We start from the raw sequence: 51,899 nt of genomic DNA on the forward strand, positions 1-51,899 counted from the left end.
AAGACGACTTAAGACAGGCTTTTGGCAAGTACGGAACGGTTGGCGAAGTGAACCTGATTCGCGATCAATTCAGTGGACGTTTGCGTGGGTTCGGCTTTGTCGAAATGGCCGATGCTACCCAAGCCAATGCCGCAATCGCAGCACTGAACGGCGCCGATCTTGGCGGACGCGCAATCACAGTGAACGAGGCTCGTCCGCGGACCGAGCGCGGCGATGCCGGAGGACGCGGAGGGCGGCCGGGCAGCGGTGGTGGTCGAGGAGGCAATCGCGGTGGAGATCGCGATCGCGGCGGCCGCGGTCCGCGCTGGTAAGTTCACGGGCAGTGTTCGTTAGCATTGCTAGAGACGCAGCATCCTGCGTCTCTGGCAGCTTACTCAATGCATCATCGCGGCTCCAGCCTTCTTGCGTGGCGGCCTCATCAGCAGAACGAAGGGAAGCATCGCCAAAAACATTACGGCGAGCAGCCAGAAGACGTCATTGAACGACATGAGCGCCGCTTGCTGGCGGATGATGTTCTCGACCATGCCATTCGCCATCCGCTGAGCGGTTGCGGGATCAGCACCTGCCTGCGTTACCATCATGCTCTTCATTCCATTCACCAGACCCTGTGCTTGCAGGTTCGTCGGCGTTACATTCGCTGTGAGGGTGTTCACGTGTATCTGCGTATGGCGAATCTGTATTGTCTGAACCATTGAGATTCCAATGCTGGCGCCGATGTTCCGCATGAGATTGAAGATGCTGGTCGCGTTCCCCATGCGCTCAATGGGGATTGGATCGTTGGTGATCGTAGTGAGCGGAATGAAGATGAGTCCCATTCCGACTCCCTGCCAGATCAGCGCCGCGAAGAAATTCCAATAACCAACATCCAGCGTGAGATGTGAGAGCCTCCACATCGCAAATGCCCCGAGCAGCATTCCGCAAACGAGAAGATAATGCGCCTTTACTTTGGACAGAAGCGCGCCGACCGCGGGCATGGCGACGAATGATCCCAGCCCGCGCGGCAACATGGCAATGCCGGCTTGCAGCGCGGGATATCCGAGCAGCGTTTGCAACAGCAGGGGAATCAAAACCGTGCTACCGTAGAGCACAAATCCCAGAACGGTCATCAGGAACACGCCCGTGGCATAGGTGCGAATCTTGAACACCGACAAATCCACTATGGGATGGTCGGTCGTGAGTTCGCGGATGATGAACGCGCCAAGCCCAATAACCGCGAATACACACAAGGTGCGGATCAAGTTGGAGCTGAACCAGTCGTCCTCCTGGCCCTTGTCAAGCATGATCTGCAGGCATGCGATGCCAATCGCCAAATATCCCATACCCCAGAAGTCGATCTTCGCCGTTGAGCGCTTGATGTAGTGGGGATCAAAAACAAAGATGCTGGTCAGAAAAACCGCAAGGATACCGATCGGAACATTGATATAGAAAACCCAGCGCCAACTGTAACTGTCGGTAAGCCATCCTCCCAAAACGGGACCGAGCATCGGCGCGACCACGATGCCAAGTCCCCAGAAGCCCATTGCCTTGCCTCGATCTTGTGGGGGAAAGACCTCCATGAGAATGGCCTGCGAGAGCGGCTGCAGTCCGCCACCACAAGCGCCTTGAATGCAGCGAAAGAGGATGAGCAGGGGAAGCGTTGGCGCGAGTCCGCATAAGAAGGAGGAAGCAGTGAATCCAATGACCGAGAACAACAGCAGCCGCTTCCGTCCGAAGAAGTTAGCCAGCCACCCCGTCATCGGAAGGATGATGGCGTTGGCAACCAGGTAAGAAGTCAGCGCCCACGTGGCCTCATCAGTAGTTGCGGAAAGGCTGCCGGCGATGTGCGGAAGTGAGACATTGACGACTGTGGTGTCCAGCACCTCCATAAAGGTGCTGGTCATTACGGCGATCGCGACTAACCATGGATTTACCTCATTCCAAGCTCGTGTCGCTCCGCCCTCTAAAGACTGACTTGCTGTGGCCATCTCGGACGAACTAATGAGATGCCTGCGGCAAACAAATTGATTCCGGCAACCCTGCAGACCGTGCAAGTTATTCTGGGTTGGCGCCTTAGCGTCGATTCGTTGATCGTTGCTTTTCACAGTCACTTAATGGATAATCCATCCCGCTCTCCTCCGGCTCGGCTCCGCAATGACTCCAGTTCAAACACCTATCCCTACGCCGGGAAGTGCCAACGAACGCCTGTTCCCTGTTCTGTTGGAAATCATGGCGGCAATTTCCGACCATAACCTGGACAAGCTTCTGCAAACCATCACGAAGGGAGCTTCTTCCGTATTGGGAGCGGAGCGCTCGACTTTGTTTGTGGTCGATCGCAACAAGAAGCAGATCTGGTCAAAGGTGGCTCAGGGCGCAGGAATCACTGAGATCAGGATTCCGCTGGGCGCAGGCATCGCCGGACACGTAGCACTTACTGGCGAGATCATCAACATTCCAAACGCATACGCCGATCCTCGCTTTAATCGCGAAATTGACAAACGTACCGGCTACACGACACGAAGCATTCTTTGCATGCCTATGAAGGACGCCACCGACCGGATCATCGGAGTCTTTCAGCTCCTCAATAAGCACACCGGTGCCTTTACCGCAGACGATGAGCAACTGCTCCAGGCATTCGCGGCGCAGGCCGCCATTGCAGCCAAGAACGCGATGCTGAACGACGAGATCAGGAAGCGGATGGAAGTTTCCGAGACACTTCTCAAAGTGATGAAATCGGTCGCCTCGGAGCTGCATATCGACGAGTTACTGAAGAAGATCGTAAACAGCACTTCTGAGGTGATGAACGCGGAGCGCGCCAGCCTCTTCCTGCTTGATCCCAAGACGGGAGATCTGTGGTCGAAGGTCGCACAAGGCATGGAGTCGATGGAGATCCGGGTACCTATCGGTATCGGCATCGCAGGGCATGTTGCCATGACCGGTGAAACCATCAACATCGAAGACGCTTATGCCGATACGCGGTTCAATCCGGAGATCGACAAGCGTTCCGGATTCCGTACTCGCAGCATGCTTTGCATGCCTCTGCGCAACGACGCCGGTGAAGTGATGGGGGTCATGCAGGTGCTCAACAAGCTCAACGGCATCTTTACCGAAGAAGACGAGCGTCTGCTCAACGCATTGGGTTCGCAGATTTCGATCTCACTCGAAAACTCTCGTCTGTATGAACAAGTTCTTTTCATGCAGAACTACAACTCAAGCATCCTGGGATCGATTGCCACTGGAGTTGTAACGCTCGGTCCAGACGGGCGAGTGATTTTCGTCAACAGAGCTGCCGAAAACATCTTCGGTTCCTCTGAAACCGGTAAGATGCATGACGAGTTCTTCAATGCCACCCAAAATCCTGAGCTGACCCATGGCATCGATCGCGTGCTGCAAGCCGCGGAATCCGAATATAAGGCATATCACGCACATTTTCTCCGCCAGGACAATGACGCCGTGAACGTGAATTTTCAGGTCCTGCCGCTGCACGATCCTTCTGGCAAGAGCTTCGGACTAGTCGTTGTTGCCGACGACATCACACAGGAACAGCGGCTGATGAGCACTCTGCGCCGCCATGTTACACGCGAGGTAGCGGAGCGAGTGCTTGCTGATCGCCAGAGACTCAAACTCGGTGGCGATCGTCAAACCGTGGCGGTGCTCTTCTGCGACATCCGGGATTTCAGCAGCATCTCGGAGGAATCCACGGCGGAAGAAATCGTTGGCTTGCTTAACGACTACTTCACGCGAATGATGGAGGCTGTCTTCCGCTACGAAGGCATGCTCGACAAGTTCATGGGTGACTCGATGATGGCCGTCTTCGGCGCACCCGTCGCCCGCGAAAATGGTGCTGAGCGTGCCGTGATGGCCGCGCTCGAAATGCGCAGAATCCTGGCGCGCTATAACCGCCAGCGTGTCGCACGAGGACTGCAGCCGATCCAAACTGGGATTGGCATTACGAAAGGCGAGGCCATTACAGGTAATATTGGTTCCGAGCAGCGCATGGACTACACCGTGATCGGCGACACTGTGAACCTCGCTTCTCGCCTTGAAGGTCTCACCAAAAACTATGAACACAAGATCCTGATTAACGACCAAGTCTACGAAGACATCAAGGACAAGATCCCATGCGTAGACTTCGGCTTTGCGCAAATCAGAGGCAAAGGCGGAGCTGTCCATATTTATGGCGTGAAAGAGCCGCTGGAGAACCGCATCTTTCAGCGGATTCCCAAACGCTTTGAAGTTTGTTGCGGACTCGGAGATCAGCTTGTGACCGGCGCGGCCATTGAGGCTAGCGAAGGTGGGATGAGCTTCTGCACAAGAGCGGACCATGAAGTTGGCAGCGCAATCGACTTGCACTGCAACTTTGGAGCAGAATGGGTACAATTTCGCGCCATAGTGCGTCGCGTCAATCCCGACAACATGGGCGTTGAGTTTATCGACCTTCTCCCTGGCATTCGCGCCAAGCTTACAGACTTCCTTCACACCAGATCGGCAGCCGCCAGCGCGTAAATCATTCCTTCGACTTCAAATTCAGCGCAGCCGAATTCATGCAATAGCGAAGCCCAGTCGGACGCGGTCCATCGGGAAAAACATGACCAAGATGCGCGTCGCAGCGGCTGCAGATAACTTCGGTCCGGCGCATTCCATAGGCATTCTCTTCATGCGTGGTCACGCTTTTCTCCGAGAGCGGTGCGTAAAAGCTGGGCCAGCCAGTTCCCGAATCGTACTTGGTATCTGAGCTGAACAATTCTTGCCCGCAACACACGCATGTGTAGATCCCGGGATCCTTGCTCTTGTAGTACTTTCCTGTGAATGCCCGCTCTGTCCCGCGTTGCCTGGTCACGTGGTATTGCTCATCCGCAAGCTGAGATTGCCACTCAGCATCTGACTTTTTTATCTTTTCGGCCATCGTTAGCTCCTCGACATAAGATGTTCCAGAAGTCGAATTGATGCTATTCGCTATATCGCAAAGCCAACTCATCGGGTCGCCGAGGCACGCGCGTGCTCGAACGCATGAGCCAGCCGAAGGATTGTTCCCTCTTCAAAATGCCGCCCGAGGATCTGCATGCCAATCGGCAATCCGTCCTTGGAGTTTCCGCACGGAACCGAGATTCCGGGAATTCCAGCGAGGGAGGCAGTTACGGTGAAAATGTCCGCCAGATACATCGCCAAAGGATCGTCGGACTTTTCTCCGATCTTGAAAGCCGGAGTGGGAGTCGTAGGTGTTACGATTCCGTCGACTTCCTTGAATGCTGCGAAAAAGTCCTGTGCTATGAGCGTCCGAACCTTTTGTGCTTTGAGATAATAGGCGTCGTAGTAGCCGGCACTCAAAGTATAAGTTCCCAACATGATGCGGCGCTTTACTTCCGGCCCGAAGCCTTCGTCGCGACTGCGACGATACATCTCGGACAGCGTCTTTGCCTGCGGAGAGCGATATCCATATCGCACTCCATCGTAACGAGCCAAATTCGAAGAAGCCTCTGCCGTGGCTATGACGTAGTAAGTAGGAATCGCGTATTGGGTGTGCGGCAGTGAAATCGGCTTGATCTCGCAGCCTGCTTCGGTCAAGAGCTTGAGTCCAGATTCCACGGCGGAGCGAACTTCAGAGTCCATCTCATTCGGAAAGTATTCTTTTGGAACACCGACGCGAAGACCACGGACTGGCTTGCGAATCTCCTGTTCATAATCGGGAACCGGGAGATCGACACAAGTGCTATCCATCGGGTCGCGACCAGCCATGTGACGGAGAATAATTCCGGCATCCTTCGCCGACTTGGTTAGCGGACCGATGTGGTCTAGTGATGACGCAAAAGCAATCAGCCCATAGCGCGAGACTCTTCCGTAAGTGGGCATGAGGCCAACCACTCCGCAGAAAGCTCCAGGCTGACGAATGGAACCGCCGGTATCGGATCCCAGGGCGGCCACCGCGGTACCGGCAGCAACGCTGGCAGCAGAGCCTCCACTGGAACCTCCGGGCACCCGGCTGAGGTCTCGTGGATTGCGTACTGGTCCCCAGGCTGAATTTTCGTTCGACGATCCCATAGCGAACTCATCACAATTGAGTTTTCCCAAAATGATCGCACCAGCCTGTTCCAGCCGCGATACTGCCGTGCAATCATAAGGCGGAACGTAGTTGCCAAGAATTTTGGAACCAGCAGTAGTTCGAACGCCCTGCATGACCATCACATCCTTGATGGCAATCGGCACTCCCCCAAGCGGCGGCAGTGGATCGCCGCGATCTACGATGGCATCCATTCGTTTGGCTTGCTTTAAAGCGCGATCGCGGGTGAGATTCAAATATGCGTTGATCTGTCCAGGTTGGCGATCCTGCGCGTCGATCTTCTCGTAAAGGTTCTCAACGAGTGCTGTGGCTGTGGTCTGACGCTCCTGCACTGCCGCCCGTGCAGAGCCGACAGTGAGGACATCGAGGTTGAGATCGGCCACCATGCGATTAACGCTCGATCACCTTGGGGACGCGGAAAAATGTGCCGTCCGTCTGGGGAACATTCGCCATCGCCGCTTCGTGAGGCAGGCATTCCCGAGGTTCATCCGTTCGTAGAGGATCTGCAGAGTCTGACGGAGTTCCAATTTGAGACACTTGTGCCATGGGCGCAACGTTGCTTGTATCTACTTCCGCGAGTTGCTCGACGTATGCCAGGATGGCATTCAGGTCCTTCTCCATCCGCAGACGCTCGGCATCGGTCAGATGAAGATTGGCGAGGCTGGCAACATAGGCAACGTCTTGCTGCGTGATCTTCATAGAGAACCAGGCTCTCTTCCGCCCGAAGCAATTTCGTACGTTACGCGCTTCACTGGCATTCCGACAAGACTAGTTAACCGATGCAGATATTGCGCGGTAAAGGCTTCGAGCTGTAGTTGCCAACCCTTATCAGGAACCGTCACTCGCAATGTTTCGTTCTCGAATGCTACTGCGCGGGCTCGTTGGGCGACCGCGGAACCACAGACCAGCGGCCACGCGAGAACAACTGCCTCTTCAGGAGAAGCGTCCTTGAACAAATGTCGAGCTAGAGACTGAAGATCCTGACGCGCGGATTGCATCAACCGATGCTCCTATCGACTCGCGGAACTGGCTGCTGAACGCTCCGCCTGAACCTCGCTGTGGAAGTAATCGAGCGAGAGTTGCAGCCCTTTCCGCAGCTCGACTCTCGGCTCCCATCTCAATAGAGCTCGAGCTTTGCTTATATCAGGGCGGCGTTGTTTGGGGTCGTCTTGAGGGAGTGGCAGAAATTCAATTCCGCTCTTGGAACCTGTGACCGCAAGCACTTCTTCCGCGCATTCAAGGATCGTGAACTCGTCTGGATTGCCGATGTTCGTAGGTTCCTGCTCTTTGGACCACGCGAGCTTCAATATCCCTTCGATTTCGTCGCTGACATAACAGAAGCTTCGCGTCTGGCTGCCATCGCCGTAGACGGTCAGATCGTCGCCTCGCAGAGCCTGCTTCATGAAGTTTGAGATTACCCGGCCATCATTCATCTGCAGCCTCGGGCCGTACGTATTAAAAATTCGAACGATGCGGACGTCGACTTTGTGGTATCGCCGATAAGCAGTGGTCACGGCTTCAGCGAATCGCTTCGATTCGTCATACACCGACCGGGGACCTACCGGATTGACATGACCCCAGTAGCTTTCCTTTTGTGGATGTTCCAAGGGATCGCCGTAGCATTCGGAAGTTGACGCGAGAAAGAAAGCTATCGCGTACTTCTTCGCGAGTTCCAGAAGATTGAAGACTCCAATGGATCCAACCTGCAGAGTCTCAACACCATGCTTCATGTAATCCACAGGACTAGCAGGAGAAGCGAAGTCAAATATGTAGTCGATACCTCCCGGATCAAATCGGGAACAGATGTCCTGCTCAAGAAAAGAGAACTTGGACTCGCCTTTCAGATGTTCCAGGTTGCGCAGTTTTCCTGTAATCAGGTTATCGACGCCGACAACCGAGTGGCCTTCAGCGAGAAGAGCGTCGCACAAATGAGAGCCGAGAAATCCCGCGGCTCCGGTGACCATCACATGAAGCTTCTTAGAAGGGGACATGCTTTAGGGTGTCCTGCTACTCCTTCAGATTTAGAGCAGAAGAGCGGCTGCTCTGCAAGTCAACCGTTGCCCGCCCCACGCTCACATATAGCAAGCCCGCTTTCTGCATAGCCTCTCTAGAGTAAAGATTGCGTCCGTCAATGACTATCGGATAGCGCAGGAGGCTTTTGATTCGCACTAAATCAAGGGTGGCGAACTCTTCCCAATCAGTGAGAATCAAGAGAGCATCGGCTCCGACTGCTGTTTGGTAAGGATCTTCGGCATACGTTACGTCCCCAGTGATCAGCTGGCTAGCGCGCTCTGTGGCGGCAGGGTCGTAGGCAACCACCGAGCACTGCTCGTTTAATAGTGATCGAATAATATCGATTGCCGGTGATTCACGTACATCGTCCGTGCCCCCCTTGTAGGCCAGACCGAGCACTGCCAGCCGTTTTCCCCGCAAAGTCCAGAGAGCTGTTCGAACTTTCTTCAGGAAGCGCTTGCGCTGCTCGTCGTTGACACGAATGATTTCCTGCAGCATCGGGAAGTCATAGCCACACTCTCGCGCCACAGACCGGAAGGCTGCAACGTCCTTTGGAAAGCATGAACCGCCGTAACCTATTCCTGCACGCAGAAATCTCTTGCCAATTCGGGAATCTGTTCCGATTCCGAGTGCAACTTGCTCTATGTCCGCATCCACTGCTTCACAGACGTTTGCGACGGCGTTGATAAAAGAAATCTTCAACGCAAGGAAGGCATTGGAGGCGTGTTTGATCAACTCAGCGCTCTTTGCACTGGTCAGGATCAGCTGTGCTGGAATCTTGGCTGATGCTGGCTCAGGGACTACTCCCGCCGACCGAGCATAGTAAGTTCCCTTCGTCAGCGGTGCGTAAATCTCCTGCAAGATCTCCGCAGCCCGCTCTGAATCCGCGCCAATCACGATTCGATCCGGATACAGAAAGTCGGAAACGGCCGTACCCTCGCGCAAGAACTCGGGATTGGAAACCACGTCGAAATCCGCTGGCTTGGCTCCGGTCAACTGCATAACGCGACGGATCCACTCGCTTGTATACACGGGAACCGTGCTCTTCTCGACGATTACCTTGTATCCGTTCAACGATTGCGCGATTTCCCGTGCAACTGCTTCGACATAAGAGAGGTCCGCATCGCCGGTCTCGCGCGGTGGCGTGCCGACAGCAACGAAGACGACTGAGCTGGCACGAACCGCATCCGGCAGGGAAGCGGAAAACTTCAGGCGTTGCCCGCGATGCCGGCCAAGAAGCTCCGGAAGGTACTGCTCGTGGATAGGCGTTTCGCCACGAACCAAGGCCGCAAGTTTTTCAGGATCGTTGTCCACGCAAATGACGTCGTGTCCAAGTTCCGCAAAGCAGGCGGAAGCAACCAAGCCAACGTATCCGGACCCCACAATGGCAATCTTCATTTAGTACGCTCTCCGAAAATTCACCCTTTCACTATAGCTGAGAAGGTGAAAACTCCTGATTGGTTTCACATTGCTTTTGCCGGAAGCGACAACACACGCCAAGCTGAGGCGGCGTGCTTCCCCTCGGTTCATTCAAGCCCATCAGACCACGAAGTACTTGGCGGCAGGATGGTGAACAATGATGGCCGAGGTTGACTGTTCCGGCTCGATTTGGAACGTATCTGTCAATGTGACGCCAATCTCTTCGGGATGGAGGATCGCAAACAGCTTCGTCTGATCCTCAAGATTCGGACATGCCGGATAGCCGAAAGAGTAGCGCGATCCTCGATACTTCTGGTGGAACAAGTCGGTAATCCGGGAGGCGTCATCGCCGGCGATTCCCAATTCCTTGCGGATTTCACGATGCATATACTCCGCCAGCGCTTCTGCAGTTTCTACGCTTAATCCGTGGAGGTACAGATATTTCGTGTAATCGCCCGATTCGAACAGCCGTTTCGTCTCCTCGCTGGCGCGATTGCCTACAGTGACCACCGAAAATCCAATTACATCGATTCGAGGCGAACCCACCGGCTCGAAGAAGTCGGATATGCAAAGCTTGCGGCCTTCGCGTTGTCGCGGGAACGTGAAGCGCTGAATTTCACGCAGGTTTTCGAAGCTGTCATATACGATGACATCATTACCCCGGCTGTGGCAAGGATAGAACCCATACGCCACTTTCGGCTCCAGCAAGCCGGACGCAGCCACCTCCTTTTGCAATTCGAACTTGATCGGCTTGTACTTTTCCTCGACGAGCCTGGCATAGTCGGTCGCAGAAGCCGTCTTGAGCTGCCACTGATTTTTAAACAAAGCAGTGTCGTTGATGTACGAAAAAATTTCGTGGAAATCGAAATCCGTACGCACAACACGGCCTACGAACGGCAGCCTCGGAATGTCCGGAGCACTCGTCACCACTGCCGAACGCTGCGTCGAAATTTGGCTATCATACGCGCCAGCGGCTGCAGCCCTTGCAAATTGCTTTATTATCCGACCTTCTTTCAGACGAGCTTCTCGTGCGCCGTTTTCAGACGTGAGGTCGTCCATGATGTGGAGCCCCGCGAAGGCATCATCCGCATAAAAAACGGAGTTCGAGTATTCGCGGCGAAGATCGTCTTCTACGTATTTGCGCGTGAGCGCTGCGCCACCACATATCACGGGATACTGCAGGCTCAGCCGCTGCAGATCCTGGATCACGTACTTCATCTCCAGGGTGGACTTCACCAGCAATCCACTGAGCCCGATCGCCTGAGCGCTGTGTTTCTGTGCTGCCGCGATAATAGTGTCGGCCGGTTGCTTAATTCCCAGATTCACGACTTGGTAGCCGTTGTTGCTGAGAATGATGTCCACTAGGTTCTTGCCGATATCATGGACGTCTCCCTTCACTGTCGCGAGCACAATCGTGCCCTTGCGTGAACCTTCTACTCTTTCCATTTTGGGCTCGAGATACGCGACAGCTTGCTTCATTACTCCCGCCGAGTCGAGCACCGAGGGTAACTGCATCTTGCGAGCACCGAACAGTTCGCCAACTGTCTTCATCCCGTCAAGCAAGACAGTATTGATAAGATCTAGCGGCTCGTACGTAGCTAACGCATCCTCGAGAACCGCCTCGAGCGACTGCTTTTTGTTGCCATTGCCAATGGTCTTTTCACCATTGATGATGCAATGCTTCAGTTTGTCTTCAACCGGCAGACCGCTGAGATCCTCACCTTGAGCCTCCGCCTTTTTGGTGACTCCCGAAAAAAAAGCCATGTAGGCCTGCAGCGGATCGCCATTGCTCGTGTCCTGGAAGATCAGCTTGCGCGCGATCTCCACCTCCGCTTCGGGAATTTTGTAGAGGGGATAAATCTTCGAATAATTTACGATCGCGCAATCCAACCCGCGATCTACGGCCTCGCGTAAGAAGACGCTGTTCAGCACGCGCCGCGAATACACCGAAAGCCCGAAGGAGATGTTGCTCACGCCGAGAATCGTCCGGCATTCCGGCAATTCCTGCTTGATTCGGCGGATGGCCTCCAGAGTCTCAATACCGGCACTGCGATATTCCTCTTGCCCAGTCGAAATCGGCAATGTCAGTGGATCGAAGATGAGATCCACCGGGCGAATCCCGTACTTCTCGGTCGCGAGCTTGTGAATGCGCTGCGCGATCGCAACCTTTTTATCCGCGGTAAGGGCCATACCTTCTTCGTCGATCGTCAACGCGATCACTGCCGCTCCATAGCGCTTCGCCATTGGCAGGACTTTGCTGGTGCGCTGCTCGCCGTCTTCCAAATTAATCGAATTGATGATCGCCTTGCCGGGAATGCGTTTGAGCGCAACCTCGACGACGTCAGCTTCGGTGGAATCCACCAGAATCGGCGCAGGCACACGCGTGGCGACCTTCTCGAGAATCGAACTCATGTAGCCCTTTTCGTCTTCGCCCACAATGGCACAGCACAGATCGAGCATGTGCGAGCCTTCGGCTACGAGCTTCTTCGAGAGCGCGAGAATCTCGTCGTACTTTGCTCCACGCACCAGATTCTTAAAATGCTCGACCCTCGTCGTGGTGTTCATCTCCTCGGCCACGACAACCGGCTGACCATCGAGCTCGAGCGGAACAGATGTGTAGGCACTTGCCGTTTCTGATCGCGGCTTCACATTGCGCACTGCCGGCTGAAGGGATGCACATGCTTTCACCACAGCGTCGATGTGCTTCGGCGTAGTGCCGCAGCAGCCACCGACAAGCTGTACTCCGTACTCCTCGATGAAGCGTTTGTGATACTCAGCCAGCTCCTGAGGAGTCAGCTTATAGACGGTCCGACCGCTTTCGTTTTGCGGCAAGCCTGCATTTGGTAAGACCGAAATGGCCTTCGTGCTGTTATGACACAAGTAACGAACGGCATCGTTCATCTCCCTCGGACCGGTTGCACAGTTCAGGCCAATAATGTCGACGTCATAAACATCCAGGATTGCTGTGGCCGCATTGATGTCTGTCCCAAGAAGCATGGTCCCATCTTCTGCATTCTGCAGAGTCACTTGCACTTGGAGAGGCACACGCCTCCCTGCAGCCTTCATTGCATCGAAAGCCGCGGTGATCGCAATCTTGGTCTGCAGAATATCCTGCGATGTTTCGATCAGTAGGACATCCACACCAGTTTTAATCAGCGCCGTCATCTGCTCGAGGTATGACGCGAGCATGTCGTCGAACCCGATGTGTCCGAGGGACGGCAGCTTAGTCGTAGGTCCTACTGAACCGGCAACAAAGCGTGGACGCTCCGGCGTTGAGAATTGAGCTGCAACTTCGCGCGCAAGTCTCACCGCTGCTTGGTTGATCTCAACGACGCGGTGCTGAAAACCAAACTCCCCGAGCACGATGCTGGTGCCACCGAAAGTATTGGTTTCAATTACGTCGGCGCCCACACGGAGATATTGCGTGTAGATGTCGCGAATCATCTCGGGACGGCTGAGGTTGAGAATTTCGCTACAGTTTTCCTGGCCCCAAAAGTCCTCGAGGGACGGATTCATTTCCTGAATCAGAGAACCCATCGCACCGTCGTAGATGACCACGCGCTCGCGAACAGCTTTTAAAAACGGCGATTCCACTTGATTCCCCAAGTTGACTGCGACATCGGATGGCTTCGCGCCATCGGATTTCGCCACTTTGTACATTGAGACTCGTGTAAGGGGCACAACACGTGGTCGTGCCGGACGGACACAGTTTTCAGTGGGCTTGAGACCCGCGCATTTGCATTCGGCGGTTCATGATGCTGTACTCCGTCCAATTCCATCTCGGGGGAACGAGTAAGGGAAGCCTCAGAAATCGAGCGGCTACCCGCAATTTTAAAACAAAAGTCCTGCGAGCTGCTTAAAAATCGGCTTACGAAGCCGTTACCACTGCCCTGCGGCCTTTCTCCCATTTCCGCCCAAAGCCTCCAGCACATCCGCCGCGGAGGCATATCGTCCCAGCGGCGCGCTGATCTGCGCTCCCTGCACCTCTCCCCGCACTGCCACCAACATCTCGCGAGCTACAGCGACTCCCTCCGCTCGCGCTGCTTCCGAATTAGAAGCCGAGGCCATGCGGGTGAGGATTGAATCTGGGACCGACACCCTTAGTTCGTTCTTCATGAACTCCGCGTTGCGGATGCTTACCAGCGGCCAAATGCCGGCAAGCACAGGTATACGGACATGTTCGATGCGGCGCAAAAATGTCTCAAGTAACTTCAGATCAAACACGGGCTGCGTAACCGCATACTCAGCGCCCGCTTCCACCTTGTATTCGAAGCGCCGAATCTCTTCGTCGATGTTGGGTGCTCCTGGGTTCGCGCCCACTCCAATCACGAAGGCAGTAGCATTCCCCATCGGGTTCTCGCCAACATCCAACCCCCGGTTCAAATTGCGGACAATGTTTACCAAACCAATCGCATCCACATCGAAAACCGCCGTCGCGTCGGGATAGTTGCCCATCTTGGGCGGGTCGCCGGTGATGCAGATCAAGTTTCTAATGCCGATTGCGTAACCGCCAAGCAGATCTGACTGAATGCCGAGCACATTGCGATCTCGACAGCTGTAGTGCAGCACGGTCTCGATCCCAACCTGCTGCTGGATGAGCAAACAGAGAGCCTGATTACTCATGCGCGCTGATGCCCTGGGACTATCTGGGATATTGATCGCGTCGATGCCTACCGACTTGAGGTAGCGCGCGCCCTCTATCTCCTTGAACGGATTCACCCCTTTGGGGGGAACGATCTCGACCAAGGTCACGAATTCTCGCGCCTTCAGCTTCTCGCCGACTCGCGAGCGGTTCTGAATCGGAACTGGCTGAATCGCCGAAGGCGCCTTGCTGTCGGCTGACAGAGAGGCCGGTGGTCGCTTCGCGTTTGTTACGCGAATGGCCGACTTCATCACGCGAATGTGCTCGGGCGTAGTTCCGCAGCAGCCGCCGACAAATCGAACACCAGCTGCGACAAACTTACGCGCATAACTCGCCATGTACTCCGGCGAGCATAAATAAATGTTGCGACCTTCGACGTTGCGCGGCATGCCTGCATTCGGCATCGCGGAGAGAGGAGCAGTGGTGACCTGACGAAGCCGCTCGATAGCATCAAGCATCGCGACTGGCCCAACGCTGCAATTGATTCCCACAACATCGGCTCCCCAGTCGGTGAGCTTCGGGCCAAAAACTTCGGGGGTCGATCCATCGAGGCAGCTGCCGTCCTCGTCAATCGTTACCTGCGCGACTACGGGAGCGTCGGGATTAACATCGCGCGCCGCAACGATGGCTTGATGAAGTTCGTCAAGAGATCCGAAGGTTTCGAGGATAAGAAGGTCAACACCTCCCTCAACCAAAGCTTCAATCTGCTGCCGGAAAGAGTCGCGTGCTTCCTCCCGGGCGATTTTTCCCAGAGGCTCGATACGTACTCCCAAAGGCCCCACTGCCCCTGCCACAAGGGACTGAAAACTCTTTGCTGCCTCCCGTGCGAGGCGGGCACCCGCCAGATTGATGTCGCGAACCTTATCTGCACAACCATGCCGCGCCAGCCGAAAGCTGTTGCCCCCAAAAGTATTCGTTTCTATGACTTCGGCTCCAGCGTGCAGGTAGTCCTGGTGGATGCCCAAGATCAGCTCCGGCTGGGAGAGATTAAGCTCGTCATAACAGCGGTTAATAAAGATCCCTCTGGAATAAAGAAGGGTGCCCATTGCGCCATCGCACAGAACCGGATGCGAAGAGAGAACCCCGACAAAAGCTGAATCAGATGAGCTCATAGAAGCAGGCAGATTCCTTCCATATTACCTGAGTAGTTTCGCCCAACTCGGAGCACCGTGAATGAACAGAAAACTGCCCTAAAGTAACTTACTCAATGCTCGCTAAGGTATTCGTTCGTTGACGAGCATCTCTGGCCAGGAACATACTTTTCCACAGACTCACGTCTACATCTTCTGTGTTCTTGGAGTTTATGCGTAAGCCCGGCCCTAAATCCCTGCTTGTCGTGTGCTTTCTGGTCTTGCAATCCCTTATTCCACTCCACTCCCCAGCCCAGGGCGCAAGGGTCCGACCCGGAACCCAGGCTGCTGGAAACAAATTGGCGGAGTCCGACTCGAGCGAGGGGGAAACCCAAGACGCAGACGCCGACGATCCGAGAGGCCGAGAAGAGTGGTTCCGCAGCGGACGCCACGCAGCCGGAGAGCGCGCATCGGACTTGCTCCATCGAGCCTATGTCCAAAAGCGGCAAATGACGCTCAGCTCCCAAGGTATGACGCAACAATCCATACAAAGCGTCTCCAATCCCGGACAGAGCACCGCGAGCGGATTTGCCTTTTCTGGCAGCACATATCTCCCAAATGTTGCCTGGTCCAACTTAGGCCCCGCTCCCATCGGCTCAGATTCGAGCCAAGATTATGGAAAGGTGGTAGGGAGAGTCACATCAGTTGCCGTCGACCAGGGCGACATTAGCGGAAATACGGTGTACATCGGTGCGGCATTTGGCGGTGTGTGGAAGTCAAGAAACGCGGCAGCGGCCGATCCTACGACGGTGCAATGGAAACCACTGATCGATGATCAGCCCAGTCTGGCTGTAGGTGCTGTAACGGTTCAGCCGGGGACCACAGGGAACAACGCCGTCGTGATCGTGGGAACAGGAGAGCCTAACAGTTCAGGCGACTCCTATTATGGGATGGGAATACTGCGCTCCACCGACGGTGGACAGACTTGGGCTCCGATCATTAGGACCGCCGATGCGGGTGCGAAAACCTTCGCGGGATTGGGCACCAGCAAGTTTGCTTGGAGCACAGCGAATCCAAACCTGGTCGTCGTGGGAATGGGATCGACCAATGGAAAGCGCTACGGATCGGACTCTGTAGGTGGGCGGGGAATCTACTACTCGCAGGATGCCGGACAGACTTGGCATTACGCAACGGTACAAGATCCGGGCGCCGTTACGCTGACCGAAGGGACTGTTACCGACGTCGCATACAATCCCGGAACGGGAAGGTTTTACGCTTTCTATCGCTACCATGGATTTTACGAGAGCGCTGACGGAATCACGTGGAGCCGTTCGGCGTTCCAGCCACAAAGCGCTGCGAGTCCCAATCTGACGGTTACGAATTGCCCTACGAGCCAGCCGAACCCGAATCCAACGGGCAATTGCCCTCTCTATCGTGGTCACATCTCCATCCAGCCCACGACCCTTGAGATGTACGTGATCTATGTAAACGACAACGACATTCATCAGGGCTTATTTGTCACGAGCAACGGAGCAACGACGGTTTGGCGAGAAATTACGAGCAAGAGCACAGCAGGGCTTGTGGACACGAGCTCAAGTAATCAAATCGTACAAGGCGATTACAACTTGTGGATGGCAGCGATAGCGACCTCGCAAGGCACTGACTTGTTGATTGGCACTCGAAATATCTATAAGTGCTCTTTGACAGGAACTCCCGCCGACTGCAGCACAACGTGGAAGAACCTCACACATGTCTACGATTGCAATCCCATCGCACAGCCTTCTCACGTGCATCCTGATCAGCACGGATTCGATTTCAATCTTACGAGCCCACACCAGATGTATTTCGTTAACGATGGTGGCGTTTATCGTTCGTTGAATGGCGCCAACGGCGACGGAAGCTGCAATGCGCAACAGGTCTTTGACAATCTGGACGCCAACATCGGTTCCTTGTCAGAGATGGTTTCGTTCTCTCAACATCCAACGAATCCGAATGTTTTGCTTGGGGGATTACAGGACAATGGTACGCCAGCTCTGTTGGGCAGCGGCGCGCAGTTATGGCAGACAGTCAATGGGGGGGACGGTGGCTTCAACGAAATTGACCCCAACAATCCAGACGGAATCTGGTACGCGACAAACACAGGAGTCTCAATCCAACAGTGTGATGCGACCAACAAGCAAGCAGCCCCCAATGGCCCAGGCATCCCCAACGCCGAAGCCTGCAACCCAGGCGCCTTCGGCGCTGCTCCATACCCGGCTCAAGGTCCTAATATCGGAACACAGCATGTCGCGAACGACCCCGCCGAATTCTATATGCCGTTCATATTGGATCCGGCGAACACAGCAAATCTGATCCTCGGAACTTGTCGCTTGTGGCGCGGACCGGGAGTGGGTGGCAATTCCTGGCTAGATTCTACTGGCGCGGCGAACAAAGACGTCAGCCCAATGTTCGACAGCACGAAGACGACCTGTATTAGCGGGACAACCAAAGTTCGAGCAATCGCCGCGGGCGGTCCTGCACCGAACGGGATCTCGCAAGTTCTCTACGTGGGACTGGAAGGCACTGGCACGGTTAGCGCCAGCGGGGGCCTCCTCGGCCACGTGTTCGTGAATACGCAGGCCGATGTGAACACGGGAACCCATGGGGCTGCAAACGGCTGGACTGATATCACTTCAAACATTGCGGCAGTTTTGACGACATCAGGAGTAACCTACGGACCTTACCCAATATCGTCTATAGAGGTTGACCATCACGACACGACCGGCAAGACTGCCTATGTCACGGTCGAGGGTTTTGGAGTACCCCACATATTCAAAACCACAACTGCGGGTTCATCGTGGAGCGATATCACCAACAACCTGCCGGACGCTCCGGTAGATTCCATCGCGGTAGACCCTGATGATCCAAATGTGCTTTATGTAGGCAGCGACATTGGAGCGTTCATAAGCTTGAACGCGGGCTCCTCATGGGAGATTCTCGGCATCGGCCTGCCTAATGTCCCAGTGACAAAGATCCGGGTTTTCGGCAGCAACACCGTCCAACCCAAGCTACTTCGCGTTTCCACGTACGGCCGAGGTGTATGGCAGTTCGCTCTTCCTCTTCCGCCAGCGGTCGATCTCTCGCCAAACCCGGTCGCATTCGGGAATCGGTTAGTAAAGACGACCTCTGCCGAGATTGTAACCGTCACGAACAATTCGGGTTCAGCGATAACAATTGCGAGTGTTGCCCTCGGAACTCCCGGCGGGACTGACTTCGCTGTGAGTAACAACGGCTGTCCGACGACTCCGGCAACACTGGCCAATTTAGCCGCGTGTCAGATTCAGGTCAGCTTCACGCCACAGAGCACAACATCCGAAAGCAATACCATCGTGATCACCGACTCCGCTGCCGGCAGCCCTCGAGCGATACCCCTAAGTGGCACTGGCATCGTTTCGGCCCTTTCCCTTTCCACATCGGCGCTCACGTTCACCGGCTCCGTTCAGAACGCTACTTCGGCTCAAATCGTAACTGTGAACAACACAGCAACATCTAACGCAACCATTACGGGACTGAGTATTACAGCACCGTTTACGCAGAGTGGTGGAACCTGCAGCGCAGGAGCTTCGCTCGGTGTTAATGGAAGCTGCACCATTCAGATTATCTTTATGGCCACTAGCGCGGGACAAGCTAACGGAACACTTACCCTGACCGACCTCAACGGCGTGGCACAGATCGTGAATTTGATTGGAACGGCATCCGATTTCGCCATCGCTGTCGGTACTGGCGGGAGATCGCAAACAGTGAACGCTAGTCAATCCGCTACATACAACTTCAATGCGTCGGCAGTAGACGGCTTCAACGGCACAGTGACTTTTGCCTGCACCAGCGGATTGCCCACGGCGGCCAACTGCACCTTCTCCCCATCGACATCGGTTGCCGTGAGCACTACAACCGCGGTCACGCTAACCATCTCCACAATGGCGCGTTCCAGCTCTCAGCCAACTCCAATATCCGGCTTCCTGAGTTCGCCTCCGCGCGGGGGCAACAAGCCTGCAAAACTGATGATCGTGCTTGGACTTCTCACAACCTTGGTGTTGGCTTTGCGTGGGACGAAAGGAAGGACTAGGAACCTCGCGATCGTCAGCGTAGTCGGTGGAATTATGTTGCTTCCGGGGTGTGGAGGCGGCGCGTGGACCAGCATCCCACCACCGGTAACGGGAACACCAGCAGGCACTTACGCAGTGACGGTTACCGCCACATCAGGCAACCGCAGCATCCCCACCACTCTGACGCTGAAGGTGAATTGAGACAAGCACCCTGAAGCGAGGAAGTACAAGTTCGAGCCGGCACCGGTGCAAGCAGCAGCCAAAGGAATCACCAAAGCCTGGGGAGCTTTGATGTTCTTAGCGTGTTTATCTACGGCGAACGAACTACGTTCACTGCTACCACGAGGAGGTACTGAATGCAAGAAATCCTGGATCGCGAATCAGACTCTGTGCCGCGCAGCTCAAGTCAGGAATATCAGAATGGAATCGAGCAATGGATGAAAACTCGGCAATTCACTGCTAATTCACTCTTATTCACTGTTCTGAGACGAACGATGGAAAGTTACTTATCTTCTAAGGGATTGGCAGCGTTGGGAGTTGCCCGATATTATCCGTCGCTAAGAAGCAACAGTGTCGAAGAAATTCACTGTTAAATTCCCTGTTCTGATTGCCGCCGCGTAGTCTTGTCGCATTAGCGGTCGGTTGTCTTCCGCGAAAGGGGATCTACAACTTGGTCAGTGTGGCGATCAGGATTGCAGAAACCCAGCATCGATTGCAACCGTCTGGCCAGCAGAGCTCGGAAACGCTGTCCTGGGAGAACTCGATTGGTAATCTTTCGGCGGTAGCGAAGCTACGCGCCCAAAGTGAACTTCAGAAGTCACCGCCGGCATATAACAATATTCAGGGATAATTCTCTGAATTTGAGCGCGCAACCGGTCATCATTAACTGTGTACAACAACGCTTGAAGAGTCTCTAACTGAGACTTCAGTTCAGGCCAACTCGGAACAATTCCTGAAAGGCGTTTGATCCTGTCGCACGAGGTCGAGAGTACTTGCTCATATTCGTAGAAAAGCTCCTCGTGCAACTTCTCTCCAGGTCGTAAACCCGTTAACTTGATCCCCGGATGCCTTAGGGTTTGAAGTCCGCCGAACCGGCGAAGCAGGGTGTCTGCCAAGTCACCAATGCGAATCGGCTCGCCCATCTCTAGCACAAGAATTTCACCACACTTTCCGATCGCCGCAGCCTGCAGCAACAACGATACGGCTTCACCAACTGTTATAAAGAGGCGTGTGGCTTCAGAGTCGGTAACTGTCAGTGGTTTATTCTCCTCGATCTGCTTCAGAAACAGTGGCACCACGCTACCGTGAGAGCCGAAAACGTTTCCAAAGCGAACCGACAGGCATCGCATGCCTCGATCGACCGCAAGGATTAATTCTCCCAAACGTTTGGTGCATCCCATGACACTTGTAGGATTTACCGCTTTATCGCTGGAGATCAGCACAAAGGCTTCGCAACTAGCAGCCTCGCAGATATCAAGGAATCGAATCAATCCAAATACGTTGTTTTCCAGCGCAGCTCGCGGATTCTCTTCCATGATGGGTACGTGCTTGTATCCCGCCGCGTGGAAGACGATTTGTGCGCGATGGATGTCAAAAATGTTCTTTACCGGATCAGAATGTGTGAAATCCTCAACACAATAAACGATTGCAGCATCGCGATAATTTTCACGAAGTTGCGTCTGCAAGTAAAAGAGACCGGTTTCACTGTGATCGATGCATACGAGCTTTGCCGGCTGGCATTCCAAAATCTGGCGACAAAGCTCAGAACCGATTGATCCTGCTGCTCCCGTGACGAGAACTATCTTGCCGGCAAAAATATGACGTACCGAATTCAAGTCAATTTGAAAATGTTCCCGGCCAAGCAAATCATTCCAGTCAATGGCAGTCAACTCGCCCAATGGGGCCTTCGAACACTGAACCATTCGATTTGGTAAATGCTTTCGCCTGTCTTGGCGCGATTCCCTAGCTTCCGCACTGAGCGCCTTTCGCTGTGCTTTTCGCAAGCTCGAAGACTTTGACCTACTCCGTTTCGCGCTCATCAGAAGGGCTTCAGCATTTCCCCAGGCAAATTTGGGACTCATCGGCTCGATTTGACACCGGTTGGACAGCGAAGGGACGCAGTGTACGTGCTCGTTTGGTTCTTTGCAACAAAAAAGCTGCGCTTTAAGCGCAGCTCCCGGATAGCACCAATGGTCTCACGCGAAGAGTTCCTCAAGCTGTGGCAATGACGTGGACGCAAAATTGGCAACAACTCGCTCCGCTCCTGCCTCGAGAAGCTCCTCGGCACGAGCATGATCGGCGATGCCCAGGCATTTCATACCGGCAGCCTTGGCAGCTAGAACGCCCGAGATCGCGTCTTCACAAACGAGTAGGTCTTTGCATGGGGATCCCAACCACTCTGCCGCCTTCCGGAAAATGTGCGGATCCGGCTTGCCGAATTGAACGTCGTCAGCCGTGACAATAGCCGCAAATTGATCGTGAATCTTGAGCTGACGGAGGATGTAATTGACCCGACTCTTGCTCCCGCAAGAGGCAACGGCGAAAGCTATGCCCGCTCGTGAGAGCTCCTCGAGGAATTCTAGTGCTCCCTCTACTGGCTCGATCGAGAGCGCCTCTTCCCTGAAAAGCATCTCCTTGCGGTGACCGTATTCCTTGATCTGTACGTCCGGCAGATCGCCGAGAAAGTGGCGGAGAATGTCTTCCTTCTTGCGCCCGTCCAAAACGAAATCAACCTCGGCGTCTGAAACATCCAGCTCAAGAGCGTCAAAAAACTTCTTCCAAGCGCGTTTGTGGATCGGATGACTATTGATCAGTACTCCGTCCATATCAAAAATGACGCCTTTAAGCATTCTGCTCCTGCACCGTTCTGACCTTCCGTTCTGGCCAGTCACGCTGCGCTGAACGGTAATTTTCCATGGTGCCAATTATCGATCACGTAATTTTCGATCTCATAGGCAGCGATCCTGCCAATCAGGCGAGGAAGAACATCGAATCCAATATGCGCTGGCTGATGTTCTGGGACGGCGCGTAGAAATTCCCGGCATGCCAGCAGAATGCCGGAAAATGCGACATTGCCAACCGGAATTTTGGGTTTGCGGTGAATTCTGTAATCCAGCCGCCCCTTGGGTCAACCTGCACGATTCCGCATCTCGATGGATCCGGAACTTTATAGGCTCCGATTGTCGCCGCCTCCAATTCGGAATGCCGCTTCAGCATTTCGTCGAAATGGAAATCAGTCAGCACGTCCGCGTAGAAAACCCAGAAAGCTTCCTCGCTAAAAACTCAGAAACTGTTGGTTCGAATTGCTGCGCTTCCGAGCAAGACCGCTCATCGGAAACCTGCACCCGAACCCCGGACTTATCGCTCCGCTCTAGAAATTCCCGGACCTGATCAGCATGAGAGTGGAGGTTGATCAATACTTCTTCAGTTCCGAACCGCCGACATTGCGACAACCAGATCTGCAGCATCGGCACACCCGCGATGGGCAGAAGGCACTTTGGGATAGCATCTGTCAGCGGACGCAGCTGTCTTCCATGACCAGCAGCGAGCAGGAAGGCTTTGCGAGGACTGACCATCATCACCGCGAAAAATTGACCGCTGCAGCTATCGGCTCAAACGTCCACTTCATTCCACCCCTTTCATCCGCATCGATAAAGGGATCATCCACGACCACCTGAGCACCCTGAAAATCAAATTCGAAATCCATGTCACGCGCTCCCAATGCAGCAAGGCGCGTACGGACTGCTGGTTGAGCAGGCTGCGGACAGTACAACAATAGGAAGCCTCCACCCCCGGCTCCGGTAATTTTTCCCCCGAGAGCACCCTCACCACGTGCGGCCTCATACATCTCGTCAATGCGAGTGTTGGAGATTTTTTTCGAGACTCGCTTTTTCGCTTCCCATCCTTTATGGAGCAATTCTCCAAATCGGTCCAAATTTCCAGCCTTGAGTGTGGCCCGCATCAGATCCGCGCCCTCCCGGATTTCATGCAGGCTTTCTATCGCGGCACCAGCCTTGGCCCGTGTCGATTGCTCCTGCTCCTTAAGAATCGTCCAGGAATGATGGGCAGCGCCTGTAAAGAACAACATCAACTGTGATTCAAGTTCTCTTACGAGATCAGGCTCGAGATCCAGCGGCTCGACGCTCACGGACCCGTTTTCGGCGAAGCGAATGAAATTCAGTCCACCAAAACTTGCCGCATACTCGTCCTGCTTACCGACAGGTTTCCCAAGAACATTGCGAGTAATATGAAACGCCCGTTCCGCCAATTCGTACTTCGACAGCGGAATGCCAAGATATGTAGTCAGCGTCTTAACCACGTTCAGAGGTTGAATGAAACTGCGCATCCAAGTTCTTTCATTACCGAAAGGGGAATCTCAAGCTCGGTTCCTTTGACACTCATCCGAGAGATGTCTTCCCACGTTTCTACAACGCGTAGGTCGGACGAGATTACCTGCACTTTGCCGTCAACGCGCTTCTGAAGAATTGTGTAGAAGTGTTTGTTAATGGCGGTGCTAAGAACAGCGCCACCAAACTTCTGATAATAGGCGGGTAAATCGGTTCCTCCGCCGCCAAAACTAATCCGCACCGGCGTGCGAACGATCAACATCAAGAACCTCCGTAAAACTGCGCTCCGGAATCCGGGGGTGAGCGACGTTCGGCCCAGCTGGATGCCATATGCGGATGGCAACCGTCCAGAGAGTCTGAAGTAGCAACGAGAGGTCCAGTAACGGCGACCAATGCAGCATGTATTGTAAATCGAAGCGCGCCTTGTCTTCGGATGCATGCTGCTCTCGAAGGCCGTGAACTTGCGCCAAGCCAGTTAATCCCGGTTTCGCAGCAAGCCGCTGGCGCTGCCATTCGGAATAGTGTTTTACGCGATCCGGCGATTCTGGCCTGGGTCCAACCAAGCTCATGTCGCCAAAAACAACATTCAAAAGTTGCGGAAGTTCAGTCAAACTCAGGCGAGCAAGCCAAAGAGGTAGACCGGAGAGATCGAGTGCCTCTCGATCAATGTTCATCCGCCACATCAGAAATGGCTGCCCATGTAAACCGCAGCGAAGCTCTCGTTTGAATGGCTTCTTACCGCCCAGGACGAGATTTGCCGCTGCTAGGAGCACAACCGGACTGACAAGCACAGTGAGCGCTGACGCAATTATCAGATCGGCGACGCGTTTCGCGGCCAGCGCGAACTCTTTCGGACGTTGTTCTTCCAAACAGAGCATTGGGAGACCCTCGACGTCGAGAAAGCTCGCCTTCGAAAGATAGAGTTCGTAGCCTTCAGGAACCAGCGAAACCTTAAGTCCGGCCAGTCGGCTTAGACGAAGTAACTTTTGTACCTCCGACGAACTGGCTCGCGGATGGGCTACCACGATTTCGTCGACGCCCTGTTTCTTTAGAAGTTCGATCACGCCGATCGTGCTTGTGGGCGGCAAAGCCGGTGCGGGAAAATCGGCACGTGGCGATCCAAGAGGCATGTCGTTTGCTGAGTGGAGAAAACCAACGACGCTCTTCATCAGCTCAGGATGTCGCTGAATTTTATTCGCCAGCTCCCGCGCCACATTGCAGCTGCCCATGATTACAACGCGCTGCTGTGCTCGATTGCGAAAGCGGGACGCAACAAAGGCACGCATCAGAGAGCGAATGCAAATAAAGCCGATCAACAGAAGGGAGCCGAAATAAAAAAGCAGCAACCTCGAGTACAACTGCCTGGAGAGAAATGCCACCGACAGGGTGACACACGTCAGCAACAATACTGCGGTCATTACCTGTGACCAGACTCGCGGCGCTTCCCAGCCGTCCGAAAATCCGTCAAGTCGCATGCGCGTAAAAAGGAGCGCCCAAACCACCATTGCAACGCTGGCAACTAGGACATATTCGATGTAGCTTCGGTGCGAGGAGCTTGGGCTATGCAACCCATAGCGGAGCAGGTATGCGATTGTAGCGGAAATCAAAATCCAGAGAAGATCGGCGAGAAGAACTGCAAACTGCAGACGACGACTCATCACGTTCGGGGGAGCCATGATGAAAAAAAAGATCCTCTACTTGCAGGTCGGCCTATCGGAGCTTACCTGGGACGCAGACCGAACCTCAATTTTGGTGGCAATGCAACTCCTTGTCAACCAAAGACTTGTCTCATGACGCTTTAGCAGCAACGACTTTCTGGAGGTCTCCCTGGAGAATCTGTTTTCTCACGAGAGTGAACAGGCAGTGCGCAAGCGAAAGATGAAGATCTTCGATGATCTGCATGTTGTCGGAGGAAACAACGAGGGCAGTATCGCAAAGAGACTTCATGAATCCACCATCGAATCCACCCAAGCCGATTGTTACCGCGGCAGCGTCTCTAGCGACCTCGAGCGCCTTTAGCACGTTGCGCGAGTTTCCACTGCAACTAATCGCAAGAGCCACATCATCAGGCTGAATGAGGCCACGAAGCTGCTCTGCAAAGATATCCTCATAGCCGGAATCATTGGCCCAGGCCGTCAGCATGGGTAAATTATCCGTGAGTGCAACCGCGCGGAACCGCTTGGTTCCAGGAATCCAAGTTCCCTTGCCTAGATCACAGGCGAAGTGAGAGGCGAGCGCAGCGCTGCCACCGTTGCCGAAGAGAAAGGTAGTTTTCTCGTGCTGGTAAGCGCGATGAAGAATACGAGCAATGAAATCGATTTGATTCCAGTCTAAACTGGAAGCGGCGCGTCCCAAAATGGCAAAGTAAGACGCGGCACTCTGGATCTCGTCGGGGGATGACACATTTCCTCCAGGATTTCGCAATTTTTGCAGCTTTTAACGATCAAAAATCTGTTTGATCAAATCTGCCGAGCAGACTACCCCCTTCTCTTACAACCTCCTATCTGTGCATCGCGCGACAGGGAACTTATCATAATATGCGGTCCGTCAGTGAAGCTCCGAACGCGATGATTCACAGAGTACTGCTGAATTGCATTGGGCTTGCTCCCATAGCCAAGCGCTGCGCACAATTTCTAATAAATTGGAATGCACTGCCTTCCACCCCAACTCCGCGCGTATTACTTCAGGGCTAGCGCACAGCACAGCAGGATCCCCAGGCCGAGCGGCACCAGTCCGAATCTTCAGATGCTGGCCGGTCACCTGTTCCACCGCTCTGCATACCTCGCGCACGGAATGGCTGGTCCCAGTTCCAAGATTGAATGCTCGAAAACCAGGCAAATCGAGCCTGCTTAAGGCCAACACGTGAGCCTCCGCTATATCGAGCACGTGAACGTAGTCGCGCAAGCAGGTGCCGTCCGGAGTCGCATGCTGCGTTCCATAAATCTCAAAAAAATCACGACGCCCTGATGCGACTTGCAGCAGCAGCGGAAGAATATGCGTCTCTGGTTGATGTCTCTCGCCGTGGCCAGGAATAGATCCCGACGCATTGAAATATCTGAATGCGACGACGGACCAGCCGTAAGCCGAGCAATACCATCGCAGAATCCGCTCCAGAGCGAGCTTGCTTTCACCGTAGGCATTCATGGGCTCTTTGGGATCGTCTTCCCGAATCGGTATTCGAACGGGATTGCCATAAACCGCAGCAGTCGAAGAGAAAATAAAATTGCCAATACTAGCTCGTCTTAAGCACTCAAGAAACACGATTCCTGACACTAGATTCTTGTCGAAAAAAGTCCCTGGGTTGGTCACGGATTCGGGAATCAATGCTTTGGCCGCAAAATGGAATACGGCATCGAAGCGCTTTTTCGAAAACAATTCCAAAACCGCACGTTTATCACCGATGTCCAGGCGGTGAAAATCAGCGCTGGCGGGCACTGCCTCTCGATGGCCCGTGGATAAGTCATCCACGACGGTGACGGCATGTCCCCGCTGTAGAAGTTGTGCGCTGCAAACCGAACCGACGTAACCGGCTCCGCCTGTTACGAGGATTTTCAGCATCAATATGCTCCTGTGCCTTTCAGGACTCGCATCGGCGTGAGCAGCAGCAGTTTTAGATCCAGCACCAGGCTCCAGTTCTGAATATAAAAGATATCCATCCTAACGCGCTCAGCATAATCCACTCGCTGTCTTCCGTAAACCTGCCAATATCCAGTCAAACCCGGCTTGACTGTCAAAAGTAGCATCTTGGCCTCCCCGTATTTTTCGAGCTCGGGAAGCGAAATCATTCTCGGGCCTACAAGGCTCATCTGCCCGCGAAGGACATTGAACAGCTGAGGCAGCTCGTCGAGGCTGAACTTGCGCAGCCAGGCTCCAACTCGAGTTACACGCGGATCGGCAGTGAGTTTGTAGTTTTTCTCGAACTCCATACGCAACCCGAGGTCCTGGGCAAGAACTCCGTCCGCATCGACTTGCATACTGCGAAATTTGTAGGCGTCGAACTCACCCTGGGATCCCACTACTCGTCGACGATAGATGATCGGTCCGCCATCTTGCAGCTTGACTGCAAGAACAACCAGAGCCAGCAAAGGCGACAATGCGATTAGAAGAACCGTGGCGACCAAGACGTCAAGCAACGCCTTGACGCCCATCCCACATCGGGAAGAACGCATTTGCCCTGGTAGGGCTACTATCCTCTGTCTTCCCACTTTGGGCGAGCCGACCAGAGACACTGTGTTTTTGTATTTTGGAAGTGGATGTTCATTCATGAGTAGAATAAATTAATGAGCTGCGACCTCATAATACAAAGCCAGAGTTCTTGCCGCCGCCTCTTTCCAGGAAAAACCTTTTGCCCGCTCCATTCCTCGTGTCGCCAAGTCCTCCCGCAGCTGTTCATTGCCTTCTACAGTCCGAATCGCCGCCATTATGGAATCCTGGCTCTCCGGATCTATGAGGATCGCAGCATTCCCAACTACCTCAGGTAAAGAACCGCGGTCAGAAACAATGACCGGGCATCCGCATGCCATTGCCTCAAGAGGTGGGAAACCGAATCCTTCATAAAGCGAAGGTAGAACAAAAACTTCGGCCAAGCTGTAAAGCGCAACCAAGTCAGAGTGTGGCACGAAGCCAGTCAGGACGATCTGCTCATTCTCGCTTCGCGAATCGTCCTCAAGTGTCTGCGAATTCCAACCAGTCCGCCCGACGATTACCAGACCCAGTTTCGTTTCGTTCGCTTTGCGCATTTTATGGTAGGCCTGGACGAGAGCTGGCAAGTTCTTCCTCGGTTCCCTCGTGCCTACCACGAGAATGAACTTCTCAGGCACCCGATACCGCGCACGCACCGAGGCCAGCACCTCCATATCAACAATCCTTTTGAACGTACTGTCTACCCCAAGGCGAACAACCCTCACCTTGTGGGCGGGGAGAGCTAAAGCATTCGTAATTTTCTGCTTCGCGTCCTCCGAATCGGTCACAAGCAACCGGCTTCTCTTCGCGGCTCGACTACCAATCCAGCGAAAGTAATAGCGGCCCTTCAGGTCCATTGTCTTCGGGTAAAGCCATGGCGTCGCGTCGTGAAGAGTCCAGATGAAAGGCCGCCAACACAGTAGAGGCGGTGGGAACGCCGGGAAATGGATTAAATCCAGCCTCAGGACATTGCAGAGAGCTCCCATGAATAGCTGTTTGGCAAAGAATTCTTCTCGAATCGGAACAAGACTGGCATGGGCATTCGGAGGCAAATCTCGGAAGTCCGCATGCACGTCACCGGAGAAAAAAAGCGTGTAGCTGTTATCCGTGTCGATACGCAGTAGTTCGCGTGTCAATTTCGACGCGGCGACGAAGATTCCCGTGGCCTCCCTCCAGAGTCCCGTAAGATCAATGCCGATTCTTAATTTGCGTTTGGCAGACACGAAGCAGGCAATACTTCTCCTGATCTTGAAAAATCCATCACTGCTTCTTCGTAGACATCGCACAAGCTCGCGACAGAATCAGCCCAGTCGTGATGCATTTCGACAAACTTTCGTCCGGCTGTTATCAACTTTGTTCTGAGCGCTTGATTATCGAGCAACAGTTCCACGGCAGAGACGAATTCGTGGGGAGTATCCGCGACCAGTAGATGCTTTCCCGGCTTCAAGGCAAGTCCAGGAATACAGAGTCGGGTAGCCACTACAGGTACACCAAGGGCCATCGCCTCCAGCACTTTAAATTGAGTCCCAGCACGAAGGCGAATTGGACACAGCGCTAAAGATGCCCGTCCAAGATGAGGTCGCACGTCAGAAACCGAAGGCACAATCCGGATGTTGTTTTTTCCATGCAGCCGTCGCACGCTTCGTGGGGGCCTGCTGCCAATGATTGCAAATTGCAACTCAGGTCGCCGAGCCCTCAGCAGCGGCCAGACCGCGCGTGAAAAATACAAGGCTGCATCTGCGTTCGGGTAGTAGTCCAGCTTGCCGCAGAAAACAATCAGGTTGCTTTGACACTCGAACTGTTGAAAGCCAAAATGGACCAAGTCAACTGCATTTGGGATTACGCGAATTCTTGCGCGCGTGGGTCCAGGGGTGGGATAGTGTTCCTTATCGATCGCCGACGAGATGACTATCCGGCTGAAGAGCTGCGACGCGTTGGACTCACAAAGCGTCATCCTCCTCCATTCCACCCAAGAAAACAGCTTCGCCAGCGGATTTCGAATCAGTCCTCGCCGCCTCGACTCAAACATTGAAACACTATCGACCGCGTCGAATACTGCCGGGACTTTCCCTATGGCATCTTCCACCATCGGCACGGTTTTCAGATGTTCGGCATGCACGAGGTCGATCTCCCTGCTGTCGATCTTGGCTTTTACGCGATCACGTAGAGACTGCGAGTAAAAGTACGCACAACGCAGCGACTTAGAAGAAAACAGCGCCGTGAGACAATTCCAAACCGACTTCCAGCGGGGTAGCCGGATAACTTCCAAGCTCTGGCAGTACGGCTGCAGCTCAGAAGCGAATTGATAGTCCGACTCGTTGGTTGCCAAGCAAACCACTGACACCTGGTGGCTTTCGGAGAGACGTCGGATGAAATTGAACGGACGTGTCCGTATGAGCGACGGGACGTTTGGGACAACATACAGTATTCTCATCTTCAACAACTCAGACCCTGCTCCTTCTCTCAAGCGAGCTTTCGCTTAAATTAAAAGCCGCAAATAGAATTCCCAGCAGGATCCACGGAAATATAGTAGCCGTTATGGCTTTAGTGCCGCCGCCCGCTGCCGCTGTCACCCAGAACGCCTCTCGAAAAAGACATTCGACAATCCAGCAAACCATAAATGCCCATCCCGCCGCCCTGAGCCAGTACGGAGACTCGCTCTCATCCGTACGCGGCACCTCGAGCCTCCAAAGAAACCGGATCAGCGCAGCAAGCAACCACAGGAACATCAGCAGACCCGGCAGGCCCATTTCGGCAGCAATGGTTAAGAACTGATTGTGGGCAATGCCTCCCGCCGAAACCTCAGCGTAGGTACGATCAAAGAACTGATAGTTGCCGGCTCCCACTCCCATAACGGGATGACTCGCAAAGAGCTGCAGAGCAGTTATGTAAAAATAAATTCTCTCGAAGCCGTACACCTCGTCCGGATTATAGAAGCGAGATACTAGTCCAACGGCGCCAGACGCAAATACTCCAACCAGAAGGAAGGCAGCTATGACTTGAGACCAAACAACCAGAGAAAACATCGAGCTCACTCGCCGCCAAAGCCACAAACCTGTGACTACGAGCATCCCCACAAACGCGAGCAACCAGGTTTCTCGAGAGAAGGAAAGTGCCACTGCGATCAGACAGAAGGCGAAGAGCACGAAGATCAGCCAATATCTTGTTAAAGAACGGCGCCCAAATACGACTCCAGCGTAAAGAAACGGAACCAAAAGGGACGACAGAGGTTCAATCGAGGAATCCCAGGGCTGTTCCCAATAAGCTCGGGTGGCGCCCAGGATAGTGTAGGTTCCACCAAAACCAAAAATCAGCGCGGCAGCCGTCACCAGGGCCCCGAAAGCCACCGCGATCCCCAGGATAACCACAACTGCTTCGAGCTTCTTCCAAGTCTTCATTGTTGCCGCCACAGCAAAAGGCATGCAGATCGTAATGGCCAACAATGCGAGTTGCGAAACTTGCGTGGTGGTCCAGGAAACGTCGGAGTGGGGGAAGCTGTATGTCACAGACGGATCCGGGTGCATGCGTGACCACAACATGGACAACGGAGTGACGACCGCCATTCCCAGCAAAGGCCGGTTGATGGTCTCCGGTTGAAAAACATCCTTCACCGACCATGAACTGCGACTGACAATCCAAGCAATAAGAAATATGCCAAGTGCTAAATCACCGGGGTATAGACGGGACAGTGCGCCGCTTTCGAAAGGCGAATAACTCAACAGTCCACAAGTCAGAATGACCACGGCAAGGCTAAGAGTCGGCTTCAAGAACTGGACTGCAATCACCAGCATTCCAGCTACTCCGACCCACAACAGCGGAGACTGAACGAACAGTGTGTCGAGGGCGACAGCGAAGCCTACGATCAAAACGCAGATCTTCCACGATAGTGTCTGTGCTACTTGACGTTGTTGGAAGGCTGACCGACTGATCATCATGCGTCTCGCTGGGTTGGCTTGCGGCCACTGTCATTGAAAGTCTCGTTCAAAATTTGCAACGTTTCCCGCGCACAGCGTTGCCAGCTGAATTCCGCAGCCCTTGCCAGTCCTTTTGATCGTAAGCGGTCCCGTAAACAGGAATCTTCGAGAGCTCTCCGCATGGTGCCCGCCATCTCCTCGATAGAAGCAGGATCAAAATACTCCAGAACGTTCCCGGAAATCTCTGGGAGGCACGAAGTGTTCGCAACCACCGTGGGGACGCCGCACGCCATAGCCTCTACCATGGGCAGACAGAAACCCTCGTAAAGCGAGGGGATGACGCAGAGAGTTGCGTTTTTGATAAGGAGCGCCAGTTCAGCGTCGGACAATTCGCCCGTCAAAATAATTTTTTCGCGGTGCGGAGCAGCATTGTGGACTTTGAGAATCTCCTCATGGCCATGTCCCATCGGTCCAGCTAGTACGAGTTGCGTGTCAAAGCCTGGAGACGTCTCATGAATGAGTTCCCAGGCCTGAATCAAGCGATGGACGTTTTTCCGCAGTTGTACCATTCCATGGTGCAACACAAAAGGCTGCTGTATGCCTAGTCGACGGAGTAAATCTGCGCTGCTTTCCGGATCTGCCTCACTGGGGTTAAAAAGATCAGAATCGTAGCCTAGATACGTCACATGTACTCTCTCCGGCTTAACGCCGTAGATTTCAACTAAGTCTCGCTTTGACCAAGAAGAGATCGTAATGATGCGACGAGCGAGTCTCGCGTTGATCCATGTCATCGCGTGCAACCGTGCGCTGCTCCGATTCATGCCGCTGGGAAGACGCTTCGGGATAGCGTCGAGAATCGTGGCAACAACCGAAGCAGACCACCCCGGCAAGGAGTGCTGCGCAGTTGGCAGAAATACCAGATCGGCTCCGATTTTAGCCGATTGAAGCGCCATGCCCCCAAGCAACCACAGACCTTTATTCTCCAAAGCTCGCGTCTCGTGGACATGAAGGAGCGGGCTACGGAAGCGGTTCCGGGCCCAGTTCGCCCCGGAATGTGAAAAGCCGTGAAGCTCAATTCCAGGAAATTCTTGCCCGACACCCTTTATCCATTCGGAAAGAAGGTGCCGAAGATACACCCCTGTACCAGTACGTCTGAACCTCGCTGACATGAATAACGTATCGACGGCAACAACCATATCAGTGCTTTCACCTTTGAGAGTTGACCATGCGCATTACGAGACTGGGCCTTGCCCGATGCGCTTGATGAGCCAAAGCCCACAACTGAGTGGCTGTATTCAGGCCTTCTGTGATGAGCGCTGCCAATGCTGCTCCGACGGCGCCATATTTGGGTACCAGGAGCAATGCCAACATCGAATTCACGGATAGATTTACTGCAGCAATTCTCGTGATCGTTGAATACATGCCCCGGGAGTTGAATATCGACGTAAGCCCCATGTTCGCCGACCTTATCACCAGAGCGAGGCTGAGAACCATCAGGATTGGGTAGGCTTGCAGATACATTGGGAAGAAGCGCTCAAGAAACTCCCTGCTTGCGAGCAATGCAGTTAACGCGAAGCCTCCAATAGCGGCATATGCAGGCCACATGGTCCGCAGTACGATACGGATCGCTCGCGCGATACTGTCGTTTCCCGGATTGGCAGCGGAGAGCACCGCGTAAGCTGTCGTCGAAAAAGAAGAGGGGATCATTAGAGCCGGTTCGATGACTCTGAAGCACGCTGAGTAAAGGCCGAGAGCCACTGCTCCCGAAAACTTAAAAACAAACAAAGTGTCAAGACGGAAATAAAGAATAACCAAGGCACTCGTAATGCCAACCGGAAAACTCTCGCGCAAAAGTGACAAAGTCTGGAGAACATCAAATCTCGGCCGCAAACGCAAGTCCGACTTGGAACAAAACAAAATCAAATTCAGAGCGTCTGCAAGGGGCAAGGCGGCGATCACGAGCAGAAGTGACGCCTTCATGTGAATCGCGGCAGATGCAAACAGAACCGAAGCTGCGCTGCTCGCAACGGTCGTACTGAAAATGAGCGACATGGAAAAAAAGCTCTGGAGATAACTCGTAAAGGCCCCTAAGAGGCTCGAGAAGAGAATGGAGAGGCCCGCAATCAGGCCAAGAAAGACTTCAAAGCTTCCTTTGGCGAGGAGGAAAAGCGCTCCTGCGGCCACACCATAAAAGCAAACCGCTAGAAGCAGCTTGCTGCCCAGAATCCACTTCAACAGTTCCCCCCGCTCCGCTGTCGGGGTTTGGGTGAATTTGCGGATTGAGATCGTATCGATTCCGAAATCGGAGAACATCCGTAGAATCTCTACGATCGCAATCACCAAGGACAGTTTGCCAAAGGATTCGGGACCATACGTGCGTGCGATGGCCAGGAGAATTCCTACTCGCGTCAGGCCCGAAATTGCGCGCACCGCCACCGACGACGCAGAATTTACAAACTGCGACTCCCCGCTACTGTTCCAGAGCAGGCCAGAGAATCTCCTCTGAACCGAAACGGATCTGGCCTCGATTTCGCTCATTTACGTGCGACAGCGACGACGTCCCCGCGATTTGTGAATCCCCATAGCCACAAATGGCGCACAAAGGCACCGATACGTTTGTGCAGGGCTCGTCCATATGCAGTGTGTTTGTCCTCGTAGCAGTTCACCGCACCAAAGCCAACCTCTCTCAGGATTCCATCCAGCAAACGGGCCGGATAGAACCGCACGTGTGTCAGATCGAGCCAAAAGACTTCGGTCAATATAAGAAGATTCTTGGGATTCGGCGTGACCAGGACCAGCGTACCGCCGCTCTTAAGAACTCGATACGACTCACGAACCAACTGCAGCGCCTCCGGTGGGTGCAGATGCTCAATCACATGCGAGCAGACAACACCGCCAGTCGAGGCATCTTCAAGTTCGCCAAGATGCCGGAAGATGTCACTCTCCACAACTTTTAAGCCTCTTTCTCGGCACACTTGTAACGCGGGAGGGAAAGCCTCGACACCGTAGTTTGCGACACCAATTGAGGTGAGCAATTCCAACATCGTTCCGCGACCGCAACCAAGATCGATAACCGGGCCGGGCGCATTGTTGAAATGTTTCGCAAGTTCCCGCTGTTGCCTATGGAATAACTCCTCATCGGCACGATAGCGGCACAGATCGATGCCCAGATCGTTGAAGCTGGGTTTTTCTCGGCCACTCTCAATTCCCAAAACGCACCTGCCGCTAGCTGCCATCGGATCCCTCCAGGTCTTACAAGCAAAAGCTCAGTCCGGCTCCATGAGCCGCTCTGCTGCAGCATGCAGAAGACAAGCACCTCTTCCCTCCACCTGGCATGCCGTCTGTCCACTTTCCACGGACTTGCTGACCGCGATTCCTCGGAGAAACCGACACTGCAGGGAAAACAAGACCTTACTTCAACGCTGCGTCGTCGTCGTGCCGCGAAGGACCCCAACCTATGGGAGCTTCAACAGAAAGTCTTCCGGCGCCGTTTCTGCCAAGTCTCGGAATCCTCGCACTGACCGTCGTAAGTACTTCTTGCGCGAACATCTTTCTGGGGTTACTGGAATCGGTCAGTTCCCAAGTTGTCTTGGCAAACACCCACCCTGTGCCTATACCGACAGCCAGAGCAGTTCCTAGAAAAATAATGAGCAAGCGTGGCGGAAATGACTGCTTATCAGGGATGTTTGGAAGATCGAGTACTTTGACTGTTGGAATCTCTTTCGCTTCCTGAACTTTTGCCAGTTCGTATTGCTTTGTCAATGTCTCAAAAACCGCCTCCTGTACCCTTGTCCGGCGATACAGGTCAGCATAGGTAACACCCAATAGAGGGAGCTTACGGATCGAAGGATAAAGTGAGTCTGACCCTTGGGCGGAAGATGCCGACGCATCCTCGTCCTTGCCGCCGATTTTTTCGAGCTGGTCCTTGAGTTCATTGATCCGCGCCTGTACTGAGCGAACACGCACATTATTATTGGTGTAAATCTGCCTGAGGCCCTGGAGTTCTGATTCCGCGGCAATGAGTTCTCCTTGGAGAGTAGCTGCTGCTGCAACCATCGCCTTGCCTTGTTCTTTGATATCGATCGCAGTATTCTTGCTGGAGAATTGGCTGAACTCCTTTTCCGCTGCCTCGAGGTCTTTATTCACCGATTGCAGACGCTCCTCGAGGAACATGCGTTCACGGCGCGCAGCGGAGGTGCTTAGTTCCGCAACTAAGCTGTTGAGTTCTTCGACGTATGCCTCGCCCATTGCTGCGGCGCGCTTCGGGTCGTGGTCAGTCACGCCAATGGTGATGATTTGGCTCTTTCGGTCAACGGATATGGAGGTGTGATCAGCCAGATCTTTCCGGGCATCCGCCATGCGGCGCTCGCCGTAGAGCTTTTTCAAGTCGAACTGCTGGATCAACTTGTCTTGGACGGTGCGACTCGAGAGGATGCCAACAAAAATGTCACTTGTGTTCTTGAGGCTGAGCCCAAGGACATCGCCAGCGATTCCTCCTAGTGCCCCACCCCCGCCCCCGCTGCCCATCGCCGCTAGGGCAGTAGCGAAGCCCGATGCTGACTGATTGTCCGGTGGCATCAATCGGAAAGTGGATTCGTATCTAGCGGGGATAAGAAATGCGACTACGGTGCTGGCAAGCAGAGCGTACAGTGCGAGGCGGAGAAGGACTCGTCGATGTGCCCAAATCAGCCATAGGGATGCGAGGGTCTTCCCATCTGAAGGCTCCGGCTGCGCCGGAGTTCTCGGAATGTCCTTATCCGGCAACCCACGTCCAGGCTGACGAACGGGAGCCACACTCGAGTAGCTCATAGCCTCTCTCCTGCGGGCAACACAGGCGGTCGTGCCTCGCCTGTGGTCATTGAGCTGAACGGCATCGCCAACGGGAAGCGCAGTGTCCGAATCGCTGTCAGGTTTTGCGCCAATCTCACTTGGTTCCCCCGCCTATGAGCCGAAGGTGCTCAGGCCGGTAAGTTATTTGAACCGAGGACGAAACATTATTCTGCGGAACTCCGCTTAAAACGGGAAATGCCCAGTGCTCGTACTGCACTGTAGCGGAAGCATAGACGTCAGAACGCAGATTAAAGCTCCCCCCCAGGGAAAAGTCTTGATAACGTCCGCCTTGTAGAAACTCCTGATCGACGACACCCTCCCTATAACCGAGTTGGAACGAGTTCTTCGCAGATAGCCAAATTGTCGATGCGGCGCTGACCCCTCGCCCATCCCTACCGATCCAGTCTCCTATAATATTGCCGTTCTTGGTAAAGCCATCCCGATAAGTAGCGTTGAAGTAAAAATATCCCTTACCAGCTCCATAGCTCGGTACATCTGTGTATACACCTTCCACTCGCAGATCCACTCGGGGCAGCCCGGGGAGCCTTGCTGCATAGATTCCCGACCGCATTGCCGACATTCGAGGAAAAAATATAGGCGAAATCTCGTCCTCGCTGAACTCTTCCGCGTACCATGTCAACCGATCACGGAGTCTTGGAATGCGATACATCACATCAAAGCCAGAGCGTCGATCTCCGGGCTTTTTCGCGTCACCCGCGGAGTAGTTTGCTGCAGTAAAAGTCGTGCGAAACAGATACCCCGCCGTCAGGGAATAACCACTTCCTCCGAAAATTCCTGTTTTTGTTAGCCCAAACTCAAAATTCGGAGTGGGCTTGAAGCTGAAGCGCTGTCCTTGAATAAATGGCTGAGTGCCCAAATTGGGACCACGCAACCCGCTCGATGTAAAAATGAAATGTTGCCCATCAGTCTGACCGAGAAAGATGTCATACCGCAGTGGGCCGAGAAATTTTGACAACAAAGGAACTTGCGTGGGTGATGTGCTGTTCAGCCGAATCATATTTAGCGGTTCCGAGTTATTGGTGAACATGAGCGGACCGCCTGTACCCGGCCCCCACCACAGACTCTGCGACCCGAGCGTTACGAGGGAATTGCCAAAGTTTAGTCCAATATATGCGTCCACCACGCGGAATCGATTTTCTGCTGGGAACGCACTATTCAATTGCGGAGTACCGGGACCGGTGCCCAGGTTTGCAACTGCCTCTGCGGCTGTGATTTGCGCCTTCACCTGAGGAGAGAAGTCCGGATTAGCAGGTGCATGCTGATATTCACCTTGAAAATAGAACACCAGCGGGCCGGAAGTGGCGCGAGCGGAGAAGCCGGTGATGCTGTTGAAGCCTCGACCATATGGCCGGCCGTAGTCGTTGTACAGCGTCTGGCCGAAGTGGTATCCGTCTCTCAATACGGAGCCAGCAATTTCTGTTGCCCGAGTGTACACGGATTCGAGCACGAGACTGCGATTATCAGAGTTTCCCGCCCAAACCTCTGATTCCCGCGCAAACTCCTGCTGAAGCGACGTAACTATTGATTGAATGTCTGGGGACGCATCGTAGAGATCCGAATTCTCGGCAGCTTCGGCAGCGATACGGGCACACTCTAGCCGGGTAAACGGTCGTTCAGAATCGAAATTGCTGTGTATGAAGCCCAGCCCCGCGAGCCGGTCTATCACTGGATAGACCCAGCTCTCAAGCGGAACATAAGCAGATCCTGAGTGCTCTGCGCCCCTTGAGCCTTCGCGTACGAAAGTGCCATATTCTGCGCCAGGAAGCTCGGGGTTGTGGTGATCTCGATAGATCTTTTTGCCGATCAGGTAGCCGAAGGCACTGCCGACCAGAACATCGGAGGAATAGTGCTGCTGTGCAGTAATACGGGCCACCGATACAGCCGAGGCCAAACCGTAAGAGGCGATCTGCATCAACGGATTCGGGTACTCTCGCGCCAGAACGGAGGCAAGCGCCCAGCTATCGATCGCATGAGCGGACGGGAAGCTACTGCCTCCTTTGCCAATGTGGCCAAAATGATCGCCCTCGAACGGGCGCTGCCGGCCAACGACCACTTTCAGCGCTTCGGCTACGAGCGTCGCATTGATAAACGCTTCGCCGGCGAGCAAACCAGTTTCGCGCTGGTGATCATTGTGGCTGATGAGGCCCAGACCGTACATGCCAGCACCTGCACCGATGAAGCTGTAAAGTCCCAAATTCGAGACCTGCCTGCTCGTGTCGATCCGCCCAGGATTGGACAACCGCTTGGAGATATCGCGATCCGTAGCGATAAGACTTCCCGTTACGATTCCAAACGGGATCGCCCAGGTCGCATCGCTGTCACGCAGCTTAAACGGGCTTGTCCAGATGTGCATCTGATCGAATGCCAGATTCTTCAGAAAGTTAGCTTCGGTGGTGGGAGTCCGACCCGGTTCGTATACGCGAAGGCTCGGTTGCAGATTAGCGCTATCCGCTATGCGATGAAGCTGCTCGCAATATGCATCAGTGCAGGATGACGGGTTCACTGCGACTACAGGTACTTGCAGCACCTGTGCTTGACTCCCGCCCTGCAGTGACACGGGCTGCACGATTTCTCGCTGAACGCGCGGAAGCTCCTCTGCCGAATCCCTCGCCGAATTGCTTGACCTCGTGTTTATTTGAGGCGATGCCTGGCTGGGATGGCGTCGGTCGTGAGATTGTTTCACTTTGGAACTGGCGCTGTTCGGATTGGCTCCAACCTCGTCGTCCTCGGCGAGGCGGCGCAAAGCCTCTTTGTAGTCTGTTGGCGAATCCTCCGTCGACGAATCAGCAGCAGGCAAGGGGTCTGACGCGGCCTTCAACTGATCACGATAAGAGTATCGCGTGCCAATATCCGAGGAGTCCGCGCTTTGAGCCAAGGACTGGAGACCGCATGTCATGATTCCAACCGCGAGAATCGGAATGGAGAACCGCACAGGTATCTAGAACACTCCTACAGCTTTGGCAGTGACGGCGATGGACGAAATTATTTGCGCCGATTCGAGCAGGGTCTTGAACACCGGCGTGCCGCCCAGCAGCTTTTCAGGAACGACTACAGTATCGCCAGGTCGAAGAACGGTGCTGAGAACGCTCTGATGCCAAAAGCCGCTTGTCCCACCTTCGCGTCCGACAATCGAGCCGTCGGCTCGAACGACAAAAATCGATTTCTTGTTTGCTAACTCAGACACGCCGCCAGATTGCTTCAAATACCACTCTGCGTTTTTTCCGGGTTGGTACGTAACAGCGGTTGGGTTATAGACTTGACCCGTCACCATTACCTGGGTGGGACGCTTGGGAATTACGATTATGTCGCCTTTCCTTAGTTCCACATCCTGCGGGCCACCTTGCCACTTGCTGATATCCCCGTTGATTCTAACTACTAGCCTTCCGACTGGAGGCTCATTCTTAAGGCGATCGATTAATTGTTGCTGCTGCAGAGAAGCAGACTGTGCCACCAAGGCCGCCTCCGCCGGACTCGTGCCAGGCTTGTATTTTGGCTGGTTCGCGCTTTCCGCCTGCAAGCGCGAGATCAGGTCGATGCGATTCTGCTCTTCCATCACTCGCAGAGCATCACGACTCAGGACAATTCCCTGCGGGTACGCATCCGGCCCGAAGCCGCCAGCACGTTTCAAAACAGAACTAAGTCGTTCCCCTTCTTTGATTCCGTAAACACTCGGGTGCATCACCTCGCCCTTGACAGTAAGAGTCGCACCTACATTGTTGAAGCCGGCGATTGGACGAATCGTTAATGTGTCCCCGTCCCGAAGTGAAACATCTGCATCTCTCGAGGCGAACGCCTTTGCGATTTCCACTTGCTCGTGTTGACCCTGTATCTTCGCCCCGTCTTGAACAACATATCGCGATAGGTCCGCGAGATCGATGTATGCGCTTCTCTTGAAGCCACCCGCCAAACGTACTAGCTCAGTGGCGGTCATGCCGGAGCCAAGCGGATACTTTCCAGGACGCTCGACTTCACCTTCGATCTTAACCGACGCAGGATCAGCTTTTGTAAGATCGCGATGAATAATCAGGCGGTCTTTCGGTTGAAGCAGAAGATTGTTTGCAGGATCTCCTCTTAGCGCAGCCTCTAGACTGATACTTGCGACTTCCGTTTTCCCGTTTTGGCGCCGGAATACCTGTGCATCTGATAGCAGTGCATCGCGCGTCAAACCTCCCGCAAGATATACGGCGTCACGAATGTGTAAATCGCCACTAGTTCTGTGGATGCCAGGCTTGCGAACTTCTCCTGAAACCGTAATTTCAGGAGGATCTTCAAAATCGTAACGGCTGAATACGCGAATGGTGTCCAGCGACTGAAGGAGTAAGTCGGACTTTGGATCTCCTTTTAAGGCTTCGTCCAAGTTGAATGCAATGACAGAGGGCCGGAAATCCGGAGCTGATAGACGGATGACCTCCGCATGGCGCCGCGACGGCTCAGGAAGCATATCGCTGTAGGAGTGCAGCAAGTCGGAAATCTTCATTCCTTCTCGATAACCGTACTTGCCAGGACGAAACACGTGACCATCCAAGTAGATTGCCTGTTGAGCATAAGGAAGAATGGGAAAGATTCTTACGCGGTCCCCATCCTGTACTCTGAATGAAGCAAGAGCCTTACTGACCTGGTCCGCGCTGTCCGAATTCGGCAAATCAAGGCTCAACATCGTCCGATTCTGATGCGCTTGCACTCGCTCAATCTCTATGTGGCGAAGGGCTGATGAGGGAAGAAGGCCTCCTGCAAGCTCAAGAACTTCGTCCAGCGAATTTTCGCGCAGCAGTTCGTAGCGAGCGGGACGACGAACCATTCCGTCGACTGCAACCTCCGGTCGGGCTGGCGGAACTTGAATTGAATCGCCAGCTTCAAGCCGCTTAACATCGGAGTTCACCCCGTGCAGCAACAGTTCATAGAGGTCAACTTCCTCCAGCAACTGCTTTCCACGATAGTGCCTTACGACGCGCAGCGATCCCTTTGATGTCGGACCTCCCGCCAAGTACACGGCATTCAGAGCAGTCGACAGTGAACTCACATCGTACGGACCGGGATTGGCGACATCGCCCACGACATAGACGCGGACGGTGCGCAGCCGAGCGAGAGAGATATCGGTCTGAACATCCCGAAACTGGTTGCGAAGCTGTTTCTGGACGGCCTGCTGTACTTCGCCGAGGGTCTTGCCAGCAACGAGAACCGTTCCAACCTCGGGCAGCGATAATCTACCTTCACGGTCCACCACACGCTGAAGCCGTTGTGATACGGAGCCCCATAAATCGACGTTGACGCCGTCCCCAGGACCGATTACATAATCAGGACCAACAGGAACATCCATGGGAAGCTGATCTACGTTGCCCGTCCCATTCTGGAATACGCTCGCGCCGAAGCGCTCCAGATTCTTGCCCTGCGCGGGCAACTGTTCATACAGGTCATAGAGAGACGGCACCATGGCGTAAGGGTTGGGTTTCTTTCGGAATGTGCGATCTGAATCCTGTACTCCCGAAGCTGTCATAACCCGAGGCACAGATGAGGCAGGCTGGTTCGCGCGCGCAAGCACTTCGCGCTCAGAGGGTAACGCTGGCTCGGGCGCTATCGTCGGCACGAGAAGAGACGACGGAGTGACAGCAGACCGGCTCGAGAGCCCTGCGCTTCCGGAACCTCCCAGATCTGCTGAGGCGGTCAGCAATTGCGGCAATTCACTCGGAGTGATGCGGGGCAGGGTGCGATCATCGGGACTAAGAGTGCCTGGCCCGCTATCCGGCGAAGGACCTGCATTCTCCGCTGGCGCACCTGCCCGCACGAGGGGCCTTCGGTTACTCTCCCCACCTGCTCCATCGGCTTCTCTTTGTTTGCTCTCCTGGCGAGTGCTTTCACTATTCTCAAGCTGTTCTACGCTACGTTGGGTGAGACGTGCTTCGAACGCTTCTTCGTCCGTCGGCCTGAGCGGAAGATAGTGACGTTTTTCGATCTCGTCGCTGGCGATCTTTCGGATCGTGAACTCATCCCGAATCAGCGCAAACAACTCAGTATCGCCAAGATCTTCCTCCGCCAGAAGGAGGCCTTGATCCAGAGCCTTTTGAATAAGAACGCGCTTCACCTGTAGCTTGAGGACCGGCTCCTTCCGAAGCAGATCCACGATCACATCTGCAGTCAGTGCAGCATCTGCGTCCGGAGTGGCACTTCGCCCCTGCTGAAGTACTCGGTAGCTCTGCAGAGCCGAGTCCTTATCCCGGGCCTCTGCATAGGGATCAACCGACTGCGCCAAAGAGAAGGTTGCAAAAGAAACTAGGAGGAAGAAAGTCGAAACTGCGAAGGCGGGGAAGAGCTTCATCACACAACCGTTAAGACGAACCGAAAAGAGAAGTTCGCGTGTATTTCCCTAGGCCACTGCCACCGACAAAATCCTCTCATTACGTTAGGTTGAAGCAGCTAAGGAGGGAGCAGTTTACCATACCGAGAGCTATGCATTTAAAGGCTTTGATCACTTGACACCCCGCTTGAGAAGCGTCGAATGACATTGGATATTCAGAATTGATCACCGCATGGAAATAATGGACGCGGCGGGTGGCGAAACCTTGCTGATATTCTCGGAGGACTTGGATAAGCAAGGGCCATAGTCTGAGCCAATGAGTCATTAAGATTAAGGGAAATGAAACAGGCACTCGTGAAAGCCGGTGGCGTGATTGTGCAGGATGTGCCTGCACCACAGGTCAGCCCTAAGAACCTGCTGGTCCGCGTGCGCCATTCATGTGTAAGCGTTGGCACAGAAATGGCAAGCGTCGGGAACTCCGGGATGCCCCTGTACAGCAGAGCGCTGAAGCAGCGGGAACATGCCAGGCGAGTGATCGAGTTGATGCACGATCAAGGGGTGAAACGCACACTTGACCGAGTGTTGGGGAAATTGTCCGCCGGACTCCCAATCGGGTACTCGGCCGCGGGCGAGGTGATTGAGGTCGGACCTGAAGTCTCCGAATTTGCTGTTGGCGATCTAGTTGGGTGTGCCGGTGGAGGCGTGGCCAATCACGCTGAATTTATCGATGTTCCCGTAAACCTAGCAGTGAAAATCCCATGTGGGATCAGCACGGAATTGGCCTCGACAGTGACTCTTGGCGCTATCGCCTTGCAAGGAGTGCGGCGAGCTAATCCAACGTTGGGCGAAACCATTGTGGTGGTTGGCTTAGGTATCTTAGGACAACTAACTACCCAATTATTGCGTGCGAATGGATGTACGGTCTGCGGCGTCGATATCGACTCTGACCGCGTGCAGCTTGCGCTCGCTCACGGAATGGACTTTGGCATAGACGCTTCCACTGAGAATTACGTCGATTGCGTCTGTCGCCTCACGCAGGGCTTTGGAGCGGACGCTGTGATTGTAACGGCGGCAGGCGTAAGCAACACCATCATCAGCGAAGCAATGCAGGCGTGCCGCAAAAAAGGACGCGTTGTGCTGGTGGGAGATGTCGGCCTTGATCTCAAACGTTCCGATTTTTATAAGAAGGAACTCGATTTCCTGATCTCGTGCTCTTATGGACCGGGGCGCTACGATCCTGTGTATGAAGAGGGCGGCCAGGACTATCCGCTCGGATACGTGCGCTGGACGGAAAACCGCAACATGGAAGCGTACCTGCACCTGCTGGCGTCTGGCCGAGTGTCTATTTCCAATTTAGGAATCCGAAAATATTCAATTGACCAGGCACCGCAAGCCTACGACGCTTTAAAGATCGGCCACGAGCGTTCATTGGTCGTGGTCCTTGAATATCCAGAGCGAGAACTTAGCGAGAACCGGGTCGTAATGTTGAAAGTTCCCGCTAAAGGAGACAACAAGATAAAAGTAGCTTTGGTCGGCGCTGGAAATTTCGCGGCTGCCACACACCTGCCGAATCTAATGGGGTTGAAGAATCGCGTTGCTCTCCATTGCGTTATGAGCCGCTCCGGCGCGAACGCCCGCGCTATCGCAGGTCAATTTGGCGCTTCTTATGCAACTACTGAATTCGAGCAGGTTCTCGGCGATCCAGCAATCGATCTCGTGATCATCGCCACACGGCACAATCTACACGGAAGCATGGTATTGAGCGCACTTCGGGCAGGAAAGAACGTTTTTGTGGAGAAGCCGCTTACTTTGAATCCTGACGATCTGGGGGAGATCGAGCGCTTCTATCAGAACAACAACGCTCCGCTCTTGATGACTGGATACAACCGCCGTTTCTCACCACTGATGAAACGCGTTAAACAAATCCTGAAACACCGGACTACGCCCATCATCGTCAACTACCGCATGAATGCTGGCTATGTTGCTCCAGACCACTGGGTACACTCGGCGGAAGGAGGAGGTCGAAATTTGGGTGAGGCATGCCACATCTACGACATCTTCAACTTCCTTACGGAAAGCAGGGCGATGATGATTGATGCGATATCCATTTCGCCCCCGTCAAAACAGTATGGTAAGAACGAGAACTTCGTCGCCAGCATTGCGTATCAGGACGGTTCAGTGGGCACGCTCACCTACACCGCCTTGGGGAGCAAGGCGCATCCAAAGGAAGCTATGGAAATCTTCGTCGATGGCAAAGTGCTGTCAATGATCGAATATAAGTCTCTGACGATTGCGGGAACCAAGGCTGGCGGCTGGAAGTCGATGACGCAGCAGAAGGGTCACAGGGAGGAATTAGAGGCTTTATCAGATTGTCTCCTTCAGAGTGCAGAATGGCCAATCTCTCTCAATGAACAGCTAGAGGCTGCACGGATAGCTTTCGAGATTGAGAAGCAAATCATTCATGGCAGCTCAGTTTTCGATGCTGAGTGAATCGGGATATCCAGCGCCGCGAGACTTTGCAAGCTGAGCAGCTTACGACGAAAGGCGGAGTACATTGCCTGCGTGAGCCGCTGCAGAGCGCAAGGCTGAAAAACGCCCGTTAAGCCGGTTCAGATGACATGGACAGAAAGAACAGTGAGCTGGGGCTGGGAAATTCTTCATTGAAGATATTGCATGTTGTTGGAGCGCGACCCAATTTCGTCAAAGCAGCGGCGGTCTTCCGCGCTCTATCGCAGAACTCGGTCGTCGATCAAGCGATCCTGCACACCGGACAGCACTACGATGTAAATATGTCCGACGTGTTTTTCGAGCAGCTCGACATAGGCACACCACGGTTCAATCTTGGAGTCGGATCGGGTTCTCCCGCCCAACAGACTGCGGACATTATCAAGCGATTTGAGCCTGTTGTCAGCGCAGGACATCCCGACTGGGTGCTTGTATACGGAGACGTTAATTCAACGGTTGCAGCGGCTCTGGTCTGCTCCAAAATAGCAATCAGGTTGGCGCACGTGGAAGCTGGACTACGCTCCTTCGATCGCAGAATGCCAGAGGAAATCAACCGCGTCCTAACCGATCAATTAGCAGACCTCCTGTTTACGCCGTCGGAGGATGCCAATCGCAACCTAGCTTGCGAAGGCATTACCTCTGAAAGGGTGCACTTGGTCGGAAACGTAATGATCGACACATTGATCCGAATGCTGCCGCAGGCGGCATTTGCGATTCCGGCAGACATCCCGGAAAACTTTATTTTGGTGACGCTGCATCGCCCGTCGAACGTGGACGACGCTGATTGGCTCTCCAATATGCTGAAGACCTTACTAGCACTGTCGCAAAGGCTTCCGATTGTGTTTCCAATTCACCCTAGGACGCGAGAACGAATGCGAGCTGCGGGATTGGAAGCATCCGGAGAAAGGATTCATTTCATGAATCCGATTTCTTACGTGAGTTTCCTAGCATTGGAACAACGAGCAAAACTGGTCATAACGGATTCAGGTGGGATTCAGGAAGAAACGACTTTCTTGCGGGTACCCTGCCTTACCCTTCGCGAAAATACTGAGCGTCCGATAACGGTGAGCATGGGTACAAACGAAGTAGTTGGTCGCGATCTGAGCAAAGTTGCCGCCGCGGCCAGTGAATTTTTTTCAGGGAAGGTAAGGCGAGGACAAATTCCTCCGCTCTGGGACGGACATGCAGCCGAGAGAATAGCCGCGGTGCTGAGACGAGAGCACGGCAAACAAGTGCTCGAGTCAATACCTCAATGTCAGACGTCCCGCACGTAGATTGTACCGAGGGGATATCCACCAGAAGAGTTCTTGGGCTCCGACATCGTGTGTGAATTGTCGATCGACATTTAAGAGATTCCTCCGGTCGCATTAACCAATGCTAAGACTCGAACGATGGAGTCTCGCCAATGCGGCAAGATCACTCCAAATTTCGATCTCAACTTCTCGCAATTAAGGCGCGAGTTCGATGGACGCCGAGCCGGAGTTGGGTACTCAGATGTCGGGATCGGATGCAATTGCGGAACCTTGTTCAATAGCTCGGGGGATGCTTGCCGAAAAACTTCTGACGCAAAACCGAACCAGGAAGTCTCGCCGGCGGCCGTCATGTGATAAGTACCCCAGTTCTCATCCGCCCCTCCCGCACTGAGAATATGTTGGAGTACTTCAACAGTGGCACTTGCGAGCGATTGACTTGACGTCGGGGCTCCAATCTGGTCGTTAACGATCCTAAACTCATCGCGCTGCCGCGCCAATCTGAGGATAGTTAGTAGGAAGTTATTTCCGCGATAGCTGAAGACCCAGCTTGTACGAAAGATCAGATGTCTACAACCTGCGCGCCTGATCGACTTCTCTCCTTCGGCCTTTGTTCTTCCATATGCATTGATCGGACAAACTGGATCCTCTTCGACATACGGGTCAGACTTGGTTCCATCAAAGACATAGTCGGTAGAGTAATGCACGAGAAGAGAGCCTGTGCGAGCGACCTCTTGCGCGAGCACTTCAGGCGCTGTTGCATTGATCGCCTCGGCAAGCTCGGGCTCAGATTCTGCCTTATCGACGGCGGTGTATGCGGCGGCATTAACGACAATATCAGGACGCAACGACCTCACGAACTGACGTACATCATCAGGTCGAGTTAAGTCCAAAGTCTCCACGTCAATGGCTGTCACATTCGAAATCTTCTCGAGCTCGGGAAGAATATCGTAACCAACTTGGCCGTTTTTTCCGATTAGCAAAGTGTTCGGACGATGGTTCACAACCATTCCTATTCGAAGAGCTCAGCCTGTGAAAGCGGTAACCCTTGCTGGTCTTTGACGGACAGTATCGGTTTTGCCGTCGGCCACGGTATGGAGAGCTCGGGGTCATTCCAAATCAAGGTCCGCTCTTGTTCCGAAGCGTAAAAGTCTGTCGTCTTGTACAAGACGTCAGCCTGATCTGAAAGAACGAGGAAACCGTGAGCGAATCCCGGAGGAATCCACAACATCTTGCGATTTTCAGCGGATAGCCGCACACAAACTGACTGGCGGAATCTTTGCGATTTTCTTCGACAATCGATGGAGACATCGAATATCTCGCCGCGTAACACCCTGATCAACTTTCCTTGCGGCTGGCCAATCTGGTAGTGAAGTCCGCGCAGCACGTCTTTCGTTGAAGTGGACTGATTGTCCTGAACAAAGTCATTGGGGAGTCCGAGCTTCTTGAAAGTCGTCTGATTGTAGGCCTCAAAGAAGGCGCCCCGGCTGTCTTCGAAGACCCTTGGTTCAACAATCAGTACATCGGGATGCTCTGTCACAGTTAACTTCATCTCTGCGCAGAGAATGCAATCGCGAACTTGGCTTCTGGTTCGCTCAAAACCTGAAGCAGATATGCCCGGTAATCCTTATTCTGAATCGACATTGCCAATCGCTCCAGCTGAACCTCATCAATGAACCCGCAACGGTACGCGATTTCTTCCGGACAAGCGATCTTAAGCCCCTGACGTTTTTCGATTGTCTGGATGAACAGTGCGGCCTCGATAAGTGAGTCGTGCGTGCCGGTATCGAGCCATGCGATACCGCGACCGATGACCTCTGCTCTCAATTGCTCCCGGTTGATGTAAGCGCGGTTTACATCGGTAATCTCAAGTTCTCCGCGGGCTGAGGGCTTTAGACTCGCTGCGATCTCTCCTACTTGCGCATCATAGAAATACAAGCCGGTGACCGCGAATCGCGACTTCGGGTATTGCGGTTTCTCGTCCAGGCTGATTACGTTCCCATTCTGGTCCAACTCAATCACGCCATAACGTTGCGGATCCTGTACCTGATACGCGAAGACCGTTGCTCCAGATTCGCGTGCCGCTGCATTACGCAACATTACTGGCAGATCATGTCCGTAGAAGATGTTATCCCCCAGGACCAGCGCGCTAGGATCGTGTCCAATAAATGCACGTCCGATCAGAAACGCCTGAGCTAGTCCACCCGGGTTCGGCTGGACCTCATAGGAAAGATTCAATCCCCACTGGCTTCCGTCGCCGAGCAAATCCCGAAACCTCGGTGTGTCGGTTGGCGTAGAAATAACTAAGATGTCTTTCATTCCCGCAAGCATCAGCGTGCAGAGCGGGTAATAGACCATAGGCTTGTCATAAATCGGCAACAGTTGTTTTGAGACAACGTGCGTTACGGGATAAAGACGTGTTCCCGATCCGCCGGCCAGTATGATTCCCTTTCTTTTTTTCACCAGAATCCAATCCTATTTGGTGCAATTAACCACGAGCATACTGAACGGCGACCCACTCCTTGTATGCACCGGTCACTACTGATTCGAGCCACTGCTTATGGCTCAGGTACCATTTGACCGTTTTTCTGACGCCAGTGCGAAATGTCTCCTGGGATTTCCATCCGAGTTGAGTGCGCAACTTCGTCGCGTCGATTGCATATCTACGATCATGGCCAGGACGATCTGTCACGAACTTGATCAAGGATGCATGTGGTCGAAAGCGCGAATCGGGCAGGATCTCATCCATTGTCTCGCAGATCGTCGTCACGACCTCAACGTTGGTCTTCTCAGTCGAGCCGCCCACATTGTAGGTCTCGCCAGGACCTCCCGAAAGCAGAATCGCCGCGATGGCCGAGCAATGGTCTTCGACGTACAACCAGTCGCGCACATTCTTACCGTCTCCGTAAACGGGAATGGACTTTCCATTCATTGCATTCAGGATCGTTAGGGGAATTAATTTCTCAGGAAATTGGAAGGGACCATAATTATTCGAGCAATTGCTGGTCAGGGTTGGTAAGCCATAGGTGTGATGATAGGCACGCACCAAGTGATCGGAAGCCGCCTTCGATGCGGCATAGGGACTATTTGGAGCAAACGGAGTCTTTTCGGTAAATTCCGGATCAGAAGGTCCTAGGGAGCCGTAAACTTCATCGGTTGACACATGCAAGAAGCGAAAACTCTTCTTCTCTTCCGCTCGGAGCTCTTGCCAATAATTCTTCGCGCAATCGAGAAGCGTAAAGGTGCCATTCACGTTGGTTCGAATGAATTCCTCAGGACCGAGAATCGATCGATCCACATGGCTTTCGGCGGCAAGGTGCACAATCGCAAATGGCCGATGCTCACGAAGAAGGCTGGACACGAGTTCACGATCGCAAATATCGCCACAAACAAAAGTATGTCGCGAGGAGGTCTGCAGCGATTCGAAGTTCTGCAGATTCCCCGCGTAAGTAAGTTTATCGAGATTAACGACGTGGTAGCTCGATTCTCTAACTGTCTGCAGCACGAAATGAGGGAGTGTGAAGTGGAACGACTGTCTGGATTATAGCCTGTAACGTCGCTGTTTTGAGAGGGTTACGCTGGCGACTAGACCTTATTCGGCAGGATCTTTCGCCTTACAACGCCATCGCAGTGCGTTGCTGCAGAGCCATCATGCGCATCAACCAGCCGGCCTCTTCGTCATACCACGGCCAAGGAAACTGAGGCGTCACGTTGACATACTTGCTCTCGACCGACTGTCGATAGGTGTTCGCCCGCTCCGAGTCACCCATCAGCGCGGCGGCATACCCCGCAATCGCCCAGGGAAAGGGATCATTAAATTGGAAGGTATCCCAGCTGGGAAAGTACGTATTTAAAGACGCGTATGCGTTCACCGCCCGGGTATCGCTCGGATCGACCACGCCGAAAACCACAGGGAATATCTGTGCCACGGCATCCGGATACCACCGCGTCATTACGGCCTGATCAATCGTTCCATTGCTGCTCTTGTCGACGGCCCACGTATTCGTCGTCGAGTTCCAAAACGCGAGAATACCGTTCTTCATGTCCGACGCATGACCGCTCCAGCTCGCCGCAGCTGTCGAGTCATTAAACGCTTGCTGGACCAAAGTGGAATAGTCCGACAGCCCACGGTAGCCCTGACAATTGTCAATCAGGTACTTGTAACCGGCTCCTGGGTACGCGAACGTCAAGCCATCACTCGAGTCAAGCGTCTTTGAGTTCGTTAGCACAGACGCGACCAGATCCAGCGTCGGACGATTCCCACTGATCAAGCTCCGCAGGCCGGAATCGCCAGTGCTCCACGCATCCCAAGCAAGAGAGAGCAACGTGCTCGCGTAAGCGTCAGTTGAATCCGCGCTGCACGATCCGCCATAGCATCCGTCGGTAGTCCCATTTGAGACCGCATAGTCGTAGATCGTGCCCGTCGTACCCCAAACGTCCGTCCCAGTGTTCACATGATTGAGATACCACTGCATATGATTCCTCACACGCGAGTACTGAGACGCATCCTGCAACCAGCCCGTAGCCGCCAGATTCGCAAAGTAAGGCGTAATCTTCGTCAACGTGTACTCAATCGCGCCATCGGACAACTGCTGGGTCGTCAACCACTCCGAAGCTGCGCTCAGATTCGAAGGCGCGCACGAGCCGCTCGCCCCAGCTGGCGGCAACGGCGGATTCGCCCAGGGCACCGCATTGAAGTCAAAGAAGTCCAGCAGATTCGGCTGGGCCGCGTCTCGCGCCGTAAGGTTGGCATTCGGACCAATAAACCGGCTCTCCACAAATTTGATCACGGCCGTGTGATCCATTGGGATATGCGACACATAGTGCCGACGCGCGAACGGCGAGATCACGATGTTCGGGACACGAAACCCCAACTGCGCCGCGAACCCCTGCTGCGCCGGCGCATCCCCCGAGCTCATTCCCGGATCGCCGCTCCGCAGATCGCAATGAGTGCTCCCCGACACCAGCGGACAAGGCTTAAACGAATCCGGATTCACCGCAATGCTCTGAATATCCGGCGTAATGCTCTTCAGCGCCGCCGACGTATAGTCATTCGAGTGTCCCGGAACGGGCGGGACATGGTCATAGGGCCCGCCACCCTCGTCATAGCTTAGGAAGAACACCGAATCCTTCCACGACCGGCTATTCATCAGGGCGTTCACAATCTTCGCTACCTGCTTCTGTCCCGGAGTAATGTCGTCACTCGGATGCTCATCTGTGCCATCGTTAAATCCAGGCTCAATGTACGCAAACTTCGGCAAGTTCCCATTCTGGACATCGGTAAAATATTGGCTCA

39 protein-coding genes (1 of these 39 only partly in view) are annotated in these 51,899 nt (G+C 53.9%); 6 read left to right on the forward strand and 33 right to left on the reverse strand.

Going from position 1 to position 51,899, the window contains the following annotated elements; translation table 11 throughout:
• Positions 1–311, forward strand: the 3' portion of a protein-coding gene (locus DMG62_11600) for an RNA-binding protein (protein PYY22809.1). The gene continues 40 nt to the left of window position 1, outside the view; the window shows 311 of its 351 coding nt (coding positions 41–351); its start codon lies beyond the left edge, outside the window; it ends in the stop codon at positions 309–311.
• Positions 312–374: 63 nt separating this feature from the next.
• On the opposite strand, the gene DMG62_11605 is transcribed toward DMG62_11600, so the two are convergent.
• Positions 375–1,964, reverse strand: a complete 1,590-nt coding sequence (locus tag DMG62_11605) for an EmrB/QacA family drug resistance transporter (protein ID PYY22848.1) — start codon at positions 1,962–1,964, stop codon at positions 375–377.
• A 166-nt stretch (positions 1,965–2,130) separates the two neighbouring features.
• On the opposite strand from DMG62_11605, the gene DMG62_11610 reads away from it, so the two are divergent.
• A complete protein-coding gene (locus DMG62_11610; protein PYY22810.1) occupies positions 2,131–4,482 on the forward strand; it encodes an adenylate/guanylate cyclase domain-containing protein in 2,352 nt (783 codons plus the stop codon).
• 1 nt (position 4,483) lies between these two features.
• Here the strand turns inward: DMG62_11610 and msrB are convergent, their stop codons facing one another.
• The 8 genes from msrB to DMG62_11650 form a co-directional block, all read right to left on the reverse strand.
• Positions 4,484–4,882, reverse strand: a complete 399-nt coding sequence (gene msrB / locus DMG62_11615; GenBank protein ID PYY22849.1) for a peptide-methionine (R)-S-oxide reductase — start codon at positions 4,880–4,882, stop codon at positions 4,484–4,486.
• A 68-nt stretch (positions 4,883–4,950) separates the two neighbouring features.
• Positions 4,951–6,420 carry an Asp-tRNA(Asn)/Glu-tRNA(Gln) amidotransferase GatCAB subunit A gene (locus DMG62_11620; protein PYY22811.1) on the reverse strand — a complete coding sequence of 490 codons (1,470 nt, stop codon included), beginning with the start codon at positions 6,418–6,420 and terminating at the stop codon, positions 4,951–4,953.
• Positions 6,421–6,424: 4 nt separating this feature from the next.
• A complete protein-coding gene (locus tag DMG62_11625) occupies positions 6,425–6,733 on the reverse strand; it encodes an Asp-tRNA(Asn)/Glu-tRNA(Gln) amidotransferase GatCAB subunit C (protein ID PYY22812.1) in 309 nt (102 codons plus the stop codon).
• Positions 6,730–7,032 carry a hypothetical protein gene (locus DMG62_11630; GenBank protein ID PYY22813.1) on the reverse strand — a complete coding sequence of 101 codons (303 nt, stop codon included), beginning with the start codon at positions 7,030–7,032 and terminating at the stop codon, positions 6,730–6,732. The genes DMG62_11625 and DMG62_11630 overlap by 4 nt, the downstream gene beginning before the upstream one ends.
• 12 nt (positions 7,033–7,044) lie before the next feature.
• Positions 7,045–8,025: an NAD-dependent dehydratase gene (locus tag DMG62_11635; protein PYY22814.1), complete on the reverse strand. Its 981-nt coding sequence runs from the start codon at positions 8,023–8,025 to the stop codon at positions 7,045–7,047.
• A gap of 16 nt (positions 8,026–8,041) precedes the next feature.
• On the reverse strand, positions 8,042–9,445 hold the full coding sequence (locus DMG62_11640) for a UDP-glucose 6-dehydrogenase (protein ID PYY22815.1): 1,404 nt from the start codon (positions 9,443–9,445) through the stop codon (positions 8,042–8,044).
• Positions 9,446–9,586: 141 nt separating this feature from the next.
• Positions 9,587–13,126, reverse strand: a complete 3,540-nt coding sequence (gene metH, locus DMG62_11645; GenBank protein ID PYY22816.1) for a methionine synthase — start codon at positions 13,124–13,126, stop codon at positions 9,587–9,589.
• A gap of 219 nt (positions 13,127–13,345) precedes the next feature.
• The gene (locus DMG62_11650; protein PYY22817.1) at positions 13,346–15,220 is read right to left on the reverse strand and encodes a bifunctional homocysteine S-methyltransferase/methylenetetrahydrofolate reductase; all 1,875 of its coding nucleotides are present in this window, start codon (positions 15,218–15,220) and stop codon (positions 13,346–13,348) included.
• A 191-nt stretch (positions 15,221–15,411) separates the two neighbouring features.
• Between DMG62_11650 and DMG62_11655 the strand changes: the two genes are divergently transcribed.
• Both DMG62_11655 and DMG62_11660 read left to right on the forward strand, forming a co-directional pair.
• Positions 15,412–19,464 carry a hypothetical protein gene (locus tag DMG62_11655; GenBank protein PYY22818.1) on the forward strand — a complete coding sequence of 1,351 codons (4,053 nt, stop codon included), beginning with the start codon at positions 15,412–15,414 and terminating at the stop codon, positions 19,462–19,464.
• A 155-nt stretch (positions 19,465–19,619) separates the two neighbouring features.
• The gene (locus DMG62_11660) at positions 19,620–19,856 is read left to right on the forward strand and encodes a hypothetical protein (protein PYY22819.1); all 237 of its coding nucleotides are present in this window, start codon (positions 19,620–19,622) and stop codon (positions 19,854–19,856) included.
• 93 nt (positions 19,857–19,949) lie between these two features.
• On the opposite strand, the gene DMG62_11665 is transcribed toward DMG62_11660, so the two are convergent.
• The 19 genes from DMG62_11665 to DMG62_11755 form a co-directional block, all read right to left on the reverse strand.
• Entirely contained in the window at positions 19,950–21,344 is a 1,395-nt protein-coding gene (locus tag DMG62_11665; GenBank protein ID PYY22820.1) for a hypothetical protein, read from the reverse strand.
• Between the two features lie 114 nt (positions 21,345–21,458).
• Positions 21,459–22,112 carry a hypothetical protein gene (locus tag DMG62_11670; protein ID PYY22821.1) on the reverse strand — a complete coding sequence of 218 codons (654 nt, stop codon included), beginning with the start codon at positions 22,110–22,112 and terminating at the stop codon, positions 21,459–21,461.
• Between the two features lie 121 nt (positions 22,113–22,233).
• Positions 22,234–22,506 (reverse strand): hypothetical protein, encoded by a 273-nt coding sequence (locus tag DMG62_11675; protein PYY22822.1) that lies wholly within the window; start codon positions 22,504–22,506, stop codon positions 22,234–22,236.
• Complete coding sequence (locus tag DMG62_11680) at positions 22,500–22,841, reverse strand: hypothetical protein (protein PYY22823.1); 342 nt, start codon at positions 22,839–22,841, stop codon at positions 22,500–22,502. Before DMG62_11680 ends, DMG62_11675 begins: the two co-directional genes overlap by 7 nt.
• Complete coding sequence (locus DMG62_11685; protein PYY22824.1) at positions 22,841–23,608, reverse strand: hypothetical protein; 768 nt, start codon at positions 23,606–23,608, stop codon at positions 22,841–22,843. Before DMG62_11685 ends, DMG62_11680 begins: the two co-directional genes overlap by 1 nt.
• On the reverse strand, positions 23,584–23,871 hold the full coding sequence (locus DMG62_11690) for a hypothetical protein (protein ID PYY22825.1): 288 nt from the start codon (positions 23,869–23,871) through the stop codon (positions 23,584–23,586). Before DMG62_11690 ends, DMG62_11685 begins: the two co-directional genes overlap by 25 nt.
• Positions 23,840–25,285 carry a hypothetical protein gene (locus DMG62_11695; protein ID PYY22826.1) on the reverse strand — a complete coding sequence of 482 codons (1,446 nt, stop codon included), beginning with the start codon at positions 25,283–25,285 and terminating at the stop codon, positions 23,840–23,842. The genes DMG62_11690 and DMG62_11695 overlap by 32 nt, the downstream gene beginning before the upstream one ends.
• Before the next feature lie 112 nt (positions 25,286–25,397).
• Positions 25,398–26,042 carry a phosphoheptose isomerase gene (locus tag DMG62_11700; protein PYY22827.1) on the reverse strand — a complete coding sequence of 215 codons (645 nt, stop codon included), beginning with the start codon at positions 26,040–26,042 and terminating at the stop codon, positions 25,398–25,400.
• A gap of 114 nt (positions 26,043–26,156) precedes the next feature.
• Positions 26,157–27,164 carry a UDP-glucose 4-epimerase GalE gene (gene galE / locus DMG62_11705; protein PYY22850.1) on the reverse strand — a complete coding sequence of 336 codons (1,008 nt, stop codon included), beginning with the start codon at positions 27,162–27,164 and terminating at the stop codon, positions 26,157–26,159.
• Between the two features lie 2 nt (positions 27,165–27,166).
• Complete coding sequence (locus DMG62_11710; GenBank protein ID PYY22828.1) at positions 27,167–27,874, reverse strand: hypothetical protein; 708 nt, start codon at positions 27,872–27,874, stop codon at positions 27,167–27,169.
• 12 nt (positions 27,875–27,886) lie between these two features.
• Positions 27,887–29,014: a glycosyltransferase family 1 protein gene (locus tag DMG62_11715; protein PYY22829.1), complete on the reverse strand. Its 1,128-nt coding sequence runs from the start codon at positions 29,012–29,014 to the stop codon at positions 27,887–27,889.
• On the reverse strand, positions 28,993–30,234 hold the full coding sequence (locus tag DMG62_11720) for a hypothetical protein (protein ID PYY22830.1): 1,242 nt from the start codon (positions 30,232–30,234) through the stop codon (positions 28,993–28,995). Before DMG62_11720 ends, DMG62_11715 begins: the two co-directional genes overlap by 22 nt.
• A 1-nt stretch (position 30,235) precedes the next feature.
• Positions 30,236–31,726 (reverse strand): hypothetical protein, encoded by a 1,491-nt coding sequence (locus DMG62_11725; protein PYY22831.1) that lies wholly within the window; start codon positions 31,724–31,726, stop codon positions 30,236–30,238.
• Positions 31,723–32,901: a hypothetical protein gene (locus DMG62_11730; protein PYY22832.1), complete on the reverse strand. Its 1,179-nt coding sequence runs from the start codon at positions 32,899–32,901 to the stop codon at positions 31,723–31,725. The genes DMG62_11725 and DMG62_11730 overlap by 4 nt, the downstream gene beginning before the upstream one ends.
• A gap of 10 nt (positions 32,902–32,911) precedes the next feature.
• Positions 32,912–34,243: a hypothetical protein gene (locus DMG62_11735; protein PYY22833.1), complete on the reverse strand. Its 1,332-nt coding sequence runs from the start codon at positions 34,241–34,243 to the stop codon at positions 32,912–32,914.
• Complete coding sequence (locus tag DMG62_11740) at positions 34,240–34,941, reverse strand: hypothetical protein (GenBank protein ID PYY22834.1); 702 nt, start codon at positions 34,939–34,941, stop codon at positions 34,240–34,242. Before DMG62_11740 ends, DMG62_11735 begins: the two co-directional genes overlap by 4 nt.
• A gap of 175 nt (positions 34,942–35,116) precedes the next feature.
• Positions 35,117–36,514: a lipopolysaccharide biosynthesis protein gene (locus DMG62_11745; protein ID PYY22835.1), complete on the reverse strand. Its 1,398-nt coding sequence runs from the start codon at positions 36,512–36,514 to the stop codon at positions 35,117–35,119.
• A 115-nt stretch (positions 36,515–36,629) separates the two neighbouring features.
• Entirely contained in the window at positions 36,630–39,488 is a 2,859-nt protein-coding gene (locus tag DMG62_11750) for a hypothetical protein (protein PYY22836.1), read from the reverse strand.
• A 6-nt stretch (positions 39,489–39,494) separates the two neighbouring features.
• Entirely contained in the window at positions 39,495–42,869 is a 3,375-nt protein-coding gene (locus DMG62_11755; protein PYY22837.1) for a hypothetical protein, read from the reverse strand.
• A 318-nt stretch (positions 42,870–43,187) separates the two neighbouring features.
• Here DMG62_11755 and DMG62_11760 point away from each other — a divergent pair, with 318 nt between their 5' ends.
• Together DMG62_11760 and DMG62_11765 are read left to right on the forward strand one after the other, a co-directional pair.
• On the forward strand, positions 43,188–45,338 hold the full coding sequence (locus DMG62_11760; protein ID PYY22838.1) for an oxidoreductase: 2,151 nt from the start codon (positions 43,188–43,190) through the stop codon (positions 45,336–45,338).
• Between the two features lie 128 nt (positions 45,339–45,466).
• The gene (locus DMG62_11765; protein PYY22839.1) at positions 45,467–46,627 is read left to right on the forward strand and encodes a UDP-N-acetylglucosamine 2-epimerase (non-hydrolyzing); all 1,161 of its coding nucleotides are present in this window, start codon (positions 45,467–45,469) and stop codon (positions 46,625–46,627) included.
• Between the two features lie 71 nt (positions 46,628–46,698).
• Here DMG62_11765 and rfbD read toward each other — a convergent pair whose 3' ends face one another.
• The 5 genes from rfbD to DMG62_11790 all read right to left on the reverse strand — a co-directional run.
• Complete coding sequence (rfbD, locus tag DMG62_11770; GenBank protein ID PYY22840.1) at positions 46,699–47,613, reverse strand: dTDP-4-dehydrorhamnose reductase; 915 nt, start codon at positions 47,611–47,613, stop codon at positions 46,699–46,701.
• A gap of 2 nt (positions 47,614–47,615) precedes the next feature.
• Complete coding sequence (rfbC, locus tag DMG62_11775) at positions 47,616–48,155, reverse strand: dTDP-4-dehydrorhamnose 3,5-epimerase (protein PYY22841.1); 540 nt, start codon at positions 48,153–48,155, stop codon at positions 47,616–47,618.
• Complete coding sequence (gene rfbA, locus DMG62_11780; protein ID PYY22842.1) at positions 48,152–49,066, reverse strand: glucose-1-phosphate thymidylyltransferase; 915 nt, start codon at positions 49,064–49,066, stop codon at positions 48,152–48,154. The genes rfbC and rfbA overlap by 4 nt, the downstream gene beginning before the upstream one ends.
• 25 nt (positions 49,067–49,091) lie before the next feature.
• On the reverse strand, positions 49,092–50,108 hold the full coding sequence (gene rfbB / locus DMG62_11785) for a dTDP-glucose 4,6-dehydratase (GenBank protein PYY22843.1): 1,017 nt from the start codon (positions 50,106–50,108) through the stop codon (positions 49,092–49,094).
• 109 nt (positions 50,109–50,217) lie between these two features.
• On the reverse strand, positions 50,218–51,899 hold a 1,682-nt coding region (locus DMG62_11790; GenBank protein ID PYY22851.1), incomplete at its 5' end, for a hypothetical protein.

The organism is Acidobacteriota bacterium (assembly GCA_003225175.1).
GTDB lineage: Bacteria > Acidobacteriota > Terriglobia > Terriglobales > Acidobacteriaceae > Gp1-AA112.

Excerpts from the sequence above, each read along its gene's own strand:
- DMG62_11605 (PYY22848.1), bottom strand. The coding sequence starts at position 1,964 with ATGGCCACAGCAAGTCAGTCTTTAGAGGGCGGAGCGACACGAGCTTGG.
- DMG62_11610 (PYY22810.1), top strand. The coding sequence starts at position 2,131 with ATGACTCCAGTTCAAACACCTATCCCTACGCCGGGAAGTGCCAACGAA.
- msrB (PYY22849.1), bottom strand. The coding sequence starts at position 4,882 with ATGGCCGAAAAGATAAAAAAGTCAGATGCTGAGTGGCAATCTCAGCTT.
- DMG62_11620 (PYY22811.1), bottom strand. The coding sequence starts at position 6,420 with ATGGTGGCCGATCTCAACCTCGATGTCCTCACTGTCGGCTCTGCACGG.
- DMG62_11625 (PYY22812.1), bottom strand. The coding sequence starts at position 6,733 with ATGAAGATCACGCAGCAAGACGTTGCCTATGTTGCCAGCCTCGCCAAT.
- DMG62_11630 (PYY22813.1), bottom strand. The coding sequence starts at position 7,032 with ATGCAATCCGCGCGTCAGGATCTTCAGTCTCTAGCTCGACATTTGTTC.
- DMG62_11635 (PYY22814.1), bottom strand. The coding sequence starts at position 8,025 with ATGTCCCCTTCTAAGAAGCTTCATGTGATGGTCACCGGAGCCGCGGGA.
- DMG62_11640 (PYY22815.1), bottom strand. The coding sequence starts at position 9,445 with ATGAAGATTGCCATTGTGGGGTCCGGATACGTTGGCTTGGTTGCTTCC.
- metH (PYY22816.1), bottom strand. The coding sequence starts at position 13,126 with ATGTACAAAGTGGCGAAATCCGATGGCGCGAAGCCATCCGATGTCGCA.
- DMG62_11650 (PYY22817.1), bottom strand. The coding sequence starts at position 15,220 with ATGAGCTCATCTGATTCAGCTTTTGTCGGGGTTCTCTCTTCGCATCCG.
- DMG62_11655 (PYY22818.1), top strand. The coding sequence starts at position 15,412 with ATGCGTAAGCCCGGCCCTAAATCCCTGCTTGTCGTGTGCTTTCTGGTC.
- DMG62_11660 (PYY22819.1), top strand. The coding sequence starts at position 19,620 with ATGCAAGAAATCCTGGATCGCGAATCAGACTCTGTGCCGCGCAGCTCA.
- DMG62_11665 (PYY22820.1), bottom strand. The coding sequence starts at position 21,344 with ATGAGTCCCAAATTTGCCTGGGGAAATGCTGAAGCCCTTCTGATGAGC.
- DMG62_11670 (PYY22821.1), bottom strand. The coding sequence starts at position 22,112 with ATGCTTAAAGGCGTCATTTTTGATATGGACGGAGTACTGATCAATAGT.
- DMG62_11680 (PYY22823.1), bottom strand. The coding sequence starts at position 22,841 with ATGATGGTCAGTCCTCGCAAAGCCTTCCTGCTCGCTGCTGGTCATGGA.
- DMG62_11685 (PYY22824.1), bottom strand. The coding sequence starts at position 23,608 with ATGCGCAGTTTCATTCAACCTCTGAACGTGGTTAAGACGCTGACTACA.
- DMG62_11690 (PYY22825.1), bottom strand. The coding sequence starts at position 23,871 with ATGTTGATCGTTCGCACGCCGGTGCGGATTAGTTTTGGCGGCGGAGGA.
- DMG62_11695 (PYY22826.1), bottom strand. The coding sequence starts at position 25,285 with ATGGCTCCCCCGAACGTGATGAGTCGTCGTCTGCAGTTTGCAGTTCTT.
- DMG62_11710 (PYY22828.1), bottom strand. The coding sequence starts at position 27,874 with ATGAATGAACATCCACTTCCAAAATACAAAAACACAGTGTCTCTGGTC.
- DMG62_11725 (PYY22831.1), bottom strand. The coding sequence starts at position 31,726 with ATGATGATCAGTCGGTCAGCCTTCCAACAACGTCAAGTAGCACAGACA.
- DMG62_11730 (PYY22832.1), bottom strand. The coding sequence starts at position 32,901 with ATGGTTGTTGCCGTCGATACGTTATTCATGTCAGCGAGGTTCAGACGT.
- DMG62_11735 (PYY22833.1), bottom strand. The coding sequence starts at position 34,243 with ATGAGCGAAATCGAGGCCAGATCCGTTTCGGTTCAGAGGAGATTCTCT.
- DMG62_11740 (PYY22834.1), bottom strand. The coding sequence starts at position 34,941 with ATGGCAGCTAGCGGCAGGTGCGTTTTGGGAATTGAGAGTGGCCGAGAA.
- DMG62_11745 (PYY22835.1), bottom strand. The coding sequence starts at position 36,514 with ATGAGCTACTCGAGTGTGGCTCCCGTTCGTCAGCCTGGACGTGGGTTG.
- DMG62_11755 (PYY22837.1), bottom strand. The coding sequence starts at position 42,869 with ATGAAGCTCTTCCCCGCCTTCGCAGTTTCGACTTTCTTCCTCCTAGTT.
- DMG62_11760 (PYY22838.1), top strand. The coding sequence starts at position 43,188 with ATGAAACAGGCACTCGTGAAAGCCGGTGGCGTGATTGTGCAGGATGTG.
- DMG62_11765 (PYY22839.1), top strand. The coding sequence starts at position 45,467 with ATGGACAGAAAGAACAGTGAGCTGGGGCTGGGAAATTCTTCATTGAAG.
- rfbD (PYY22840.1), bottom strand. The coding sequence starts at position 47,613 with ATGGTTGTGAACCATCGTCCGAACACTTTGCTAATCGGAAAAAACGGC.
- rfbC (PYY22841.1), bottom strand. The coding sequence starts at position 48,155 with ATGAAGTTAACTGTGACAGAGCATCCCGATGTACTGATTGTTGAACCA.